Raw genomic sequence first — 57,671 nt, 5'->3', positions numbered from 1 at the left:
ACCGACAACAGCACGCTTTTGAGCAAACCATTGCCCGTAGCTTCTAAAATCGGCTTAGGAGTGAAAGAAAATGGCGGTGGCAAATCCACCAGCACTTCTAAATCAGCTCTTCCTTGCAGGCGAGTGCCAGTGCTAAACTCTTTGGGAGATAAATACCCTTTTAAATTGAGAGTAAAGCGCTGGTTAATATACTCGAAACCTAGAATTTCACAGCCTAGCGATCGCAAATAAATTATTCCATTTGATTCTGCCCAGACTCTCATGTCTACAGTAGGTTGAATACTTAATGACATAAAAATTAGCGGACGCATTTTCAAGCGAAATACTTCTTCAGAAAGCTGCTCAATGCGGGTGTTGTCAGCCAAAGCCTTAACTAAACGTTGAGGCTGACGCAAGTAATGCTGAATGGGAATAGGCTGCTCTGGAACAGCGATTTCAACCGATTGGGAGGCAGTAAACCGGGTAACCATGAGCGGATAAAAATATCTGTTTCTTAATTTTAATATTTTTTAATAAATTAGTTCTGATTATTATAAAAATACAAAATTTATTGAGCATAAAAATGATTGTTGCTTATCAGCTATACATTATTAGCAAAAAGTTGCTACCCTCATTACTATCTTTAGTTCAAGAAATATAGATCAGGATTAGCCCTTTAAAGCTGACTCCTAAAATCTATTTTTTCTTTGATATCTCTGTGTCTACGGTTTCAAAGTAATTTATTTAACCACATAGACGCAGAAAACATAAAGTCAAGAAATTAAAGAAGAATTTTTTAACCAAAATTTTTACTCACCTTGAAAGGGCTAATATTAGGATTTAACGATTGACGCAAAATAAATAATATGCATTACTGTTTGGTCAAAAACCAATATAATTGCTTTTAAATCTTCAGAGGAATCTAGCAAAAAACTGCCAGGAAATCTATCTGCTAGAAGGCTGATTTCCATAACTTGTTTTCCTGGATACATATTTAAGTCTATTCGTTCAGTACGTAAATTTTAGAGATAACAGTGTTCACCAAGAGTAAATGTTGGATATATTTGCCAAACCCAAAATATCATAATCTCTGTTTACACATTAAGCTCACAACTCAAGGCTAAAGGCATGACTTTATTGATCGCACATTTAGGGCCTCCTGGCACCTACGCAGAACAAGCTGCTGTTCTTTATGTCAACTGGCTAACTAAAAGTACGGGAGTTGAAGCTACGTTATGTCCCTATCCCACCATCTCGCAGTCACTACACGCTGTTGCTAATGGTCAAGCTCATTTGGCTGTTGTGCCAGTGGAAAATTCTATTGAAGGGAGTGTTACCACAACACTGGATACACTATGGCGGTTGGACAGTTTGCAAATTCAGTTGGCTTTGGTATTACCCATTGCCCATATGTTAATTTCTTGCACATCTAGCTTAGATAGGATTAAAATTGTTTACTCTCACCCACAAGCTTTGGCACAATGCCAGGGATGGTTAGAGCGGTTTCTCCCGACTGTACAGATTATTCCCAGCAATTCCACAACCGAAGCGCTACAGGGATTGGAGCAAGAGACAACAACGGCAGCGATCGCTTCTAGTAGAGCAGCTCAACTCTACAACCTGCCCATACTTGCCAGTAACATCAACGACTATCCAGAAAACTTTACTCGTTTTTGGGTAGTAAGTCAGGGTGAAGCGGAGGGTGGATACCAGGCATCAACAACACCTGCCAGTCACACATCGCTGGCTTTTAGTATGCCTGCCAACACCCCCGGAGCACTGGTCAAACCTTTGCAAATATTTGCTCAGTTAGGAATTAACCTCAGCCGGATTGAATCTCGTCCGACGAAGCGATCGCTAGGCGAATACTTGTTTTTCATAGATCTAGAAGCGGATGCCAAGGAAGCACAAATGCAATCTGCTTTAGCAGAATTAAATATCCACACAGAGATTTTAAAAATTCTTGGCGCTTACAATGTTTTGCCGATCAGCGCTCTTTAATCATTCGTCATTTGCCACAAGTTTTGACTGAGGAATACTGATCACTTTTCATTAAATGTGTCTTTGAGAACAGCACGAGCTGCCAAGTGATTCCGAGTAGAAGTTAAAATTTCTGCTTCCCGCTCTAGACGAGTTGCAGTATCTTGCATTTCTAGCAATAACTGCTGCTCTGGAGCGACACCATAAAGGTTACCGGCTACCCAATAAGATAACTCTGTTGGTAGGTCAGGCAAATCTTCTGGCAATTCGATATTTTGTTCGGTTAATTTGGCTGATAGACGCACAACATCTCGCAGTAGTTGTTCTACTTCAGAAGATAAAGGACGCAAATCTTTAGTTGGTGGTTGGTCTTCAATCCACTCAACTAAGCCAACGCGGTATGGCTTTTCACGAACATACTCTAATACACGAAATCTTTGCTGCCCTAAAGTCAACATCTTAATCCGATCATCTGGCAGCCGTTGATGATGAACGATTTCTGCACAGCAACCAGTGTTTGCAATTGTACCTTTGACTGGATCAACCATTAAAACACCAAACCTGCGATCGCTTTCCAAAATCGTGTTCATCATGATTCGGTAGCGAAATTCAAAAATGTGCAGAGGCAATGGTCTGGTAGGAAACAGAACTACTTCAGGTAACGGGAACAGAGGTAGTTCACGAACTGCAATTTTAGAAGATGATGTCATTGTTACTTTGGTATAAACTTAATCTTTAAAATTTCTTTTTCTCTGCTTTTCCCGTTCTTTGTCTACATTCTATCATTTGTTTCCTAGCTAAATAAAAGCCCTGAAATATATTTCTTCAGGGCTCTGTAAAAATTCATACTAATATTATTAGTCCTTTGTCCTCTCTTACAAAGTTCTGTTCGCCCTTGGCGTTGGCGGAGCCATCGCCGGAAACCAACGCTCAGACTTTGCGCTTTGTCCTTTGCCTAAGTACTAATAACTAATTAAAGTTTGACTTCGATATCTACACCCGATGGTAGATCCAATTTCATCAGGGCATCAATAGTTTTAGAAGAGGGCTGGTAAATGTCAATGATCCGGCGATGAGTACGGGTTTCAAAGTGTTCTCGTGAATCTTTATCTACGTGAGGCGATCGCAGCACACAATAGATCCGACGTTTTGTTGGTAAAGGAATTGGGCCTATGGCTGTAGCATTGGTGCGGTTAGCTGTGTCTACAATCTTCTCGCAAGATGTGTCCAATAAGCGTCGGTCAAAAGCCTGTAAGCGAATTCTAATCTTCTGCTGCTGTAGAGTTGCCATCTTTAATTGTCCAGGTTCTGCGTAATTAGGGGATGTAGTTGCAGGGTAAAGGTTACAGAAAACTATCACCTGTCCCCTGTAACCTATTACCTTATTTATAGAGGGAAGAGAAAGGAGCAGAGAGGCATTATACCATCTCTGCTCCTTTATTATGAGCGAAAAGGTACTACTTTAGAATTTTGGAGACGACACCAGCACCAATGGTGCGCCCACCTTCGCGGATAGCGAAGCGCATTCCTTGTTCAATAGCGATCGCGTTGATCAATTCTACTGTCACCTTGATGCGATCGCCTGGCATCACCATTTCCACCTCAGTGCCATCATCAGCAGTGAAGGCTCTAATCGTGCCGGTTACATCCGTTGTCCGCACGTAGAACTGGGGACGGTAGCCAGCAAAAAATGGAGTCTTGCGACCACCTTCTTTTTCGGTTAGGACGTACACTTCACCTTCAAATTGAAGGTGAGGTTTAATTGAACCTGGTTTGGCGATCACCATACCTCGTTCAATATCAGCCTTTTGGATACCCCGGAGTAGTACGCCGGCGTTATCCCCAGCCATACCTTGGTCAAGACTCTTCTTGAACATTTCAATACCAGTTACGGTAGTGGCACGAGTATCTCTGATACCCACTAGTTCAACGTTATCGCCAACTTTGACTATACCCCGCTCAATCCGACCAGTGGCGACAGTACCACGACCTGTGATGGAGAATACGTCTTCTACAGCCATCAGGAAGGGTTTATCCACATCCCGCTCAGGGGTGGGAATAAAAGAATCTACAGCATCCATCAATTCGTAGATTTTGTCTACCCATTCATTTTCACCCCGTTGGGTCTTGGGATTCTTGGTCATTGCTTCGAGTGCTTGCAGACCAGATCCTTTGATAATAGGGATATCATCGCCAGGGAAATCGTAGCTGGTAAGCAATTCTCTCAGTTCTAGTTCCACTAGTTCTAAGAGTTCTGGGTCATCCATCAAGTCTTCCTTGTTCAAGAAGACAACCAGACTGGGAACGCCCACCTGTTTTGCCAACAGGATGTGTTCGCGGGTTTGAGGCATAGGCCCATCGGTAGCAGCAACTACAAGGATGCCACCATCCATCTGAGCAGCGCCGGTGATCATGTTCTTCACATAGTCAGCGTGTCCAGGGCAGTCTACGTGAGCATAGTGCCGACTAGCAGTTTCATACTCAACGTGAGCGGTATTAATGGTAATACCCCGTGCCTTTTCTTCTGGCGCGTTATCGATTTGATCGTAGCCTTTAGCTATAGCTTGACCCATAGCCGCCAAGGTCATAGTGATGGCTGCTGTTAACGTGGTTTTTCCGTGGTCAACGTGGCCAATAGTACCGATATTGATGTGGGGTTTATTCCTTTCAAACTTTGCGCGTGCCATGAATACTCATTTCCTTATTTTAACTAAGCGTTCCCTTTGCTTTTAGCAATGATAGTTTCAGCTACGCTGCGAGGCACCTCTTCGTAGTGGCTGAACTCCATCGTGAAGATACCCCGACCTTGCGTCTTCGACCGGATATCAGTGGCGTAGCCAAACATGGTCGCCAATGGAACTTTGGATGCGACCTTAGCAAGTCCCTGTTCAGTGCTTTGGCTTTCAATCTGCCCTCGGCGGGAGATCAAGTCGCCAATGACGTTCCCGATATAGTCTTCAGGAACTTCAACCTCAACTTTCATCATAGGCTCTAACAGGACGGGTGAAGCTTTCAGTACAGCCTCTTTCATCGCCATTGAGCCAGCGATTTTGAAAGCCATTTCCGAAGAGTCTACATCGTGGTATGACCCATCAGTTAGCGTCGCTTTGACGTCAATCAACGGATATCCAGCCAGGACACCAGATTCGCAGCTTTCTTTCATTCCTTGTTCTGCGGGGCCAATATACTCTTTAGGTACTGTACCACCAACAATTTTGGAGACGAATTCAAAGCCAGTACCGGGTTCTCCTGGTTCCAAATCGATCACAACGTGACCGTATTGACCTTTACCACCACTTTGACGGATGAACTTGCCTTCCACTTTGGAGACACGTTTCCGAATCGTTTCACGGTAAGCTACTTGTGGCGCACCGACATTCGCTTCCACTTTGAATTCTCGTAACATCCGGTCTACTAGAATTTCTAGGTGGAGTTCTCCCATCCCTGCGATCACGGTTTGGTTCGTTTCCGGATCGACGTGGACACGGAAGGTGGGGTCTTCTTCTGAGAGAGATTGCAGAGCCTTGGACAGTTTGTCCATATCGTTCTTGGTTTTGGGTTCAACCGCCACCGAGATCACAGGCTCAGGAATGAATAGGGATTCCAAAATTACTGGCGATCCGTCATCACAGATTGTGTCACCTGTCAAGGTATCTTTCAATCCAAGAGCTGCTCCCAAATCACCCGCTCGCAGTTCATCGACATCTTGCCGATCATCTGCTTTCATTAAAACTAAGCGGGAAATTCGTTCTTTTTTATTCTTACTAGCGTTGAGGACGTAGCTGCCCTTTTTGAGAACACCAGAATAAACGCGAACAAATGTGAGGCGACCGTAAGGGTCAGCCATAATCTTGAATGCCAGAGCCGCTAGGGGTTCGCTGTCATCAGCCCGCCGCTCAACAGTATCGCCATTCGCCAGTAAGCCTTGAATTGGCGGCACTTCACTTGGTGCCGGCAGGTAATCTACAACAGCATCCAGCATCAACTGCACGCCTTTGTTTTTGAATGCTGAACCGCAAAGTACTGGCACAATTGTCCCCGCAATTGTCCCTTTACGCAGGGCAGTCCGAACTTCCTGTTCTGTAAGTTCTTCGCCATCGAAGTACTTAGTCATTAGAGCATCATCGGTTTCTGCCGCCGCTTCTATTAGTTTGGTGCGGTATTCTTCTACCTGCGCTTGCAATTCTTCGGGGATATCGGTTTCCTGGATATCGGTTCCTTGGTCGTTAGCGTAAATATACGCACGTTGCCGTACCAGATCAACGATACCTTGGAAGTCGTTTTCACTCCCGATTGGTAGTTGAATGGCGATCGCATTCGCCCGCAGGCGATCGCGGATTTGATCGTGAACTTTATAAAAGTTCGCTCCAGTCCGATCCATCTTGTTGATAAAGGCTATCCGAGGAACTTTGTAGCGTTCTGCTTGACGCCACACTGTCTCGGACTGCGGTTGCACGCCACCCACAGAACAAAATACTGCGATTACACCATCCAACACGCGCATGGAACGCTCAACTTCAATTGTGAAGTCTACGTGACCCGGAGTATCGATAATGTTAATTTGATGATCTTTCCAACTGGTACTGATAGCAGCCGCAGTAATGGTAATTCCCCGCTCCCGCTCCTGCTCCATCCAGTCTGTGACGGCAGTTCCTTCATGAACTTCGCCAATTTTATGAATTATCCCAGAGTAAAATAATATTCTCTCTGTTGTTGTTGTTTTGCCCGCATCTATATGCGCCGCAATACCAATGTTGCGTACTTTCTCTAGCGGGATCGTGCGTGCCACAGCTACCTCCTATAGTTTTTGCCTCATGATATCTTGTATATTACTCTTTGTTAAGATTCTATACTTTTAGGGAAAACCGTCTTTTTTTTGTAAATCTCCGATGTAACGCTTCAAGAAGGCGATATATCGTTTTTCTACTTAGTAACGATAATGTGCAAATGCCTTGTTAGCTTCCGCCATCCGGTGCGTTTCTTCCCGTTTCCGAATCGCATTTCCAGTTTCGTTGGCAGCATCCATTAACTCATTTGCCAGTTTGCTTGCCATTGTCCGACCTGGTCTAGACCGGGAATATTGCACTAACCAACGCAGCGCTAGGGTAGTGCCCCGTTCTGAACGCACTTCCATTGGTACTTGGTAGGTTGCTCCGCCAACTCGCCGAGCTTTTACTTCTACTAAAGGCGTGGCATTTCGCACTGCTCTTTCAAAGGTTTCCAAGGCAGCGCTACCAGTGCGTTCCTCAATAGTTTTTAATGCTTCATAAACAATCCGTGCGGCAAGTGATTTCTTGCCATGACGCATGATCCGCCTGATAATCATGCTCACAAGGCGACTGTTATATACGGAGTCAGACGGAACTGGGCGCCTTTGAATAACACCACGACGAGACATACTTCACCTTTAATTCGGAATTGGCAACGAAATTATATGCTATCAGACACCGGAAACTAAAAGCGGTGGAACCCAACCCTCAGACTTCCTCATTTTTTTCGACAGTTGCAGCGAGGCTGACCTATCTACTGCCAATTTTTGATTTTTGATTTTTGATTTTGGATTAAAAGTTTTCGGTATATGTTCCGATCCCAAGGGTCGGAGCAAATCAAAAATCAGGAGTCTGTAAGCCTTATCCCCTTGTGGGTTTGACCAATCCAAAATCGCAAATCGCAAATCTAAAATTGTTTGACTTGCTACCTGCAACTAAATAGTTAAGGCGACAAGATTGTAAACCTTAATGTCCAGATGAGAATTATGCTGTCAGTTACAGCCTTCTCCTTAGAACTTCTACACTTGCTCGCTTAGTGTAGGTGTAGCTTGCTTGATTTTTTGAAACAGACTTTACCAGCCTTCATAACTGCTGTTAGAACACAGACCCTGATAGTTTTTTTGTCCTTCAGCGCTTCTTTACTAGACGATTAATCGTGTTGGATGCGATTAATCGCCTAATTTTATTTTTTCACTTCTTTGGGACGCTTGGTTCCATACTTGGAACGGCCTTGCTTGCGGTCTTTGACTCCGGCTGTATCTAGGGTGCCACGGATTATGTGGTATCTCACGCCTGGTAAGTCCTTAACCCGACCGCCACGAATCATCACAACTGAGTGTTCCTGTAAGTTGTGACCAATGCCTGGAATGTAAGCTGTAACTTCAAATCCAGAGGTAAGTCTTACTCTTGCTACTTTACGTAGAGCTGAGTTAGGCTTTTTTGGTGTAGTCGTGTAGACTCTGGTACAAACTCCCCGACGTTGGGGACATTGCTTCAGAGCCGGGGACTTGGTTTTCTGACGCGCTTGTTCGCGCTCATTACGTATTAGCTGCTGTATTGTTGGCATGAGTTACAGCGCGTAAAGCTGCTTATATATCTAAGTTTTAACAAATCCTGATTATATCGTTTTTTACGGTTTTATGTCAATTGTGATTTTTCCTTTATTATTGGCAAATGATCACTAATTAACGACTATGAACAATTTGTGATTATGTTAGGGATGGAAATTTAGACGCCAACCATAACTTTGTCAACCTTGAATCCAAGTCTCAGACTCTGGCCCGTTTTTTAATTACGTTAGAGTCCGCGAATGCAAGAGGTTTCTTAGAGAGCGTCATTACAAATTACGAATTAGTAATTATTTGTTAACTAGTTATGGAGAAGGAATTGCCACAGCCACAGGTAGCGATCGCCTGGGGGTTATGGAAGCGAAAACCACCACCCATTAAGTCTTCTGAATAATCCACCCTCAAACCGTTGAGGTAATTTAAGCTTGCTTTATCTATAACTACTTGAATCTCATCCAAGTCGAAAACCTGGTCGCCAACTTTTATTGCTTTATCGAAGGACATATCATAAAAAAACCCGGAACAACCACCTGGTTTTACTGCCAATCGAAACAAGACATTTGGCTGCTGCTTGGACTTGATTCGCCCAATCTCACTCACGGCTGCTTGACTCAGATGAATCATGGAACTCGTTTTTTGCAATAGAATATCCCATCTTCATTTTACAGATGGGTTGGCCCTGGCTTTTGTAAAATTCCAAATTACCAAAGGCATGAGCGCGATCGCTATTACTACATTTATAGCACAACATGCTTCAGTCCCTACCTTAACTAGGTAGGGACATCTGGGGTGTAGTAGTTACCAAAGACGGTTTGCCCAAAAATCTATTCAGTTTTGGAATTAGAGCTTTAATAACATTCTTTTGGTTTTAATCCTTAGTACGGGCATAGTCATCTTGGTAGCGAATAATGTCATCCTCTCCCAAATATTCGCCATTTTGCACTTCAATCAACACCAAGGGGATCACGCCAGGATTCTCTAAACGATGAGATGTACATTGGGGTACATAAGTTGACTCATTATTGCTCAGTAGTACTTCTAGCTCACCACAAGTTACCCTAGCTGTACCAGATACGACAATCCAGTGTTCGCTGCGGTGGTGGTGCATTTGTAAACTGAGGCGGTGTCCGGGTTTAACTTCGATGCGCTTGATTTTGTATCCGCGCCCTTCTTCTAAAACTGTAAAAGCACCCCAAGGACGTAACTCAGTTGCAGCAACGCCTCTGGAAGTGATAGTTGAAGGTAGGTGTAGAGTGTCAGTCTGTGTAGTTTCTTGATATCGAGCCATAGTTACCTCATTTGAAGACATAACAAACCGTCGGTACTCTTAACTATTGATAAAAAATCTGGCGCTATCTTGCAACATTGGAAATCAGCAATTTTGTCGCACCTTGATAAACATAGCAAAGTCAGACGTAATGGTGTAAATCATCACTATTAAAACTCTTGTATCTACACCAAGTCTTCATCAAGCAAAATGATAGCTTGTTCTAAACTTTAAAAAAAGATGGGACATTGGTGATTAAGAGACTTCACTTCCCTATTCCTTACTCCCTGATTATCGTGGTTTCAGGAAAATACCAATTCCATTATGAACACGAGCAGCGGTACTAGGCGATCGGTCGAGTAGTTGCCCTCCTAAGTAAAGGCTGGTTGAACTACCACCGTCTAAATTTAGGGCATCGACACAGCCCATCAGTTGCATCAGTTGGGCATGTTCTGCCAAATTAGGGCCATAACCGCCTGTACGATTATGCACGGCAGTAATCATCAGTGTGCCTGTTGCCGTTGTGCAAATACCGCTACGAATAGCTTTTTCGGCAATAAAGGCATTGCTGAATTTTTCGGCTTTGGCATCGAGGACGATTTGACGATTTTGGACTAATAGCGGCCCGGCTCCGATAATCTGGGGATAACGATTAAAATCAGTGGGAGTAGTAGCGCTGGAAATAGTTACTCCGGTTCCAATAGGTAACTGTGAGGCAGCAGTAGCAGCGTTGGCGCGTAAGATTAGTAGGTAGCCATCCTGAGGAATCGGAACCGCCGTCTCACCAACTTTGCCACCTGGTAGCTGTTGAGTAATTTGGTCTTTTTGTACCACGAGGATAATTTCGTTATCCGTCAAGGGTGTGTAAGTTGATCCCCAAGCTGGGGTGTAACGAGCAATGCCACTCTGGACGTAGCCGCTGTTAAGAAACAGAATTGGTAGACGCTGGTCATTTGCCGTGATTAAAGTTTCTTCTAAGGTGAGACGACCGAAGTAAAATTGGCCAGAATCATTCCAAGCGATCGCACCTCGGTTAAGAATGGGGCCTGATAACCACTGACCATCCCGACGAATTGCACCCAATGGCAATCTGTTATTGCGGTTAAAATAACCACCATTAATTCCAGCTACTGCTAAGTAACGTTGTGCTGTTTGAATTAAGGGAGCAGTATCCGCAAGTCCATCAGGACTAGCCCACATAGGTTTCAGTGTTAGCCCAAATTTACGAGGATTAACTTCTAACCAGACCACCGGAAAGCGTTCTGTGCCTAAGTTGACATAATGCTGTCGCCAGCGCAATCCTGGGGCCCAAGTAATATCTCGTTCTTCTAAAGGATCGGGTCGAATATCGATAATCAGGCGATTGGGGCTACCGACAGTACTGACTTGAGGCGATAAACCAAAGGGAACACTCAGAGAAATAATGGTTTGCTTGTTTACCACCTGCACTTGTTGAATCAGTGGTTCAGGGGCCGATGCTGGGGCTGGTAGTATTGGTTGTGTTGGTGTAGCTGGTGATAATTGTTTGAGCAGGTTTGGCAGTAATATTGCTGGTGGTACTGTTGGTGCTGGTGGCTGCGGGGTATAGCGTTCTATCAAAACGGGATCGGCTATTCCATCCAGGGTAACTGTCCACTCTCGATTTGGCGGTACAGTGGATTTGGGGATTAATGTGTCTGGATCAGAAGATGGAGGTTGAATTTTTTTAACAGTTGACCCTTGTGTAACTTGCCAGGGAGTTGGAGAATCTAAATCGACAAGAATGCGAACTTGTTGCAAAGGATTTACACTCGTGTCTAAAGATTGCTGACTCTGAAGAATATTTGTCACTTGCGCCTTTGGAGTAGCAATCACCAAAATGTTGCCATTGGCTTGGATTTGCCATCCAGATGTTTGAGCAAAATTAGTAATATCCAGATAGCGATATGCTCCTAGTAGCCTGGTGGCTAAAATCAGTGGCGTTGTCACCGACGAAAACCACTGTACTGGTTGCCTACCTGAATTACTAGTGTTTAAGAAATTAACTCCAATTAATTGCCTGAATGCCCCGTCACTGAGATGAGTTGTGATCTGACCAGATTTTCCAGGTCGCTGCAACCAAGTTCCTGGTAAAGTACGACCATTGAGGGAAATTTGATTACCAGAGGATGCTACACCTGTTAAAGGGGGTGCAGGTGACTGGGAGATTAACTTGCTGATTAATTTGATGGTTTTCGGGGACTCCTGGGCGTTGGTAGCACAGGTAGTAATTAAGCACAGTATTGTTAAAAGTATTGGTGAGACAGTAACCCGGAAAAATCTGCGTTCGCTAATCCCTGATTGCCAACAATTCGGCATTTTTACCATAATTTACTAGGTACTTTTGAAAACTATCACCCAATGTATAAACTAACTAATTATTTGGAACTATAAAAAACATGACTTTATTTTTTAAAAAACATGGTATTCTCTATATTGGCTAGTTATATCTTTTCTACAACAATCAATTTAGACCCGAAAGCCACTGCAATCAAGTGTTTTAACTAGCACTAATTATAACCACACTACACACGGTAGTCTTGGTTATCAAAACTAGATTAGGATATTTAATCCTTACTGAACGTTGCTAGTTCAGTAAGGTCAAGTTAATAGTAAGACATGTGGCAACTGGTAAGCAGCAAAACTCCAGACAACAACAGAAATATTTGGGAATTGTCAAATGGGTATATATTGTAATACGCTGATTTTATTGCCGGATCAGGATGAGTTTGGCTTTAAAACATAGGACAGCGTTCAGTTTTAGTTTTGTTTCAGGTGGAGCCGAAATAGGCTGTGTGAGTGGCTACCGTGCATCGGGAAAAAGGTAATTGAGAAAATACTTAGTTTCACAATATAAAAAAGAAACTGTCAGGGCAAAAATCATGTCTTGGCAGAGGTAGCTTATTTAACACCGTATAAATACATAAATAATGCGAAAATATTTTAACACGGGTGAACTAATAAAGTAAAACCGAAGTTAAAATTTTTTTTCCCTAAATTTCGGTGCTTATATATTTCTCCATCGCTGAATTTAGAAATTTTTCCCAATAATATAGTGGCAAAATTGGTAACTCAATACTTCAGGAACAGGGTATGAATAATAAACCGATGAATCAAGACCAGAAAATCACAGCGGATATAATCTCAAGAGATACCTATCAGGGGCAAAAGTGGTTAGTAGAGGAACGAGATGCCTGTGGTGTCGGTTTTATTGCTCATCGTCAGAATCATACCAGCCATGAAATTGTAGAAAAAGCCTTAGCTGCTTTAACCTGCTTAGAGCACCGGGGAGGTTGTAGCGCTGATCGAGACTCTGGTGATGGTGCAGGAGTATTGACAGCTATCCCTTGGGAGTTGTTCCAACAAGACTTTGCCCAAATAGGAAAGGAATTTCCATCCACTAATAACATAGCTGTGGGGATGATCTTTCTACCACAAGACCAAGAAGCAGCGCAAAAAGCGAGGACAACAGTTGAGCAAGTAGCTGCTGAAGAAAAATTGATTGTACTGGGTTGGCGAGTAGTGCCAGTGCAACCTGATTTACTCGGTGTACAAGCAAGAGAAAATCAACCCCAGATTGAACAAGTTTTGCTAGCTTCTGTTGACACAAGTGGCGATGAATTGGAACGACAGTTGTATATTACGCGCCGCCGAATTAGTAAAGCAGCAAACAACATCTCAGAAGAATTTTATATCTGCTCCTTGTCAAATCGCACAATTGTCTACAAAGGCATGGTGCGTTCTGCTGTATTGGGAGAATTTTATCAAGATTTACAAAATCCGGTTTACAAAAGCGCCTTTGCTGTCTATCACCGCCGCTTTAGTACCAACACGATGCCCAAGTGGCCCCTAGCTCAACCAATGCGGCTTTTGGGTCACAATGGCGAAATCAATACTTTGTTGGGTAACATCAACTGGATGATGGCACGAGAAGCTAGCTTGAATCACCCTATATGGGGCGATCGCATCAATGAACTCAAGCCATTAGTTCATATTGATAACAGCGACTCAGCTACCCTAGACAACGTACTAGAATTGCTGGTGTGTTCTGGACGCAGCCCCTTGGAAGCTTTAATGATTATGGTTCCAGAGGCTTACCAAAATCAGCCTTCTTTACGTGACTCTCCAGAAATTGTCGATTTCTACGAATATTACAGTGGTCTGCAAGAAGCGTGGGACGGGCCAGCACTTTTAGTATTCAGCGATGGCAAAAAAGTTGGTGCAACACTAGATCGTAATGGCTTAAGACCAGCTCGCTACCTGATTACCAAAGATGACTATATTGTCGTCGCTTCCGAAGCTGGTGTAGTGGACTTTCCAGAAGCCAATATTGTTGAGAAAGGTAGACTCGGCCCAGGGCAAATGATTGCCGTAGATTTAGTAAACCATGAAGTGCTGAAGAATTGGGAAATTAAGCAGCGCATCGCCAAGCAGCACCCATATGGAGAATGGCTGCAACAGCACCGTAAAGAACTCAAAAAAATTGTCAGTAGTCAGTCGTCAGATGTGAATGGAAATGGACATCTGGCTGCTGAAAATGGTAACGGGCATAGTACTACTGACCAAATTGACAAGCAAACCTTGCTTCAGCGTCAAATGGCCTTTGGCTACACCACAGAAGATGTAGAAATGGTGATTCATCCAATGGCGATCGCAGGTTCAGAGCCGACTTTCTGTATGGGGGATGATATTCCTTTAGCAGTGCTGTCACAAAAGCCCCACCTACTTTACGACTATTTCAAACAGCGTTTTGCTCAGGTGACGAACCCAGCGATCGATCCCCTGCGGGAAAAGCTAGTAATGTCTTTGAAAGTCGAATTGGGTGAACGGGGTAACTTATTAGAACCCAAGCCAGAATATGCTCAGAGATTGAAGCTGGAATCACCAGTGTTAACGGATGCTGAATTAGAGGCGATTAAGCTGTCAGGATTTGCCACAGCCGAGTTGTCAACCCTATTTGCGATCGCCACTGGCCCCGAAGGATTGAAAGCCGCAGTCCAGTCTTTACAAGCACAAGCAGCTGAATCAGTGCGGGCCGGTGCAAAGATTTTAATATTAAGCGACCAGATCCCAGCAACTCCTAATAAGGAGGACAATGAAGGGATAAGTACAGAATATACCTACATTCCTCCTCTGTTAGCAGTGGGTGCTGTACATCATCACCTGATTCGTGAAGGGTTGCGAATGAAAACATCCCTGATTGTCAATACTGCCCAATGCTGGAGTACTCATCACTTTGCTTGTCTGATTGGCTACGGTGCTGGTGCAGTTTGCCCGTATATGGCTTTGGACACGGTGCGTGATTGGTGCATTGATCCCAAAACCCAAAAGTTAATGGCTGTGAAGAAAATTCCTACCCTGAGCGTAGAGCAAGCTTTAGGAAACTATCGCAAAGCGATAGAGTCAGGCTTGCTAAAAATTCTCTCCAAAATGGGAATTTCTCTACTGTCCAGCTATCAAGCAGCCCAAATCTTTGAAGCTATTGGCATCGGCGGGGATTTAATAGAACTAGGATTTCAAGGTACGACTTCCCGCATTGGTGGTTTGAGTGTTAGTGAACTCGCTGATGAAGTACTTTCCTTCCACAGCAAGGCTTTTCCAGAACTGACGACCAAGAAGTTAGAAAACCTCGGCTTTGTGCAGTACCGTCCTGGCGGCGAGTATCACATGAATAGTCCAGAAATGGTTAAGGCGCTGCATAAAGCTGTAGATGATAAAAACTATGACCACTACGAAGTTTACAAAAAGCACCTCCAAGGCAGACCAGTAACAGCCTTGCGGGACTTGCTAGACTTCCAAGGCGATCGCACACCGATTCCCATAGAAGAAGTGGAGTCGGTATCTGAAATTGTCAAGCGCTTCTGCACCGGTGGCATGTCTTTAGGCGCTTTGTCAAGAGAAGCCCATGAAACTTTAGCGATCGCCATGAACCGCATTGGCGGTAAATCAAACTCTGGGGAAGGCGGCGAAGACCCAGTGCGCTATACAGTTCTAGATGATGTAAACGATGGTCACTCGCCAACCCTACCTCATTTAAAAGGATTGCAAAATGGTGATAAAGCCTATAGTGCCATTAAGCAAATTGCATCGGGACGCTTTGGTGTCACGCCAGAGTACTTAGTCAACGCCAAACAAATTGAAATCAAAATTGCCCAAGGTGCCAAGCCTGGGGAAGGTGGACAACTACCAGGGCCCAAGGTGAGCGAATACATTGCGATGTTAAGACGCTCCAAGCCAGGTGTGACGCTGATTTCGCCGCCACCGCACCATGATATTTATTCGATTGAAGACCTAGCACAACTGATTTTTGATCTGCACCAAATTAATCCGAAAGCAAAAGTATCGGTGAAGCTAGTTGCAGAAGTTGGCATTGGCACGATCGCTGCTGGTGTAGCCAAGGCAAACGCTGATATCATCCAGATTTCTGGTCATGATGGTGGTACAGGCGCATCGCCACTAAGTTCGATTAAACATGCTGGTTCACCGTGGGAATTGGGCTTAAGTGAAGTGCATCGCGTCTTGATGGAAAATGGCCTGCGCGATCGCGTAATTTTGCGTGTGGATGGCGGTCTCAAGAGTGGCTGGGATGTGGTAATAGGTGCATTGATGGGCGGTGAAGAATTCGGTTTTGGCTCCATCGCTATGATTGCCGAAGGCTGTATAATGGCACGAGTTTGCCACATGAACACCTGCCCTGTGGGTGTTGCTACTCAGAAAGAAGAACTCCGCAAGCGGTTTACGGGAATACCGGAACAGGTTGTTAACTTCTTCTACTTCATCGCCGAAGAAGTGCGTAGTTTGCTAGCACGACTAGGTTACCGTTCTTTATCAGAAATCATTGGACGTGCAGATTTGTTGAAACTGCGCCAAGAGGCAAAACTCACCAAAACGCAATCACTGAATCTCAACTGTTTACTTCAGTTACCAGATAGCAGAGAAAATCGTAGTTGGTTGGTGCATGAAGAAGTCCACAGCAACGGCGTGGTTTTGGATGACGACTTGCTTGCTGAACCTGACATTCAAGCTGCTATTCGCAACCAGTCTACTGTTACCAAGACTTACCCGATTGTCAATACTGACAGAACAGTAGGCACAAGATTAGCGGGAGCGATCGCTTCTCAATACGGTGACAGCGGCTTTGAAGGACAAATTAATCTCAACTTTACAGGTAGTGTTGGGCAAAGCTTTGGTGCTTTCAACCTCCCCGGCATAATTCTCAGCTTAGAAGGAGAAGCAAACGACTACGTAGGTAAAGGGATGCATGGTGGTGAAATCATCATCAAACCTCCAACTGATGCTACCTATAACGCATCACAAAATGTGATAGTTGGCAATACTTGCCTCTATGGTGCTACTGGTGGCATGTTATTTGCCAACGGTCTAGCAGGAGAGCGCTTTGCTGTGAGAAACTCCAAAGGCATAGCAGTGATTGAAGGCGCTGGGGATCACTGCTGCGAATATATGACTGGTGGTGTGATTGTCGTCCTCGGCAAAGTAGGACGTAACGTCGCAGCTGGAATGACTGGTGGACTGGCATACTTCTTGGATGAAGACGACTCATTTCGTGAGTTAGTCAACCCGGAAATTGTCAAAATCCAGCGAGTGATTACAGAAGCAGGTGCAAAACAACTACAAGAGTTAATCCAAACTCATGCAGAACGCACTGGTTCACCAAAGGCGAAGAAAATTCTGCAAAACTGGCAAGAATTCTTGCCGAAATTCTGGCAGTTGGTTCCACCTTCTGAAGCTGATAGTCTAGAAGCTGATCCGGAAAAAACAACTGAGTTCAGTTTAGTAACTAGTCATTAGTCGCTGTAACCATTCTCATCCTCTGCCTTCAGCCATTCTCCCGGAGAAGCTGGATAAACAGGTAATCTGCGAAAAACCCCTTTGGATGCCCAAAGTAGTCGCCTGAATTTATTCTTTAAAAAGAGCGTAGAAAAAAATATTCTCCCTTTTTTAGGGAGAATATTCATTAACTGATTCACAACTGGACTTTGGACGGTCAAGAGTTTTGGTAGAATTTCCTTGACTATGCGCCTATAGTTGGCATTGAGTGCGTTAAGTAGCTGTTAATGCCGCCAAAAATGCCAACAATCCGATGTGCCCAACCGTTAAATAAGTAGAATTACTTGTAAAATAGTCAAGCAGGCGAGAAATTTACCCACCACTAGAACCTTAGCGAGAAGGTAGTTTACAAGTTTCTGCTCTTCACACCATTCATTTGACATCCATACAATATGGAAGATAATTACCCTGAGCGCAAAATGTCTGAAGAAGAACGTTTTCAATCAGACTATTTTTCCTACTTTGAACAGCCAGAAAATGCTACCCGCTATACACTCTTCATTGATTTTTTAGAGGATGTTTTTAAAGAAAGGTCATTCTCTTTGTTGGATCTGGGCTGTGGGAATGGGGCTTTGCTCAAATATCTACCTTCTCAATGCGACTATGTTGGTGTAGATCACAGTGAATATGCTATTAAATACTGTTTAAACCTATACCCTAACAGAACCTTTGTGTGCGAAGACTTATGGGTATTTCTGCGTCAACTTGTTACAGAAAATAAAAAGTTTGATGCAGTGGTGCTATGCGGGATGATATATCATACCGTTGATAAGGAAAGCCAGCAACACAAGGATGAGCAGGAAATTATTCAATTTTGTCTGGATAAGATAATAAGCCACAAAGGATATGTGGTCATAATTGTGGGACTTAATTATGGCAACCATCCAGATCATAATCTGTTTGTTCGAGCGGAATGGCTACAAAAGTTAGTAGAAAAAATGCTGGAAACTGCGAAGGCAAAGATTGTCTACGAAAATCTCTGCCTACAGATTGGCTTGGAAGAAAAAATTGCACAGCAAAAAGTGATTCCTGACTGGTTTGTTCGGGATAGTTCAACTGATTATTCAAGTAAGTTCGCGGGAACATATATGGCAAGTTGGACATTTATTGCCTCTCCCTCATCTGTGACAGGTTAAAAATAGTTGATAAAATTTGACTGCGATCGCAGGAATTATGCTTAACTAGTCAAAAACTCGGTTTCTTTAACCTAGTTTTTTGTATCCGATTTGTTGTCTCGAAATTCATCACCTGAAGGAATGAGCAATTATCCTTTGAATGAAATGAAGAGATGAGAAAAATCTAAAAAATATGGCTCGATTGACTGTTATCCGTTGGCTAATTCTTGGCTTAAGCTGTTTATTTCTGCTTTCAGGTTGTAGTTTCACGAACGGTTCCACTGCTGGTAAAACACTTACGGTAGCAGTAGAACCTACATTTCCACCTTTCGAGTTTCAATCTGCAACTAGTGAGTTACAGGGTTTTGACGTTGACTTGATGAATGCGATCGCGCAATCTGCTGGCTTTCAAGTTAAGTACCAAAATATGCCCTTTGCTGGTATGATTCCCGCATTGCAGACGCAAACTGTAGATGCGGCAGTTGCAGCGATGACGATTACTGCCCAAAGAGCGAAGATAATTTCCTTCTCGCGTCCTTACTTCAAATCTGGTCTAGCGATTGCTACCCGCACAGACAATCAAAATGTTACCAATTTCGACAGTCTTAAAAACAAGATTATTGGTGTGCAAATTGGAACCACCGGCGCACTCAAGGCTAAAAATCTTCCAGGATCTGAAATTCGCACTTTTAATGATTCACCCTTAACTCTTCAGGCATTAATCAACGGCAATGTCGATGCCGTTCTTAACGATCAAGTCGTTATCTTATACGGCATAAAGAGTGGCAACCTGAACCGACTCAAAGTAGTCAGCAGTCTGCTTACAGAAGAATTTTATGGCTTTCCCACACCCAAAGGATCGCCTAACCTAGACCTGATTAATCAAGGTCTGGCAACGGTGCTGAAAAATGGCACTTACGCCCAAATTTACCAAAAGTGGTTTGGTATTCAACCGCCACAACTCCCAGAAAAATCGCTCATTGAAAACCAGACTAGCAAAAAAGGCGTATCTGAGCTATTTACCTCACTAAGTATTATTTTCAAGTCACTACCCGTCCTGCTGGGTGGGGCTTTGGTGACTCTTGAACTCACAACACTTTCAGTATTGCTGGGAATACTCGGTGGTTCACTGATTGGGATTGTTCGCCTTTCTCCTGCTTTGCCTTTGCGTTTTTGTGCCGGAGCATATGTGGATTTCTTCCGAGGAACACCGTTGCTGGTGCAGATTTTTATGATTTACTTTGGGTTGCCTGCTTTAGCCCAAAATTTTGGTTTCACCTTGAATTTAAATCGTCTAGTGGCAGCGGTGATTGCATTAAGTCTCAATAGCGCTGCCTACATTGCAGAAATTGTCCGCGCAGGTATCCAATCAATTGAGCCAGGGCAAGCAGAAGCTTCCCAATCACTGGGCTTGAGTTCAGTGCAAACGATGCGCTATGTGATCTTTCCTCAAGCCCTGCGGCGGATGCTGCCACCCCTTGGCAATCAGTTCATTAGCCTGCTTAAAGACACTAGCTTAGTTGCCGTCATCGGCTTTGAAGAGTTGTTCCGCAAGGGGCAGCTGATTGTAGCAGAAAGCTATCGCTCGTTTGAGATTTACGCCACTGTGGCCTTGGTTTATTTATTTCTGACACTGCTTTTTTCCCAAGCGTTTAGTCGCTGGGAGCGATCGCTCAATCCTATTAAAAAACAGAGTAAGTGAAAAAGGATATACAACAAAGAGGTGTTTTACAACTAATTTATGACTGCTATAGAGAAGCTGACTTTATTATTATTCATGCCTCTCCATCGCTGGGTTAAACCATCATCTAAATTACCAAGATTCTTCATCAAATTTTAAGTTGATTTGTTCTTTAGATTTGCATTGGTAACTAGTCTAAATTCTAATCACAAATAATGTATCTTAACCAAAAAACATAATTTTAGTTTTTAGCCAATTACTATTAAACAATTACCGATAATTAATAATTATTACTTTTTGTTAATAAGCAACTTTTGGTCTGTATCTTCTATTTGTAAAAGTTCTGGAATAGTAACAAAGTGATAGCCTTGCTTTCTAAAATAGCTAATAATTTCTGGTAAAGCTTGTACAGTTCTGGAACGGTTACCACCACCATCATGCATTAGCACAATACCACCAGGTTTGGAATCTTTAATCACGTTATTGATCAACTTTGGTACAGCTGGTAATTTGTAGTCTGTGGAGTCAGCTGACCACATCACTACAGTATATTTCTGCCCTTTAGCATAAGCAGCTAATCCATTGTGCATGATGCCACCAGGCGGTCGGAACAGATTTGTTTTAGCACCTGTAACTTGATAAATTAAGTCTGTTGTGCGATCAATTTCATAAGCTGCTGCTTGTGGATTAAAGAAGTGATACCAGTGATGCCAAGTATGGTTGGCAATGACGTGACCTTGAGCGACAACTTGCTTTCCTATTTCTGGATAATTTTTTAGGTTCTGCCCGACGACAAAAAACGTCCCTTTGATATTATTTGATTTCAGAATATTTAGCACTTGCTCTGTGCTCTGAGGCCAAGGCCCATCATCAAAGGTGAGAGCAATCACTTTTTCACCCTGAGTGAGTTTTGCGGCTGCAATTATTGCCCCTTGAAAACGTGGTGGTATATCGTAGGATAGTCCTTTTGTTTGTGCTTCTTGCTGCCAAATTGTAAGCATCGCTGCCTTTAATTTCTCAATGCGCTGCTGAGTTCCTACGTTTGCAGCTACATCCTTTACATTTATACTTTGTCTACTTTGAGCCTCCGAAGCATTTGGCCTTATAAGCATCATGAAAGCAACGCTAAAAACACCACCTAAGGCAAGCAACGCAATTAATATTCCTTCTGGCCACAGAAACGATTTATTGTTTTCCACCTCATAGCTCCTTCAAAGATCGAACCATCAACCTCGGTTATGACGGTACGTTATAGCATATTTTTTTTAGATATTTAGATACCAGTTACTTTCTGGTAATCCTGAGAATTGGAATTGGGACTAACGGAAATTTAGAATCGAGAAGACAGACTATACGGCTTTAACTGAAATCTAGATGCTCTAGATTTGGACGAACGCTTATACAATACTTGGTACTATCTAATATCAACCCATTCATAAAAGGCAAGGTCTGCACTTCCACATTTTTACCGCTAGCTCTAAGAAGGAGCACAATTAGACAATTAATCACACCCCAAAATCCTCTTAATAGAGTTCTGAATTAGTTACTACCTTTCACTTCATTGGTAAGGCAGCATTATCCTTTCAAGTTTTATAGCTTTACAAATAAGATGAGCTAAACTTTCGCACCTACAATTTTTCTCGTCATACTTCTTACAGGAAAGTTGTATAATTTACAACTTAGTAAATTATTTTATTAACATCCAAAACTACTTACAAGGGGCGAGGTATCTTTCAAAAAAGAGTCTAGTAAACTATTAGTTCTATTCTTGATAAAATGTATTTTACTGCCTGCTATGATTGCTTCCTTTTTAAGAAAAAGTTAAATTTATAACTGACAGAATGTTACCTTGTACTTTCTATAAGATAGACAGACGAAAATTGATTCAACATGGTTTCTCATTAAAAACAATTTTATCGGCAGTTTCGTTCTATTTTTGATGCTCATACTTTAGTCTAAATTGCTAGTGGCTTTTTGTCTGTTAATGTTTTTTTAGATAATTCAGGAAATTTATATCTTAATTATATAGTACAATTTCATATGCACTGTCACCGTGTAATTACGGAAAATAATCGCATATATAATAGGCAAGTTGTTAAAATCGTAATAACCCAAGTTGCTAGTTATCAAAAAACGCCTCCTTTTAAGTATAAAATTAGAGAAACTAGTATTTAAAAATACTAATATTCAAGGTTTTTGTGAGATGTTAATACCATCCGGGGCACTAACTAGCAACTTACGTTAATAGTATGGCATCTATCTATTGAACCATTAAATTCTATATCTAAATGTAATATTTTTTACTAATAACACTTGAACAAGCTAAATTTTTATATTGAAAAGTACATTTAAATTATTAAAGTTAGGTAATATAACTTAATGATACACATCAAAATATATTTTATTTCAATTCAGCCTCCAGGAAGATTGCCTCTGCCTTTTTTCGATAAAGTAAAGCAGATATTGTCAGACATGTGGTATATTATCTTGCTTGTCATGCAACTACCAATTTTCTGCTCCAAGAAAAAACCGACTGGCTGTATCGCTCTACCAATCGGTAACTAACTTTTTTAGCAGGAGAAAGCAAAACTGAAAATTATCTAATAACTTGCCTTATAATTGCAGCAATTAGAATTAGAATTTTTAATTATCTATTTAGCAATCCTAATCATTAGCCTATATTGCCTTAGACAGGTCATAGTTTATTTACAGTGCTTTTGCTTGTTTTTAGTAGATGCGATAACTGTATTATTTAATATCTGTATAGGTTTATGCAGTACTCAGCTTGTTTATCAGTATACCTTTTGAGTCAAAATAATCAAGGTATTTGTCCCACTTCTGAAACTGGCTAGAAACTTTTATGATTCCTCACGAAAGTGATGCAAAACAAGAGCGTGCGTCGTTAAAAGTATGGCGTAGTTGGCAAGAAAATCTGATTTTAATTGCGATCGCATTGTGTTTGGCATTCCTGATCCGGACTTTTATCGCCGAACCCCGCTTTATACCTTCTGATTCGATGTTGCCTACCTTACATACTGGCGATCGCTTGGTAGTTGAAAAAATCTCTTACCATTTTCACCCGCCGATAACTGGGGATATTATTGTTTTTCAGCCACCCGCAGAACTACAACGTCGAGGATATCCCAAAGACCAAGCCTTCATTAAGCGGGTTATTGGCAAGTCTGGTGAGGTAATTAGTGTTGCTTCTGGCAAAGTCTATCTCAACGGTCAACCCTTGGCAGAAGACTACATCGCTGAACCACCAAATCAGCCATATCGACCAGTGAAAGTTCCAGAAGATGAGTTTTTTGTTATGGGCGATAACCGCAACGATAGCAATGACTCTCGCTATTGGGGCTTTTTACCCAGAAAAAATATCATCGGTCGAGCAACATTTCGCTTTTGGCCTCTTGATCGCATTGGGTTCATTTAATCAATTTTGGATTTTAAATTTTAGATTTTTCCTTCAATCCAAAATCCAAAATTGTTCGACTGAGCGAACGCAAGAGCGTCTCGTAGAGAAGCCGAAGTCCAAAATTTAAAATTGGCAGAGTTAGGAGTTATTTTTAAACTTCTAACTTTTAATTTAAAACCTTAAATAATACATCATCTGGGCGATCGCATCACCAGGTAACTCCAACCGCCGCTGGAAATCAGCCAGATTACGGTAAGGCCCAACTGATTGCCGATTTTGAACTACTGCTTGTGCTAAAGACAAATCTATAAATGGAATTTGTGCTAACTTTTCAACTGTTGCTATATTCGGATTGACTAAATGGGTCGGATTTTCTAGAGATTCGTGGTCATAATAAATAAAATTCAACAGAGGCTTTAATGGCTCTAGCCGCAGCGCTGGTATAGCCAAAGCCGCAGCGATGTCTTCAATACAGTAAAATTTAACACCCGAACGCGAAAGTTCTACAAGCGATCGCGCTTGGTGAATTGACAAACCTGGTAAACGTAACCAATCATCTACAGTCGCTTGATTAGCATCAATCCGAATACCTAATTTTGCCGCTATCTGAATTTCTTCCCCAGATTGTAAGCGATAGTAAGGATCGTTGAGGAGCTTGGCCCGGAGTTTTTGCAGTCTTGAGTTTAAAGGTAGCCAGTTATTCATGATTGTCGCTTACCTCAAGAAATCTGGTCTAGCAATTGGCGGCGCTTTTGCTCAAACTCATACTCTGAAATCAGTCCATCCTGGCGCAGAGCATCTAATTCACGCATTGCGTCAGCGATCGCTCCTACCTGATTACTCACCCCCTGTAAGTTCCTTACCGCTGACTTGCCTAGATTAAAATTACGATCAAAAGCTTCTTCGTCTTGGGCTAAATACCAAACTCCCTCAATGGCACTAGCTACCTTGGGGATAGGCGTCCAGGAAAGCAAAACATACAAAATACCCCACAGCGGCTGTCCCAGATAAAATTTATGCAATCCTGAAATTGTCAGCGTGCCAGAAAAAGCTAAAACAGCGGCAACGCTTCGGCTTTTGCGCTTAGTCAACATATTTAAAATAAATCTACCAGTACCACAGTTCCGACAACAAGATAGCCATAAGCCATTCAAAATTCAAAATGTTTGCGTAGCGTTTCGTGAAGCCTGCGGCATAGCAACTCTTAGAGACGCTCTTGCGTTCGCTTAGGGCACAGCCTTTCGTAGAGAAGAGAAGAAATACAACTCTGGTAATCATCCTGGCTATATTGCCAAATTTTTACTTACCAGTGCTCATATAAATTCATTTTAGTCAACTACCGTGCCTTGCCCTTCAGTCCCACGCACAATTTAGTATTTGAATAAATTTGAGTAAGTTTCACATGACTATGCATTGAGCTTTGATGCTAATTTTAAGTTTTTAATGGATCAGATTACTACGATGTCACAGACCTTTCTACCACCAAAATGGCTTGAACAGCTTTGTGATCCTTACGCTGTGCTAGGAATTTCTGTGAGTGCTGATGATCGTCAGATTTGCAAACGCTATCACACTTTAGCGAAGTTCCTACATCCCGATCACTATACCAAAAGCAGCAATCCCGACCAAGAATTAGCAACGGCAATATTTAGCCGTTTAATCAATCCAGCTTATGAACAACTGAAACATCCACAGAAGCGCTTTATTGCTATAGCCATGCTGCGATCAGACGCAAGAGTTTCAAAGCAGCAAGCTTTGTCTTCTCAAAGTGCCATAGCTCAGGAAATTATAGAAATGTCTCCACCCCAAGCAGAATTGTTTTATGAAGAAGCGATCGCCTCCTATGCAGAAGCTCAATACAAATCACTACATGAGTTTTATCAGGTGACGCAACAAATTAGTATACTGAATTTAGTTTACTTACAGTTGCATAAACCAGACCTGTTTTTACCGCAAAAAACTGTTTCCATCATCCCTGAGGTACAAGTCAAGCCAGTTCAATTGACATTAGATGAAAAACATAATGTAAAACCAGTTTTGACAGACTACGCTCAACGTCATTACCAGCGAGCTATTGAGTACGTCAGATTAGCCAACTGGACGTTAGCTGTACAAGAACTGCGTGATGCCATCAAGTTAGAGCCAAATAACAGCGACTTTTATGCCTTATTAGGTTTGGTACATATCCAACAGAAATTTATAGGAATGGCTAGGGTTTACATCCGTCAAGCATTAAAACTGAACCCGCAAAATTCACTAGCTTTGAAATACGCTCCCGGATTGAAAATTCAACCGGGTGAAAGCATCAATCCTAAATCAATGGCTAAAGCTATGAGTATTGCGGCTTTATTAAGTCGGTTTACACAGGGGAAAGCTTCTCAAGTCAAGTGTTGAAATTTCGGTAAAAAACCGTACTAAAACCGAAGCTTCGTTATTAAATTACTCCTCTAGACTAAAATAATAAATAGAAGTAAAACTATTAAGCTACTGGGTCTAGGCGCTCAGTTTAATATAAGCAATATGGGATTCTTCGATTCCGAAATAGTTCAACAAGAAGCAAAACAGCTGTTTGACAATTACCAAGCGCTGATCAAGCTTGGTAACGGCTACGGCAAATTTGACCGCGAGGGCAAAAAGGTGTTTATTGAGCAAATGGAAGCCATGATGGATCGGTATCGCATCTTTATGAAACGCTTCGAGCTATCAGAAGATTTTATGGCACAAATGACAGTAGAGCAGCTGAAAACCCAATTAGGTCAGTTTGGTGTCACTCCGCAACAAATGTTTGACCAAATGAACCTTACTTTAGAACGGATGAAAGCCGAGCTAGAAAAACAGGTTTAGTCAATTTTAGATTTTGGATTAATTGCCAATCCAAAATCTAAGTTACGCTGTCAGCGCACCAAAGGTGCGACCTAAAATCTAAAATTATTGTGACTTGGGGCGAGAAAACTGGGAAGTTGACTTAAAGTTTTCTACTGGTACATTCTTTAGTGCCTTCTGCATAAAATCTTTCCAGATCGGAGCGACCATAACACCGCCTGTTGCATGGTCGGCTAATTGTTTGTTGTCGTCTCTCCCTACCCAGACAGCAGTTGTTAACTGTGGTACAGTACCAACAAACCAAATATCTTTTTCTGATGATGTTGTTCCCGTCTTGCCTGCGGCTGGGCGGCCTATAGCTGCACCTTTACCAGTACCTTCAGTAATTACCGATTGCATCACATCGATAATTGCTGCTGATGCCCAAGGATCGAGAACTAGCTGAGGCTTAGGAGTATTGTCTAGCAAGACGTTACCACTACTATCGGTGACACGGGCAATTACAGTTGGTGGTGACTGCCAGCCATAATTAGCAAAGGTAGCATAGGCACTAGCCATTTCCAAAGGTGTGACACCAATTGCACCAAGAGGCAGGGAGCTAACAGGTTCCATCGGACTCATAATGCCCAAGGTACGGCAAGTTTCGATCACTCTATTCATCCCCACAGCCTTACCAACCTTGATCACAGGAATGTTACGTGACTGAGCTATAGCTGTGCGGATTGGCATCGCTCCTCTAAAACTGCCATCATAATTTCTGGGAAAGTACCAACCGTTACCATCTCGATAGCTGACTGGAGCATCTACCACCGTTGAGTCTGGTGAAAACTTACCAGTAGCGAAAGCAGTATAATATACAAACGGTTTAAAAGAAGATCCGGGCTGGCGTTGAGCTTGAGTTGCACGATTGAATTCACTGGTCTTAGGATCTATACCGCCCACCAGGGCTTTGATAAAATGTGTGCGCGGATCAATTGCCACCAGAGCCATTTGATTCTTAGATAATCCCTGCTCTAAAAGTGTTTTATGCCATTTGGTGATGGTTTCCTCTGCCATCATTTGGAAGTTGGCGTCAACTGTAGTTTGCACCCGCATCCCGCCTTTGAGTAGTGTCTCACGTCCAAACTTTTTAGCTAACTCCTGCGCTACGGTATTGGTTACATAAGGTAGGGCACTACCTTGAAAGGATTTGATTTTACCAAGTTTGATTTCTTGCTTGAGCGCATTGTCGTACTCTGACTGGTTGATCCAGTTTAATTCCAGCATCCGTCCTAGCACTTCTTTTTCTTTCTGTTTTGCCAGCTTCATGCTCACAAACGGGCTGAATTCTTCTGGTGCTTGGATCAAACCCGCCATCATTGCTGACTCACCCAAGGTTAAATATTCTGCTGACTTATTAAAGTAACTGCGGGCTGCCGTTTGTACACCATAATTGTTATGACCCCAATAAACTTGATTGAGATACATTTCTAAAATTTGGTCTTTGGTGAGAATTTGCTCTAACCGGATTGCCAGCACGCCCTCTGCTAACTTTCGGGTAAAGGCACGCTTGTGAGACAAAAACAGGTTTTTTACCAATTGCATAGTAACAGTAGAGCCACCTTCTCGGACTCCACCCGCTACAGCGTTAACTACTACAGCCCGGCCAACACCAGTGGGGTTAATACCGTGGTGATCGTAGAAGTGGCTATCTTCACTTGCTAATACCGCCCGTTTTAAATTCGGGGAAATTCTATCCAGCGGTACGACTTCTCGGTTGGCTTCCCCGTGGATACTCGTTAAAAGTTTACCCTTAATATCATAAATGTAAGTTGTTTCTGAGGGAAAGAAGTTACGTAGCTGTCTCACATCTGGCAAATTACGGAAACTAATGGCTAAACCAACCAGTCCTCCGGCTACAATGGAACTTGCCAGCATGGTGATTGAGAGGAGAGTACCGCCAGTTACCTGACCGACTCCTTTCAAAAACTCAAAACCTGATGAAGCCCTACGTTGTGGCTGTTTATCTTCAAAAGTCCTAGAAGACGACACGGCGATTTCACTTCCTCACTTGTAAAGTTAACTGTAATTGATTGGACGAAGCAAGGCGGTTAATTTTTTGCAATTATAGTAGTTTGGCAGATGAGAAAGCGGATAAATTGCAAGTGTTTATAACCAACTTAACTTCTAATGTGCAAAACATAGCTAATAGTGAATTTTCTAGTATGACGCAAGATTTGGCTTGGCTGCGTCGTGGTGTAGTAGAAGTTTTCCCACAACCAGTTGATGCTAACAGTGAAAGTCTAGAAAAGCGCTTGGTAACTACAAACCAACCTTTGAGGATCAAATTGGGGATTGACCCTACGGGTACTGATATTCATCTCGGTCATAGCATACCAGTACGGAAACTGCGAGCGTTTCAAGATGCAGGCCATATAGCAGTTCTGATTATTGGCGATTTTACCGCACGCATTGGTGATCCGACTGGGAAATCTGAAGTCCGCCGTCAGCTTACAGAAGCAGATGTAGCGCACAATGCTCAGACTTATCTTGACCAAGTACGTCCTATCTTGGATTTTGACACACCAGGAAGGTTAGAGGTGCGTTATAACTCCGAATGGCTCTCTGGGCTAAACTTAGAGAAAATTTTGGAGTTACTCTCCACGATGACGGTGGGGCAGATGTTGGCTAAAGAAGGATTTGCCGATCGCTATAAAAAAGAGAATCCGATTTTTATCCATGAGTTCCTATACCCGTTAATGCAAGGTTTTGATTCCGTTGCCGTTGAGGCAGATGTGGAATTGGGAGGGACTGATCAGAAATTTAACATTGCTGTGGGCAGAGATTTGCAGCGCCATTTTGGTCAAAAGCCCCAGTTTGGGATGTTGCTGCCAATTTTGATTGGCACGGATGGGGTGCAAAAAATGTCCAAGTCTTTAGGTAATTATATCGGGTTGTCGGAACATCTGGCACAAAAGTATCAAAAGTTACAAGGAGTTCCAGATCATCTGCTGGAGCAGTATTTTGAACTGTTGACGGATTTACCTTTGGATAATCTGCCAGAAAATCCCCGCGATCGCCAAACACTTTTAGCATGGGAAGTTGTCAAACAGTACCACGGCGAAACAGCAGCCCAAGAGGCAAAAGAAGCAGCCCAAAGCGGCGGAAAGCAAGGTGTCGTTCCAGAATTTTCTCTAGCTGACGTGCAGCAGTTTCCTACTAAGTTAGCGTATATTCTCAATGTCACTGGCTTATGCAAAAGTACAGGTGAAGGAAAGCGAAAAATTCAAGAAGGTGGCGTGCGCTTAGATGGCGATCGCATTACTGATGTTGATACTACTTTTGCTGATCCCGCCCAGTTACAAGGTAAGGTTTTACAAGTTGGGAAAAATAAGTTTGTGCGTTTAGTGCCTTAAATGGGGAGTGGGGAGTAGGGAATGGAGAATGGTGAACAGGCAGAACGAAGAATTATTGTGCCTTTGGATGTGCCAGATGAAGAAAGTGCGATCGCTCTTGTGGATCAACTCCCGCAAGTGGTTTGGTGGAAGGTAGGCTTAGAGTTGTTTACCAGCACTGGCCCGAAAATTCTAAAAGTGCTAAAGTCTCGGCAAAAACGCATCTTCCTGGATTTAAAGTTTCACGATATCCCTAATACAGTTGCTGGTGCAAGTCGTAGTGCAGCTAGTTATGGAGTGGATTTGTTGACAATTCATGCTACATGTGGTATTAATGCTCTCAAAGCTGCAAGAGAAGCGGCACAAGAAGGGGCAGCCCAAGCAGGGGTAAAACCGCCTAAATTAATCGCTATTACTTTGTTAACGAGCATTTCTGCAAGACAGCTGGCGTTTGATTTAAAGATTCCTTTAGAATTACCAGAATACGCCCTAGAAATGGCATTGCTGGCTCAAGAGGCAGGATTGGATGGGGCAGTTTGTTCGCCCCAAGAAGTAGCACAACTACGGCAAACTTGTGGAGATGACTTTTTGCTAGTTTGTCCGGGGGTTAGACCAACATGGGCAGATAAAGGTGATCAAAAGCGATCGCTCACCCCAGCACAGGCAATCATTGCCGGTGCAGATTATCTAGTGATTGGGCGTCCCATTACTACTGCTACTGAGCCAGAGTTAGCCTGGAAGAGGATTTCTGAGGAGTTAACCACGGTGGCATGAAGCTAAAAGCCAGTGAGAAACCGGGGGATAGGGTGCAGGGTGTAGGCGGGAACAATCTTACCTCTTCGCTCAGGAAGAAAAATTATAGTTGGCTTTTAGCTTGTGGTTTCTGGGTTTTAGGATCAAATAGCCTTGCTTACCCAGCGTTATCGATAAACCTCACCCCTAAATCCTTTATGCTAGCAGAAAGAGAAAATGTTAACGGTGGGGCGAGGTCTTTGTGTTCTGAGCAAAATTTAGAAACATTTACTATAGAGCTACTGGAAGATTTACCTAGTTATACCAATCGCGTTAGTCAACGTGCCCGCCGCCTCAGTAGAAGCAGTGATGTTTACAGTTATATGCTAGTGGCAGGAAGACCTGAGTTTACTCCTCTGCCCCTTAACCTTGAAGAATATAGTGCATCCGCGCCTAAAAGCTCTGCATTAGGAGTTGAGCAAGTTTTCTTTACTACCTTGGAGCGGCAGTACATAGGAAAGAAAGCGGTAGAATTAGAGCAATTCCACTGGCTGTTATTGACTAAAACTAAAACTGGTTGGCGTCTAGTAATGATGTTTTCTCAAATTGGTTCCCATTCAGCACAGCAGCCACTATCTCCGCCACGCGATAGTAGTAACGGCACCATTGCCCAAGCGGTTAATACTTGGTTACGCGATTGTCAAGCTGGAAGTGTACGACGGATGCATACTGTGAATATGGGAGACAAAATTGAACTTCCTCGAACTCACGTTAATATAAAACCAAAATAGCTGTGACTAGAACTAAAATGCTTCGCCTTGAAGATATTTGCTACATAACCTTTCAATAACGTAGGGTACAACAATTAAATGTTGTATTGGTGTCATCAACTGCTACAGAGGTAATGAAAGTGCCACTGAGGTTTTGCAAGGGGTATGGGACGACAAAATCAGTATCTTGATGCAAAGCAGTCAGCCACATGAGTTCCGATTCAATGACGGCATGTTGTTACCAGATGCGATCGCCAAACTGAGCGATCGCATGATGAATACGGAGTACTTTAAAAGTAGCAGAATTTTCACCATCCCTAGTGTCAACCCGAAACGTCACATTTTCGCTATGACCCAAGAAAATCAATTCATCTGTACCGACATTGTACTGAGCCAGCGCGGTTAGAGTGAGGCGATTCCAATCGATTTTACCCTCCATCTATTTCTGAGTCAGATACTTATTTAAAACAAAATAATTTTACATCACCCAATTAGCTTATATCAGTGGAATTACACCTATATCTTTGGGAATATTTTCAGGAAATATAGCTAATAAACAGCGAAAAGAAGCAGACATTATTTAAAAACGAAGACTGGCTTTAATTTAAGCGTTGTGACTCCCGTTTTTTGGCGATAACATGGGAATAAGTTTATTTCATGCTTCTCACACCACGTTTGGCCTCAGTTTTTTATGGAGATTCAGTTAATCAACATCGGCTTTGGTAACATCGTGTCTGCCAACCGAGTAGTTGCCATTGTCAGTCCAGAGTCTGCTCCAATTAAGCGGATTATTACCGATGCACGGGACAGAGGTCAACTGATTGATGCAACTTACGGTCGTCGAACTAGAGCTGTAATTATCACCGATTCCAGCCACATAATTCTGTCAGCAATTCAGCCGGAAACGGTAGCGAATCGCTTTGTGATTTCCCGCGATCATCAGACTGTAGATAATTAATTAGCAGTGGGTTATTCCCACTCTCCTTTGCATCATATCGGCAGTACCATGTGAATTATATAAGTTTTCTCTCACTCATGCTAGAAATTCTTTAGTCAATAGTGGACTTGGCCAGGAACACAAGACTAATGAATAATATCTATTGATTGATTCACAGGTTAAAGGGATGATGCCAGTTTTACCCATCCAAAGTAATGCTACTACTGAAGAATGCTTACATCTAGGCAGGTTGATTGTTTTAACTGGCCCCAGTGGGGTCGGTAAAGGTACTTTAATGCGATCGCTCTTACAACGTCATCCAGAATTGTATTATTCTGTATCGGTGACGACTCGTTCTCCCCGTCCAGGGGAAATCGATGGCAAAAATTATTACTTTATCAGCCGTAATCAGTTTGAACAATTGGTGGCTGAAGGGGAATTTTTGGAATGGGCAGAATTTGCTGATAACTATTACGGTACTTTGCGCGAAGCTGTGCTTAACCAAATTCATTCCGGCAAATTGGTGGTACTGGAAATTGAGTTAGAAGGGGCAAGACAAATTCGTGCTTCCTTCCCCAGTGCTTTCAGCATTTTTATTTTACCGCCTTCCTTTGATGAATTGGAGAAACGAATACGCGATCGCGCCCAAGATTCTGAAGAAGCGATCGCCCGTCGTCTACTCCGCGCCCAAGTAGAAATTAAAGCCGTGGACGAATTTGATATTCAAATCGTTAATGACGATTTTGAAACTGCTTTAAATGATATTGAAGCGGTTTTGTTTAAATAAGTTTAGGAGTTAAAAGTTAGGAATTTCAACTCCTAACTTCTAACCCCTAACTTCTGATTTCTAAATTAACCAAACAAACTTTGAATTGATGCTAGATTGCTAGTCAAAAAGTAAGCAACTACTGCACCACCAATACCACCAATCAAGAAAGAAAAGGCGAAGTCGTTCCAGCTTTCTTTAGAGTTAAAAGCATCTGCCGGAGGTCTAGGTACGGTAACGCTAGGAAGTGCTTTGGGCGGATTGCTATTCGCATATAGAGATAGAGCGCCGGTGAGGACAACAACCAAGCCTATAGCTGCTAATAATCCAGATAAGTTAGCATCAGCTGTGTCCCGCAGTGGGCCCAATTTGGCAAAGGGGCCAAATATCCAGTAACCATGAGCCATGCCAACTTCTACTGCACGTCTACCAGGGCTAATACCTTGACGATAGGCAGGTAAGTTATTAATGAACCACTTGCTCAAGGGAGAAGCATTAATTGGGGTTTCTAGGTTGCCTAGCTGTGGATCGCCGAATGCGGGAAAAACAACTTCCCGATTTCTAGGATCGCTGGGAAGATTCTTTGATGCATCTACTGCTTGTGCCATATTTTTATGTTCGCCTCTAAATTAAAATGGTGGCATTTTTATATTAATAATAATTGAGGCTAAATATGCTTTTTGATAGGGAAGTTTAGAAAAATTAATTTAGCTGCTTTCAAAAGTATGAAACTCGTGATGCTGGGATCAGCTTACGAGTTTCATAGAACTATTTTGTTAATAGTTAGTAGTTACTAATTATTAGTTAATTGTCAACTAACAGCTAACAAAATTTTTTAATCCTGTCTTCAACTTATGGTAGTGGGTGGAAAAGTAGGTCAGGAAACCAGTTGTTAAATAAAATCAACAAAACGGCTGTAAAAATCAAATTGACAAAAAGTAAAACTGGTCCCAAGGATAGATATTTCACGAAATAATTCTGTTGCATGAATCATTCTCCTAAATAAATCAAAAGTGGCAGCAAGGGTTAGCGTGGCGAAATGGGGATTTCTGTATCTTTAGCTACTAATTCGCCAGACAGAAATTCTTTTATCGCTGCTACGGGCCAAGTAAAGCCTGAGAGCATAATTGGCAGTGCCAAAGGTACTTCAATGATTACTTCTTTCAATTCCACGTTGTTGCCTTCTTTCTTGATCGCTTGTAGGTAGGCACGACCTACCCAACCAATCCAACCAGCAATATATAGAAAGAGAATGCTGGGGATCAGGAAGTCACCAGCATGATCTAAACGACCATCAACAATCAAGTGGGGGTAACCCTCAGGACCACACAGTTCTTGAGAATAACGCTCAAATCGCTTTATCCCTGATTCCGGGTCACCTGTGGTATTACGAGCATTAGCTGCTAGCTGTTGAAAAGCGGGATTGTCCTTGCACGGTGTCAAATTAGCCCCTAAAGCTTTTGCTGGGGAGGCAAAGTTGAACCAAAGACAAATCGCTAAAATCAAAGCAAACAATCGTCGCATGGAGTTGTTTCCTTTTACTACAAAACAAAAAGTTTTATGTACAAAACGAAGCGGCTTGTACAGTTGTTTATTTGCATAACTAGCAAATCATCATACTCTTGGGTGGTAACCGAGTAAAGTTTAAGTAAATAAAAGTTAAAGCTTCTCAACCAAAATGGAGTGCTGAGTGCTTAGTCACGAGTGCCAAGGATAAGAATTGTTGTTGTAGGGTAGTAAAGAAGCAAGATTTTGTCTCTACTACTCAAGACTCAGGACTCAACACTTTCAATGGCAACCGTTTTAGCAATAGAAACCAGCTGTGATGAAACTGCCGTCGCAATTGTTAACAATCGTAAAGTTTGCAGTAGTATTGTAGCCTCGCAAATTTTAGTCCATCAGCAGTATGGCGGGGTAGTACCGGAAGTAGCATCTCGCCAGCACTTGGAAACAATTAATGAAGTGATCGCACAAGCCCTAGAGCAAGCCCAACTAGACTGGGAGAAAATTGACGCAATTGCTGCCACTTGTGCCCCAGGACTGGTAGGAGCGCTGTTGGTGGGGTTAACTGCTGCTAAAACCCTGGCGATGGTACACAACAAACAATTTTTGGGAGTTCATCACCTCGAAGGTCACATTTACGCAACTTATTTGAGCGAATCAACTTTAAATCCCCCTTTCTTGAGTTTATTAGTTTCTGGCGGACATACAAGCTTGATTTATGTCAAAGGTTGTGGTATATACGAAACACTGGGACAAACCCGTGATGATGCAGCGGGTGAAGCCTTTGATAAGGTGGCACGATTGTTAAAGCTGGGTTATCCGGGTGGTCCAGTGATTGACAAGTTAGCACAACAGGGGAATTCCCAAAGCTTTAGCCTACCAGAAGGAAAAGTTTCTTTACCTGGTGGGGGATTTCATCGTTACGATACGAGTTTTAGTGGGTTAAAAACGGCTGTATTGCGTTTAGTACAGCAGTTAGAGAAAGACGGTGGACAAGTACCAGTGGCAGATGTAGCGGCTAGTTTTCAGGAAACCGTAGCGCGATCACTAACCAAAAGAGCGATCGCCTGTGCCTTGGACTATGGTCTAGACACAATTGCTGTTGGTGGCGGTGTAGCAGCTAATAGCGGGTTGAGAAAAAATCTCCAAGCCGCCGCCATTGAACATAATTTACGCGTCCTATTCCCACCTTTGAAATTCTGTACTGATAACGCCGCCATGATCGGCTGTGCCGCCGCTGACCATCTATCCTGTGGTCATACATCTCCCTTCACACTAAGCGTTGAGTCTAGGTTAGCGCTTACCCAAGTGATGAAGTTGTATCACCCGAAGTCATAAGGGGCAGGGGGAGCAGGGGGAGCAAGAATTTTAGATTTTAGATTTTGGATTTTAGATTAAAATTTAATCCAAAAGACGTTCGCAAACTCGCTCTAAGCGTTCGCGCAGCGTCTCATAGAGAAGCCATGCCGCAGGCTTTACGCTGCGCTATCGTCAATTCCATTATCCAAAATTGAATTGCCCAATGCCCAATACCTATTAACTATTAACAATCGACCGGATGTGATCAGCCACTGCATCCGGCTGTTCCAACATAGCCAGGTGTCCGCAATCAGGAATTTCCCAAACATTGTCACCACAATATTGGAACAGTCTGTGAAAGCTAGCTAAATGGCGCACATACTTGGGTTCCATAACCTTGTCTTCGGCACCAGCCAAAAAATAAACTGGCTGCTTCAATTGGGATACTAGCTCAGGTAAACGATTGATTTCTTCCTCAGTTGTGGAGTCTAACAGACTTCCCAGAGATGCTTCTGGGTCAGCCACGACGAAATCAATCAGCCGCTGACGTGCCCAATAGCGCTCCAAAGGACGAGCCACAGTGGCTCTGGTAAAGAGTAAATCAATCAAAGGCACTTGGGACAACCAGCGCGGACGGACTTGCAAAAATTTCTGACCCGCCGAGCGAAACTGCTCAAAGGCTTCTTTGAGATAAATACCACCACCAGCGTTAATACAGATGACTCCCTTAACACATTCAGGTATTTGATCTGCTCCCCAGAGAGCGATCGTGCCTCCCAAGGAGTGACCAATTAGCCAAGCACTGGTAATATTCAGCTGTTTCAAGAGAATTGCTAAATCCTGAGCATAGGCAACAGGAGTGTAAAGAGAATCGATTGGTGAGCCAACCGCACTACTGAAGATGGGCATCAGGCTCAGAGACGTCTGTGCCCGACTAAAATCGGTTTTTACCTGGGACTGGGATTCACCGAAACCCCGCAAATCATAGGACAGGCACTGCAAATCATCTGATAGGCGGGAAATCACAGGTTGCCAATACCCACGGCTATTGAGCCAACCGTGGATAAATACTAAAGCATGGGGGCAGGAAGTGGGAGCCGTTAGCTCGTATGCGTGTGGAACGCCCAAGATTTCGATAGTTGCCATACTTATATCGTACCCCTAAGGGCGGGTGCGACTAAATACGGAATGCGAAGAGTTAGGAGTTAAGAGTTAAGAGTGAGGAGTTGTTAATTTTTAACTCATAACTCATAATTCATAACTTTTTTCATTTACCCAGTAACCTCTGTCGCACCCCTTCAGCAATTTTGTGACCGAGATATTCAGGAATGAGGCTTTCATTCGGCCCCAACAAGTAAAGAATTAGGCGTGTACGTCCACGCCAAACCAGTAAATTGGCATTGACTACCAGCAGGTCTTCCTGCCAGATGGCGTACATCACTTTGTAGAATAATCCTGGTTGATTATCGGCTTCAATCACTAAGGCAGGGAGATGAAAGACCGGATCGACATAGAACTCAGTTTGTACCTGCTCTAAGCCTGTGTCAAGATTGAATTCCACTGCCAGCATCTCTTCTACCTCAAACCGACCTCCTAAAGCCTCGCGAATGGCGCGACAGACATTTTCTGCGGTTTTCTCGGTCAAGGCTTTACTACCACGAGACACCAACAGTTTGATAAAAACTAACATCGGCGGACGGATCTGACCGTATAGACTCAGACCGTGGATAGTCAACCCATAAGCTGCTAGCACACCAAAAATATCGCTGAGGAGAAAAGACTGGTTGCGGTAAGCAAAATGCAGGGCACTTTTGCTACCTTCCGGTTTCAGCTCAATAACAGCGCGTCTAGTTTTATAGAGACGGTAGGCTAGGCGCAAATTTTGCAGTTGAATCTCACTGCTGACGAATTGCTCATAAAACTGGGGAAACGCTCGGTTAAAGCGCTTTAGGAGTTCCAGTGTCGAAGATTTTAAACCAGAAGCCATTGTTAAGGGTAAGACTCGCTTGCTTTCGTCACCTGGGGACTAGGGGCTGGATGTTGGGGGCTGGGGACTGGGGATTAAGGAATAATTTTCCTAAATACTCAATCTCTTGTATACAATTCACTCCTAAGCTAACGTGCATTTAAGCTCTATACGAGCAATTGCTAGGATTAGGTTTTTAGTTTTTGAATGAGTGAATTTTTGATTACTTATATCCTTACCTTTTGGTGAATTTCTCCTAGCCTCTACAACAAAATGCTAAAGTTGAAAATGATTGGTGTGAAACACGCTCTAACTGGCTGTTACCATTGCAAATCCCGAAAACAACCGAAAAACTTTGAGTGTAAGGGGTAGTAAATGGGGGTAGCCATGTTAAACGTGAATCAACACTCCTGAGAGTGGAAACCAATTCAGTTATACTACCCGAACCACGTTGGCATGGGTTTTTGGAAAACTTGGTTTAGTACTCCTGAATCTGTAGCGACAAGTAGGACAAACCCCTTTGAAGAACATACAGTGGATGCTGCGGGCAACTCCAACCCCAGCAGCATTAGCGAAGCTTCTTTAAAGGAGGCTCGCATCGTCTTCAGCACGGAGCGAGATATTGACTTGTATGAGCTAGAAGAACTCTGTGATGCAGTTGGTTGGTCGCGTCGTCCTCTAAGAAAAGTGAAAAAAGCTATTGAGCATAGTTTTCTTGTCGCCTCAATGTGGCAGGTGAGAGGAAACCAAAAGCGGCTCATTGGTTTTGCCCGCGCTACCTCAGATCACGCGTTTAATGCCACTATTTGGGATGTGGTGGTTCACCCAGACTTTCAAAGTCAAGGACTGGGCAAGGCATTGATGAAATATGTTCTCAAAAAACTTAGGAGTGAAGAAATTAGTAATGTCACTCTCTTCGCCGACCCCCATGTTGTAGATTTCTACCGAACTATGGGGTTTATGGCTGATCCGGAAGGTATTAAAGGCATGTTCTGGTATCCTCACTAGCACTCAATCAAAATAAAACCAGATTTGCCCAAGAAAATCAGGTATAATAGTGAAACTCTATTATTTTGATGTGGCTTTGCTTTTTTTGAGCCGACGAACGCGCAAGTATATATCTTGTAAAACTAAGTCGGCAAAAACATCCATCAGTGTAAGGATGTAATCTTGATCGTCTTTACAGAATATAAAAGATATTAGGCATGAGGCGTGTTATCTGATATAATTAACTTAATACTTTTGGTAAAGTGTGATCGCTTTGGTGGGAAATTAAAACTAAACCCCAACCCAAAGAGTAGATAAGTCTAACCGGGATGTAGCGCAGCTTGGTAGCGCGCCTGCTTTGGGAGCAGGATGCCGCAGGTTCAAATCCTGTCATCCCGATTTAATTAATATAGTTAACAGTTAAGGTGGATTAACTAAAGTTTTCTTGCTAAGATGTGCAATTAAATTGTACCTTTTTAGGCATAATATCAATCAGGCTGTTAGGATGTTGGGTTGGCTATTAAAGCCTAACAGGCAAATTTCCTTTTTAAGCTGTAAGATGTTCCAGACACTGAGCTTTGTATAGATTTGAGAAAATATTAAAGCAAGCGCAGATGGAACGATTGATTAACTAATAGCGTCACCCGATATTATAAAAAGCTGATAAAGTGGCATTTATCATCTCCAAGGTAGATAGACAGAAAGACTTTTCACTATTTGAAAAGACATACATATAATATGCATCTACAGCATTTCGTGATCAATAGCAAAGCGAAATCGAGAAAAACACAACTTTAGCAGAGTCAATTTTGGAAAACAATACTATACTATAGCAACCCTAAATAGTTGTGGAATATTGGATTTAAACCGTTGATGGTTAACACTTAACCTCAACACGCACAATGAATTTTTCACAACTGAAATAGATTGCTATATAACTAAAGCTAGTTGGTGCTGTGCAAATCCAACCATTTGTTTCATTTAATTAATTGGATTATTGATGCGAGGAGTAGTCATGAAATCATTTATTCGCTTGGGCGCAACATTGGGTATAGCTGGCAGTGTATTCTTAGCAGGACTTTCAGGAATAGGCAATCTACCAGGAATAGGCAATCTAGAGGCGACGGCGTTGCCACAAGATCAGGTAGTGAAAACGCTCCAAGAAGTACCAATATTCACGCTCACCAATCCTAAAGGCGAATTCGTAGTTCTTTCGAGAAACAACGCATCCAAGCCTGTCTCTCAAGTGGGATTTTTTATTAGCAAGCAAGATGCTCAAAAATTCCTTGACAATCGGCTCAAAAAAGAAAACCCCCAGTTGGCAAGCACGCTACAGGTGAGACCTTTGTCTTTGGCAGACTACTATAAAATACTCCAAGAAAGCAAAAAGAAATCAGACTCTATAATTTATACTTTAGTACCGACGCAAGAACAAATAGCATCAGCAACTAGTATGCTGAATCAAAATGGTAAAAAAGGGCAGCAATTCAATGGTATTCCCTTATTTGTACCCAAATTTAAGAAAGATAATAGCTATTTGACCATTCCCGTCCCCAAAGGCAACGAGCGATTAATTCCATTCTTTTTTGAGAAAGAGCAAGCAGTAGCTCTGTTAGACCAATTCAAAAAAGCCGTGCCAAAGGAAGCAGACAATACTGAGATTCAGGTGGTGGATTTGTACGGTGTTATGGAGGCTCTTAATAGCAGCAACGATCCTGGTATAAATAAAATTCTTCTGTATCCATCAAGAGAGTCGATCAATTTTATTCGATCGCTTTCCCCGAATCAATCACCAGCTGCTAGGCCTGCTGCTGCGCCCGCTCCGAAAAAATAACGGATATGCACTCCAAGGTTGAGGCATGGGGGAGAAACATCTGATAGTTTCTGGTTTACAACTTTGGCAGTGGCGCAATACTGCTCACCAAGCAGCGATCGCCACTGATGTGCCACCAATGGAGGTAGATTGGCTGCTCCAAGAGGTAGCTGGGTTAGACCGCTTGGCACTGCGTTTGGAGTCTTTTAAAAACTGGCCGCAAATTCAGATGCAGTTGCCTTTAAAAGAGCTAGACCAGTTATGGCAAAGGCGATTAAATGACCGCTTGCCAGTGCAGTATATTGCTGGAGTTACACCTTGGCGTCACTTTAAAATCGCGGTGTCGAGTGCGGTATTAATTCCCAGACCAGAAACAGAGGGCTTAATTGATTTAGTAGCAGCTGCTAGCGGTGTGTCAGGACATTGGGCGGATTTGGGGACTGGGAGTGGAGCGATCGCTGTCGGATTAGCAGATGTCTTGCCAAAAGCAACAATTCATGCAGTTGATTACAGTTTAGAAGCTCTGGCGATCGCTCAAGCCAACGCCTATAATTTAGGTTTTGCTGACCGGATTAAATTTTATCAAGGTTCCTGGTGGGAGCCACTGGCATTTCTCAAAGGTCAGTTCAGTGGTATGGTATCTAATCCCCCTTACATACCTACCAGTACCTTACCGACTTTGCAACCAGAAGTAGTTAACCATGAACCACATCTAGCTTTGGATGGTGGCACTGATGGCTTAGATTGCATTCGCCATTTGATAGAAATTTCTCCCAGCTATTTGCAACCTGGTGGCGTGTGGTTAATTGAAATGATGGCAGGACAGGCGGATGCAGTCCGAGAACTTTTGCAAAATCAAGGTAGCTACTGTAAAATCCAAATTCACGCTGATTTAGCTGGAATTGAACGCTTTGCCCTTGCTTATAAAGTTAGGAGTGATGAGTGATGAATTATGAGATTCCTCACTCTTAACTTCTAACTCCTAACTTTGTAAACATGACACAAGTTTCTCTAACAAATTTAATAGCTGGCGCACGCGCTGGTCTTTTGGTGAGCTTTCCTACGGATACTGTTCCTGCACTTGCAGCGATACCAGAAAAAGCAGGATTAATTTTTGTGGCGAAGCAACGCAGTCAAGACAAACCTTTGATTTTGATGGCTGCTAGTGCTGAAGATTTGTGGCTGTATGTTAAAGGTAATGAAAACGAGTATAAAGTTTGGCAAGAAATAGCACGCAAATATTGGCCAGGAGGGCTGACATTAGTCTTACCAGCAAGTGATCGCCTGCCAAAAGTTATGAACCTCATCGACCCGACAACAATTGGCATCCGAGTCCCAAACAGTGCGATCGCCCAAACTATTTTGGCGCAAACAGGCCCTCTTGCCACCACTAGTGCCAATTTTTCCGGTCAACCGCCTTTGCAAACGATGGCAGAAATTGAGGTTCAGTTTCCCAAGGTTTTGACTCTAGCAACGACAGAATACCAGGGTGAAATACTAGGGGTGGGTGTACCTTCCACCGTTGCTAAATGGACAGGGATAAATTGGCAAATTTTGCGGCAAGGTGCGATCAAGTTAGAGATTTCAACTGATAACCAGATATAGGTAGCTATAATATTGTTTTCCTGATTTGAACAACAGAGAAATCTGGAACTTTAGTTTGCGCTGTTGTGGTTAATTAACAAGTTAATAATTACCAAATTATGAATTGGAGCAACTGGATATATCTAGGAGCAGGATTAGCACTAGGTATAAGTTTTCATAGGTTATTTGCGCGATGGCTACGCCCAGAGCAGGCATCGTCAAACGTTTCATTTAGCTCATCCCCACCAGCACCATTAGATCAAGAGGATATGCCACCAGTATCGCAACAGCTACAGCAAACGCAGCTGGCATACCAAATGGCAAGGGAAATGGGCCAGTTTAAAGCTGGTTTTTTGGCGCGGACTACCCATGAATTGCGATCGCCCCTTAATGGTCTGATTGGCTTACATCAGTTAATTTTGTCGGATCTGTGTGAAGACGCCGCTGAAGAGCGAGAATTTATCGCCCAAGCTCACGAGCGAACGCTGAAGTTACTCAAGCTGATGGATGAAATTCTCAACGTTGCTAGAACTGAACATGGTAGCAATAAATTAGATATTTACCCCAGACCATTAGCCCAAATTTTGGAAGAGGTTCATAACTTAACTTATATGCTGGCGGCAAATCGCAATTTTCCCTTGCAATTGTTACCCGCCAACCCAGAAACTTATGTTTTGACAGATTACCTCTGGCTCCGTCAAATATTGATAAGTTTAATAGACATTGCCATTACTCAGATGCAGGAAGGCAGCATTTGTATTTCCAGCAGCACTGTGCCTACAACTAATTTTGTTAATATTTGGCTGGATATACCAACCCATGCCATACCCTGGAGCGAGCCGATTGATTTGATCAAATCTCAAGAGCAGCCAAGCCAGATTAACCAAAATAACGCTGCTCTTTCGCCCGGTATGAGGCTATTAATCAATCAGACTTTAGTGGAAGTTATGGGAGGAAAGTTAGAAATTCTGCCCTCGACCATTGTGAAGGAACCATCTAGGCAGGTTACCAGACTACAAATCTCTATCCCCCTAGTGATTCCTGAAACTGATCTTCTGTAGCAGGAAGGAAAGCAAGGTGAGCTAGGTTGTATAGCACCATCGCAGTAGTTGTGTTGGGCTGGAAACCAATCTTTTCGTAAAATCCCTGCTGGTGAGTAGTCATCAGGTAAACACGCTCAACCCACCTGATGCGGGGATGACTCAAAACTGTTTTTACTAAATTGCTTCCCAACCCATTACTTTGATACTCTGGATGAATCACAACATCCCAAATCGTGGCACGATATATGCCATCAGATGTTGCTCTAGCAAAGCCAATTAGTTGATCGCCAAGGCAGACGGAAATCACTGGCTCACTATTAGCAATAGCTATACCTAAATCCTCAATACTGCGGCCCTTTGCCCAGAAAGCTGAAACGTTTAACAGTTCTTGAAGTTGGTGAAGGTCAATTTCAGACTTGCGATCACTAAATTGAATCTGAGACTCGTTCATGTATGGCATCCACTTTTGGCAGTATCTTTGTATAGTTAAGTCATATTTTGCTAGAAATTGCTGTACGTGTATATGTATATGCAACGATAAAGAAAAATTAATCACAAACCCACTTCCACAGAGGATGAGTAGGCCCCTGCTGACGTATCCGATAAACTTGTTTTTCTAAACGTTGTTTTTCCTGCTGTGGTAGTCCGAGTAAGATATTTCGACTTTGCCAAACTAAAACAGCAGCAGTCATCCCAATACAAAAGGCTAAACCGAACGTAGATAGTGGATGGTAGAAAAGTCCATATCGCACCGCTACCCAGGTAAAATATTGTTCCCACAAAGAAATTTCTGCACGTAGATCCCAGAAGCTAACAGGCGCAATGGTAAGCCACAAACAACCGACAAATAGCCATCTTCCATATACTGTCAGTTTGTGTAGCCTTTGTACTTGTTGAATAAAGGATGCGTCAGAGTTCTCAAATTCTGGGTCAGTAGTTAATGGTTCTTCAGGTTGATCCATAGGGGAATAAAATTGCAAAGCATAGATGAGCAATTCAAAATGCTTTAACCCAATTGTGAAATGCACACAAGTTTAACTATCCTGAGAACTGGCAGATGTATCAATTGGCTCTGCGTTCTCCACCAGCTGGTATTCACTCCTGCGCTCTCGCCACCAAGCCAGGAGAGAACCGGCAATGAAAATACTTGAATATGCACCCATTGTGAATCCAATAATTAAGGTAAGGGCGAAGTTTCTCAGGGTTTCGCCGCCAAATAGGAATAGGGAAAACAATGTTAGCAAAACGGTGAACGTGGTATTAATTGATCGCGTTAAAGTTTGATTGATTGCATCATCAACAACTTTGTCAATGTGATCGTTAGGATGTAGATTTAGTATTTCCCGAATGCGATCGTAGATGACCACGGTATCTGTCACCGAGAAACCAGTAATAGTCAAAATAGCAACGACGAAAAGGCTATCAACTTCAATACCTGATACTAATCCCAAGATGGAGAAAGCACCCAGCGTAATCAAAACATCATGGAACAAGGCAATAATTGCGATTACGGCATAGTCCACCTGGAACCGCACACTCAAATAAATAACGATCCCAGCAAAGGAGACAGCCAGAGCTAATAACCCTTGGGTAAATAACTGACGACCAAGTGTCGGGCCAACAGTATCAATTTGAGTGGCTTTGGGGTTAAAGGCTCCAAGTTTTTCACTCAAAGCTGTTTGCAACTGGGTGCGTTGCTCGACATCTAATGTCTTTGTGCGAATGGATATTCCCTGTTGGTTTTTACCAACAACTTGGATGCTACTATTATTTAGCTTCTCGGCGTCAACTACTTCTCTGACATCAGAGATATTAATCGGTTGAGTACATTTGTCTGGTTGTGTACAATCGCGTTCAAATTGTAGTCGTGTACCACCAACAAAATCTAAACTGGGACGTAGCGGTGCGCCTAGTTGTTGCCAAGAAATCAGCATCGCCACGATGCTAATGATCATCAGGGTGGCAGAAATTGTCCACCAAAGTCTCCGCTGTTTGACGACACTAAATTTCATGAATGCACCTCCGCACCAGACTTAATTGACGTTGAGAGATTGGGACAAAACAACTCTGGCTTACGCAATTTGGGAAACCCCAATGTTAGGAACAGCAGTGTGCGACTACAAGTAATTGCAGTAAACAAATTCACCCCTAACCCTAGCGCCAATGTCAAAGCAAAGCCTTTAACTAAACCTGCTCCTAACCAAAACAGTGCTGCACAAGAAATTAATGATGTGACATGACTATCTAAAATGCTAGACCAAGCTCGGTAGAATCCTGACTCTACAGAACGATATAAAGTTTTACCAGCACGTAATTCTTCACGGGTGCGCTCAAAAATCAATACGTTAGCATCAACTGCCATGCCGATACTGAGGATAAACCCAGCAATACCGGGGAGAGTTAATGTAATGCCTAACAAAGCGAAGGTGGCATAGGTCAATAGCGCATAGATAATCAAAGAAAAGTCGGCAATTAACCCTGGTAGTCGGTAGTAAACTAACATGAAAATCAATACTAACAGCAATCCGCCAATACCAGCGTAAATACTGCGTTGAATACTATCTTTACCTAAGGTTGCTCCGACGGTACGGTTTTCAACTATTTCTACTGGTACGGGTAATGCACCACCGCGTAGTTGCACGCCTAAGTCATTAGCTTGTTGTGCGGTAAAACGTCCTGTAATTACAGCAGAGCCACCACTAATACCTGCGGCGGCAAATTCTATACCTACGGTAGGAGCGCTGATCAGTTCATTGTCCAGAAAAACACCAATGCTACGCCCAGTACCGGCAAGATTTTTTGTCAAATTGGCAAACAGTTCACCACCCTTTTGATCGAAGCGAATGCCAACATGCCAGTTGTTACCTTGAGTGGGTTCACCATAGGCATCCTTGAGGTATTTGCCAATTAGCGGTGGATTGGTGCTTTCAAACAATTGGGCGATCGCTTGATTATTTTTTTGTAAATCTTCTTGATTCTTATCAATTGCTGCTTTGTCAGTACTCTTTCTCAATTCTTCTTGCTTGACTTTTAATTCTGATCTAGATGCTTGGAAGGCAAACAGTTGGGTTTCTGTATTCGGCTTTTGGCTACGAAATTCTAACTGCGCCGTCCCCCCTAGCACCCGTTCGGCTTGCTCTGGATCGTTGACCCCTGGCAATTGTACCAATATTTTATCTGAACTGACTGTTTGGATGACTGGCTCAGAAACACCCAGACCATTAATCCGACCTTCGACAACTTTCTTCACACCTTCCAGTTCTCGTTCGGTGATTTTGGGAATTTCCGGTGATGGTTTCACTTGAATTGTTAGCTGTGAGCCTCCGCGCAAGTCCAGTCCAAGGGGTATCGGAATTGTGGCAATCACCGTAATCGCGGCGATTATCAGGACTAAAATTAAAATTAATAGCGATCGCTGTCTTTGCATACCATAACTCGCATCTGACAAACGCTATAATAGCGCTCTTTTGAGGAGTTATGAGTAAGTATTGGGTACTAGGGATCGGGCATTGGGAATTGGGCATGAGTTATTCTCCTAATCCCCATTACCCCTTATCCTCAGAGGGGGCCCCACCTTCCCCAGTCCCCAGTTTCCAATCCTTATACTCGCAACGCCACCATTTTTTCCACAGCTTCTACTATTTGCTCTGGTTGAATGATTGTTAGTCGTTCCAGATTGCCGTTGTAAGGTGTGGGGATATCTTGGGAAGAAAGCCGCAGTACTGGCGCATCCAATTCATCGAATAAGCGATCGTTTATTGAGGCGATGACTTCTGCTCCAATACCCGCAGTTCGCATCGATTCTTCCACAACAATGACTTTATGGGTTTTACGTATTGATGCACCAATGGTATCAAAATCTAATGGTTTGAGGGATATTAAATCGATAACTTCTGGATCGTATCCTTGTTTTTCAAGAGTTTTTACGGCTTGCACTACATGATGGCGCATCCGCGAGTAAGTAATAATTGTTACGTCTTTCCCTTGACGCACAATTTCTGCTTTATCTAAGGGGAGTAAATATTCTTCTTCTGGTAAATCTTCTTTCAAGTTGTAAAGCAGAACGTGTTCAAAGAACAACACAGGGTTATCATCGCGGATAGCAGATTTTAGTAGTCCTTTGGCGTTTCTTGGTGTGGAGCAGGCAACAATCTTCAACCCTGGCACAGCTTGGAAGTAAGTTTCTAGTCGCTGAGAATGTTCTGCTCCTAGCTGTCTTCCCACACCTCCAGGGCCGCGAATTACCATCGGAATTTTAAAGTTACCGCCAGAAGTATAGCGCAGCATCCCAGCATTATTGGATATTTGGTTGAAGGCGAGCAGTAAAAAGCCCATATTCATACCTTCGATTATGGGACGTAACCCAGTCATCGCTGCTCCTACTGCCATACCAGTAAAGCTGTTTTCAGCAATAGGCGTGTCTAGAATGCGGAGTTCGCCATATTTTTGGTACAGGTCTTTGGTAACTTTATAGGAACCGCCGTAATGTCCAACATCTTCACCAAGAACGAATACGCTAGAGTCACGCGCCATTTCTTCATCAATGGCTTCCCGTAAGGCGTTGAAGAATAGTGTTTCTGCCATTTAGACCTTTTAGCATGATTATGGTTTTAAAATTTTATCGTGCTGCTGTCGCAAATACGGTGAGCGATCGCACTAGTTAGAGATTGGTTTTTTAAACGAGCCGCCCCAAGCATAGAGCGAGTAATTGCCATAACTATATCAAAGCTATTTTATTTAGATTTTAGAGGTTTTATGAGCGATCGCCTTATCCTCTGGCAAATGAGGCAACATTCTATTTGTGTACTATCATGCAAAAAAATATAAATGTGTAGGTTGGGTTGAGGAACGAAACCCAAAATTTTGTGGGATTTGTTGGGAAACGCTTAAGCTCAACCTAACCTACCAATCTAAACCTATCTAATTTCTTTGCGAAGCCTCCTCGATGTTATAAATTTTCACCGCAAAGGTCAGCAAAACCGTGAGTTGCAAAGAGGATGAATCGATATTGCTTGAGTTTTGCACTAGTTGCTAGATTGTAATTAGCATCAAAATCAAAAGCGTGTAAACTTTCCGAGGCTGGTACAAGTTTTAATATTCGTTCGGCTTCTGTGCGCGTACCTGGCAGCTGTCCCCATCCCGCACGGTTAAGATTTCTCGCGGATTGTTGAAGGCTAGACTGTTCGAGGTTGAGTTCGGGGCCTAGAGAAGGGGGTTTACCTGTGAATCTGTCGTCATCAACCGCAAATATAGGGTCAGCAAGAACAGCTAGGGTTTTGGGTGCAGCTTGGCGTTTGTTCAAATCTTGCCTGTGGGTGGCGATCGCAGTGACAGAGGGTAGATTTACAATCTCGTGGTTCACTAAAAGGGGTTGATAATTAGATTTCCCTGCCTGTGGCGACTTTTCAAGCTGAGGGATTTGATTTGGTTCTGATAATGCTGTAAAAGGAATTTCTTGCAATGCACCATCTGCAACAATTACCAAACGTTTTTTCCCCAACTTTCCTGAAACGCGTGCAAGGATAAGCTGGCTAAGTTCAGTCGCAGCTTGAGTAATTTCTTGAAAATCTTTGGCTTTTTGCTCTGCGGGTAACTTCTGGCAGTCAGTACCTGGTTTTTGACATTTTGTCAATAGTTCCTTGAACTTTCCTGCTGATGTTTCTATCGCTTCGCGTCCAGGGAGTTTGTAGCTATTGATGGAATTAGGAGTGACAGCCCAAAGATAGCTGCGTTCTTTACCCAAGGAATATTGCAGTAACAGAGTATCTTTATCTAGTTGTTGCTGAATCTGGGGTAACTTTAGGATGTCCCGTTCTGGGTCTGGATCTTGTAATCCAGCAAATTTAGGGTTACTAATGCGGATTTTGGTTTGTAGTTCTTTTTGTTGACTCAGGAGGTTATCAATTTCCTTTTGGGCTGCTGCTTGCGCTTCTTTGTTACTAGATAGCTTTTGGAGCAGTTTCACTTGAGCATCAAGTTTCCACCGCAAACGCTTTTCCTCTACCAAAAGTTTTGGGTCAGCACCTTTGCGGATATCTACTCTAGCTTTAGTTAAGAGTTCTACCAAACTCCTAGCACGCGATCACTCACTAATGTGCAGTGCTAATGCGTCGTATCCTTTTGATGGGTCTTTTTCGTGCAACTGCATCAGCAAGTCGATGTAAAACTTGTAATAATCTTGCACTGTGGCGAAGTAGGAAGTACGCAAGTCCTCGTCACTAACTTTAGTGCGTATACCTTCTACGATCGCAATTGTGGCTTGAATTTGAGTGAGGGCATCTTGAAGATTACCTCTATCACGCTCCGTCACAGCAAGATTGTATAGTGTGTCAGGTTGGCCTGCCTTATCCGCTAATTTCTGCCGCAGCGCTAGTACTTGATTGTAGGTATCAATTGCCTGCTGCGGTTGCTTCAAAGCATTGTAAATCTTGCCTAAGTAGTCAAGTGAGTTTGCTTCTCCCAAGCGAAACCCCATATTGTGCCACGCTGATAGCCCTTCTTTGGATGATTCGAGGGCTTTTTGATATTCACCCGATGCCAGATATACTCTGCTCAAAAAGAATGAGGCTACACCTTTGTAAAAGTTGTCATTTTGTTGGCTAGTTAATACCTCAAGCTTCTTGGCATTATCTAACGCCTGAGGATAATTCTTCGATAACTCGTAAACCTTAACTAACCCAACCAGTGCGTTCTGTTCCGACGAGAAATACTTTTGTTCATGGCTCAAATTCAGTGCGGAGTTACAAGATTCCAATGCTTGCTTATAATCTTGAGCTTTGCGGGAGACATTACACATATCATTAAGAGTTATGGCTTCCGTATTGCGATCGCCTAGCCGCTCAAATATTTTTAACGCCTGCTCACTTGTTTCAAGACTTTGCTTATAGTCGCCTAATGAACTGTAAACTAGAGCCATATCTTTGAGGGTTTTCGCTTCTTCAGGGAGAAGTTTTAGCCGTCTTTGAATATCTAGTGCTTTGTGGTGATAGTCCAGTGCTTGCTGCGGTTCACCCATTGAAAGATGAGTTCCGGCAATGCTATTGAGCGTTTGAGCCTCCATTGCTGAATTTTCAATGGCACGGGTTAGTGCTAAAGCTTCGTTAAAAGAGTCTAGCTCTTTTTGTTTCTCACCTAATAAACTATAGACATTTGCGATTGAGTAAAGTGCGCTGGCTTCCGAATTGCGGTTCTCTATTTTTTGTGCGACCGTTCGCGCTTGGTTTAAGTAGTTCAGTGCCTCCTGAAAATCATATAAAGAAGCGTAGGTGGTACCAATAATAGAAAGAACGCTGGCTTTTGTGAGCAAGTCAGTTTCAGGCAGTCTTGCTAGTGCTGTTTTTTGTAGCTGTAGTGCTTCTTTTAAGGATGCTAATGCGTTTTGCTTGTCGCCTGAGAAGTTGTAGACTAAGGCCATCAAACTGAGAATTTGAGCTTGCTTAAGTAAATCCTTCCTTTGACGCTGGATCTCTAGTGCCTGATTAAAAAACTTAAGTGCATTCTGGTAATCACCTAATGAATCATAGTATGTTACACCAATAAGCTGAAGTATACTCGCCTGCCTTTCTGGCTTTTTGTTCCTCCGATGAATCTCCAACGCCTTATTGTAGAAGTCAATTGCCTCTTGTGCCTGACCCAAATCCTTATAGTCTTGGGCAATTGAACTAAGTGTATCAGCAGCTGAAGAGTCTTGTTTTTCAGCCTGAAACACTGATAGTGCTTGGTTGTAATAGTCTATTGCTTTTTGCTTGTCGCCAAAACCAGAGTAAATACTAGCGATACCCAAGAGTATATTACCTTTTATAATGCGGTGTTTGGGTTCAAGTTGAATAACTAACCCTTGGTTAAAATATTCCAGTGCTTTTTGGTTTTCACCCAGAAGACTGTAATCTGTGCCTATATAGTGCAGTATTGCAGCTTCTGCAAAGCCAGCATACTTTGGGATAGTAACTCTTATATCTTTTTGCCGCCAGATTTCCAGTAATTCTTCCCATTTAGCAATTCCTTGTCGCCGAGATTTTCCTGTTTCTTGATTAAACAGTTTCATAGCTTCATCAGACAGTTGCTGAGTTCGAGCAAAGGCTGTATTCACCTTAGCCTTTACATAGGGTGTTGCTTGCTCTAGTTTTTGTTGCTCTTCTGACGACAATCCTAGTCCTTGATCCTTTGGGGAGTTAGGTTTAGTAGGGGCTTGTGGCTGTTGTGCTATCAACAAACTTCTACTCAAAGGTCTTGCGGCGATATCTTTTTTTGTTTGTGTAACCGCATTCTTGCTGGTCATAGATGTTGACCTATAAGTGCTTGCTGTTACCCCCATCGACTCAGACAACAAAACCGTACTCAGCAACAAAGTTAAACTGTAGCGGGTAAATTTTGGTAGCAAGCACCAGAAAACCCACTGAGATTTTGCACTCCCCATCATTTTTAACCTCAATCAGTGATTATTGACAGCCCTATTCCTGCCGGAACCAATCCCGCTTATTAGTAAATTATTTAATTGTCCTCAGGGATCTTGCTGAAACTTTATGTTGATTTTATGGGTGTGGTCAGAGTTTACGGTCGTGGTTTCTATTTTTGCAACGAACTTCTTCATTAAACCTTGATTTACTCGTTCTCACGCTTCTTAACGGGAGGCTACGCTGTACACACAAGTTATCGAATTATCCTCGCTATCCCCATAACACCCACTCGAAAAACCGCAAGCATCGCAGTTACTATCAAGATTGATAGACTTACTGTACTAAAGACAATGAAGCAAACAACACAATTCACTGCCATCATTGAGCGCGAAAGGGATGGCTATGTATCCCTCTGTCCCGAACTCGATATCGCTAGCCAAGGTGACACAATTGAAGAAGCACGGAATAACCTAATCGAGGCATTAGAATTATTCTTTGAGACAGCAGATCCTTCTGAAATTCAGCAAAGGCTGCACACAGAAGTTTTTGTTACACGCTTAGAGATAAATATTGGGTAAACTGCGTGTTCTTTCTACTAGAGAAGTCTGCCGCATTCTAGAGGAGAACGGCTTTGTACAAGTGCGCCAGCGTGGTAGTCATATTATTATGCAGATGCAAACCGAAGACTCAACAATTACTGTTCCTGTCCCTAATTACGAAGAGTTACGCATCGGTACTTTGCGATCTATTATTCGTCAGTCAGGATTACCTCGTGTTTTATTTGAAGTTACTTAAACCGAAAAAGTCTTTTTAGCCTTATATTGAACTTGGTAGGCGAGCAAAAACCGCAAACATAGCAATAGCTATAAACAAAGAATCTCACACCCAGACACCAAAACACAACTTTGTATCTTTACGCCTCTGTGTGAGATTTCCCACTAAATTATTATTTAATAAGCCTAGCCTACTTTAACCATCGCGCCGCATCTTTGGCATGATAAGTCAAAATTAAGTCTGCGCCAGCCCGTTTAAACCCAGTTAAAGTTTCCATAACCACCCGCTCCTCATCAATCCAACCATTGAGAGCCGCAGCTTTCACCATTGCATACTCACCAGAAACATTGTAAGCTGCTACTGGTAAGTTACTAGCTTCCTTCACCCGCCAGATAATGTCCATGTATGCCAAGGCTGGCTTAACCATGAGCATATCAGCACCTTCAGCGATATCCAATTCAATCTCTTTAATTGCTTCCCTGGCGTTACCTGGGTCCATTTGGTAAGTTCTTCTGTCCCCAAATTGCGGTGTCGAGTCTGCTGCATCCCGAAATGGGCCATAATAACCCGAAGCATACTTAGCAGCGTAAGACAAAATCGGCGTATCTTGAAATCCGGCTTCATCCAAACCCACACGAATTGCCTGGACGAAGCCATCCATCATTCCCGAAGGTGCGATGATATCGGCACCGGCTTTCGCTTGAGAAACTGCTGTTTTCTTCAACAATTCCAGAGTTGGGTCATTTAAAACTCGTCCTGTTAAATCACCAACTTGCAGATAACCACAATGACCGTGACTGGTGTACTCACACAAACAAGTATCAGCAATTATAATCATACCTGGCACTGCTGCTTTCACCGCCGTCGCTGCTTTTTGGACGATACCACAATCATGCCAAGCACCAGTGGCATCCACATCTTTATCAGCTGGAATACCAAATAGAATAATCGAAGGAATTCCTAAGTCGTAAACTTCTTTTGCTTCTTCGACAATTTTATCTACCGAAAGTTGGTAGACTCCGGGCATCGATTTCACCTCATTAGCGATTCCCTCACCTGGTACAGCAAATAGTGGGTAAATTAAATCGCTTGTTGTCAAAACAGTTTCACGAACCATCCGGCGCAGTTGGGGATGGGTACGCAGACGACGGGGGCGATGTATAGGAAACATAAAATTTTATGATGAAAAACAACGCAAATGGACACAAAACAAAGCGTCACAAAAGCAGGCTAAAACTTTCCTGCCGTCAGACAGACTACAAACAGTGCTTAACTGTCTTTTGCCCTACTCTTAATCAAACTGTGGGGCAATTTTGTATTTTACAGCTTGCTTGCATTTATCCGACGGACTAGAAAAAAAACAACATAGTAAGCAATTCACGCATTCACGCATTCAAAATGGTAAGACCTTCTGTTGGTTAAAATCCTGGCGATCACGTTTGTGCAAACTCAAGCCACAATAGCTTAATAGAAAATAACTCACAATTACCAATGCCCCATGCCCTGTTTGGCCAATGCCCAATGTTAATTTCTGCTAAATAAATCGGAAAATGTAGGGATAACGGAAGGGTATATCAGGATTGTTGAAAACTCCGACGAGCGCCCAGGTTGTTAATCCCCAGTGCAATAGATATCCCAGACCGGCTAGTGGCCCCAGCAATAATAGAGGTAACACCAACCAACCGAATAGAAAAAACAGCACTGCCAGAATTGCTCCATAAAACCAGACATTAAAATGGAAATTGATGGATTCTTTGGCGTTTTCTTTAACAACAGGATCATCAGATACCAGCAATATGGCAATAGGTATACCTACAGATACCAACGTTGTGCTGAAAAAAATCGCTCCATGAGACAAGGCAGATAGAAGCTTTCGCTTGTCTGTGTCGTACATTCCTTTCTCCTATTTAGTTAGCTTGTTGATTATATTACGACCCTATCACGAGCATCGTTGTCTTAAGATTAAAAGACTTGCCAGAGTCGAAAAAAATTAAGTTAAGTTACAAACAAATACAGTTATGTCAATTGAACTTCAGTCTGAACTTCTTCAAGCGGTTGAACTTCGCCGCAACTTTGCGATTATATCTCACCCGGATGCAGGTAAAACTACACTAACAGAAAAGCTACTCCTGTACGGAGGTGCAATTCACGAAGCTGGGGCGGTCAAAGCGCGACGTGCACAGCGCAAAGCGACCTCTGACTGGATGGCGATGGAACAACAACGGGGTATTTCCATTACCTCCACAGTGTTGCAATTTGAATACCGGGAGTGTCAAATAAATTTATTAGATACTCCTGGACACCAAGACTTCAGTGAAGATACTTATCGTACCCTCGCCGCCGCCGATAATGCAGTGATGCTGATTGATGCTGCAAAAGGTTTGGAACCCCAAACCCGTAAATTGTTTGAAGTATGTAAGTTGCGGGGTATCCCAATTTTTACATTTATCAACAAGCTCGACCGTCCAGGAAGGGAACCTCTGGAACTGTTGGATGAAATTGAACAAGAACTGGGATTGGAAACCTATGCGGTAAACTGGCCAATTGGTATGGGCGATCGCTTTAAAGGTGTTTTTGACCGACACAAGCAACAAATTCATCTGTTTGAACGCAGTGCCCACGGCAGCCGAGAAGCCCGTAATACGATCATAGAATTAGGTGATCCGAGAATAGAAGAGCAGCTAGAACAAGACCTCTACTACCAACTGAAAAATGATTTAGAACTATTAGAAGGTGTTGGACCAGAGCTAGATTTGGAGTTGGTACACCAAGGCAAAATGACGCCAGTATTCTTTGGGAGCGCCATGACTAACTTTGGGGTAGAGTTATTCCTCAAGTACTTCCTCGACTATGCCCTGAAACCCGGTTCTCACTACAGCAGTGTTGGCGAAGTTCCCCCTACATACCCTGAGTTTTCGGGGTTTGTCTTCAAACTGCAAGCGAATATGGACCCGAAGCACCGTGATCGCGTCGCATTTATCCGGGTATGCACTGGTAAGTTTGAAAAAGATATGATGGTGAATCACGCCCGCATTGGTAAACTCATCCGTCTGTCTCGCCCGCAAAAACTCTTTGCCCAAGAGCGGGAATCGATTGATGTGGCTTATCCTGGCGATGTGATCGGTTTGAACAATCCCGGTGTTTTTGCGATCGGGGATACAATTTACACGGGACAAAAGCTGGAATATGAGGGGATTCCGTATTTCTCGCCGGAACTGTTTGCGACTCTCAGGAATCCCAACCCCTCGAAGTCTAAACAATTCCAAAAAGGCATTGCGGAATTGCGAGAAGAAGGTGCTGTGCAGATTATGTATTCAACTGATGAAGCCAAGCGCGATCCAATTTTGGCGGCGGTGGGTCAGTTGCAATTCGAGGTGGTACAGTTTCGCTTACAAAACGAGTATGGTGTAGAAACCTTACTAGAGTTATTGCCCTACAGTGTCGCCCGTTGGGTTGAGGGTGGTTGGGAAGCATTAGAACAGGTGGGACGGATATTCAATACCACTACAGTTAAAGACAGCATGGGACGCCCAGTGTTGCTATTCCGGAATGAATGGAATTGTCAACAGTTACTTGGCGACCATCCAGAGTTAAAATTAAGCGCGTTGGCAAAGCCCGCCGTAGGCATCGCTCCAGTATTTTCTAGTCAACAACCAGTGGAGGAATAATTCACTTGACAAGTAAAACTTGGCGCGGTTGAGTTCCACGGCATCCGAGGTTCGCGCTTTTGCACAAACGTGGATCACTTAGAAGACATTGGAGTGCCAGAATTTGTATGCCTTCACATGCCAAATCGTCTTTGGAGGCTGGTTTAGTTGCCCTCAAGCAGGGAAATTATCAAACAGCGATCGCTCAACTAGAACCTATTGCTAGCAGCCAAAATCATGCGACTGCTAGCTTACAAGCCCAGGTTGGTTTAGTGATGGCTTATGCTCGCTGTGGCGAAGTTCCCAAAGCGATCGCTATTTCCCAGAATCTCATTGAGAGTAACAATCCGCAAGTTCAAGAGTGGGCAACACGCGCTCTCGAACACCTGACAAAACGTAAAAAACCTGATCAAGAATCAAAAAATGTCGAAACTGGATTTGTTGCCTTTGAGAATTCTCCCCCAGATTCTCCTCCAGTTACTCCCCCGATAACTTCTACATTAGAGGAAAAGCCAGAAGATCAAGTAATAGAAGCCAAGAGCGACGAAACTCCGCCAATGGTGCCACTAGGTAGACTCAAAGCTACAGTAGCGACACCACTACCTCCACCAACTGCACCCCTAAACGGTTTCATGGGTTCCGTTACCCGCACCCAAGCCAAATTATTCGGTGTTATTTATTGGCGGCAAGCCCAACGCGCCAGAGCATGGCAACCCCTACGTAAACCAAAATTAATTCCCTTGCGGTTGCTGGCAGCAGGAACATTTATCGCCCTGTTTTGGGTAATGCGAGAAATCCTCAAGTTAGCACTGGGATTCATCAACCTGACTTTGGTCAAACTACCCTATGTGGAGCCGTTTCAGCTTTTACACCGCGACCCTACTCAATTGTTGCTAATAGTATTGGTGATTTTGATCGGAGTATCACCTTGGTTGCTGGATCTGCTACTGGCGAACTTGTATGGTCAACGAGAATTTCCCAAGGATGTATTGAATGCCCATAGCCGCGAAGCCGTCCGGGTGCTACAACGTTGTTGCCAACAGCGGCACTGGCCGTTACCCAAACTGCGGATTTTACCAATGGCTGCACCGATTATCCTGACCTATGGTAGTTTACCACGTAATGCCAGGATTGTTGTCAGTCAAGGGCTATTACAGCAACTGGCAGATGATGAAATTGCCACTATCTACGCCACGCAGCTAGCGCATATTGCTCACTGGGATTTTGCTGTGATGTCTTTGTTGCTGCTGGTGACACTACCAACTCATAAGCTATATCAGCAAGTGTCGGCGTTGGGAGACAAAATATCAGGGATTTGGCGCTGGCCGGTGACAATTCTGGCTAGTCTAATTTATGAAGTTTGGTGTTTGCTGACTGGAACTGCATTGTGGTTGTCGCGGTTGCGGCTTTATTATAGCGATCGCGTCTCCGCTGAAATTACTGGTAATCCCAATGCCCTGATTCGCGCCTTACTCAAAATTGCCATTGGAATTGCAGCTGATATTGAAAAACAAGAACACACTAGTTGGCAACTGGAAAGCTTAAATCTCTTGACACCAGTGAGTCACCAACAAAGCCTGTCTTTGGGCACTATTGCTAGCAATCTATCTTTTGAAT

The 57,671-nt window shown here is 43.0% G+C and carries 51 protein-coding genes and 1 tRNA gene (2 of these 52 cut by a window edge); 23 read left to right on the top strand and 29 right to left on the bottom strand.

Translation table 11 applies throughout. The annotated features are described in order from the left end of the window. Positions 1-470, bottom strand: partial view of a DUF1997 domain-containing protein gene (locus V7K21_RS05965; RefSeq protein WP_335172412.1) — the 5' portion only. The gene continues 118 nt to the left of window position 1, outside the view; the window shows 470 of its 588 coding nt (coding positions 1-470); it begins with the start codon at positions 468-470; its stop codon lies beyond the left edge, outside the window. Positions 471-1,107: 637 nt separating this feature from the next. Here V7K21_RS05965 and pheA point away from each other — a divergent pair. Further along, positions 1,108-1,980, top strand: coding sequence for a prephenate dehydratase (gene pheA / locus V7K21_RS05960; protein WP_335172410.1), 873 nt, complete (start codon positions 1,108-1,110; stop codon positions 1,978-1,980). 41 nt (positions 1,981-2,021) lie between these two features. Here pheA and V7K21_RS05955 read toward each other — a convergent pair whose 3' ends face one another. From V7K21_RS05955 to V7K21_RS05915, 9 genes are all read right to left on the bottom strand, one after another. Then, positions 2,022-2,669, bottom strand: coding sequence for an LON peptidase substrate-binding domain-containing protein (locus V7K21_RS05955; protein WP_335172408.1), 648 nt, complete (start codon positions 2,667-2,669; stop codon positions 2,022-2,024). Positions 2,670-2,932: 263 nt separating this feature from the next. Continuing rightward, a complete protein-coding gene (gene rpsJ, locus V7K21_RS05950; RefSeq protein ID WP_008232935.1) occupies positions 2,933-3,250 on the bottom strand; it encodes a 30S ribosomal protein S10 in 318 nt (105 codons plus the stop codon). A 166-nt stretch (positions 3,251-3,416) separates the two neighbouring features. Next, positions 3,417-4,646, bottom strand: coding sequence for an elongation factor Tu (tuf, locus tag V7K21_RS05945; RefSeq protein WP_334970313.1), 1,230 nt, complete (start codon positions 4,644-4,646; stop codon positions 3,417-3,419). A gap of 23 nt (positions 4,647-4,669) precedes the next feature. Next, positions 4,670-6,748: an elongation factor G gene (gene fusA / locus V7K21_RS05940; RefSeq protein ID WP_335172406.1), complete on the bottom strand. Its 2,079-nt coding sequence runs from the start codon at positions 6,746-6,748 to the stop codon at positions 4,670-4,672. A 138-nt stretch (positions 6,749-6,886) separates the two neighbouring features. Continuing rightward, positions 6,887-7,357, bottom strand: a complete 471-nt coding sequence (gene rpsG, locus V7K21_RS05935) for a 30S ribosomal protein S7 (protein ID WP_273763823.1) — start codon at positions 7,355-7,357, stop codon at positions 6,887-6,889. A 554-nt stretch (positions 7,358-7,911) separates the two neighbouring features. Next, entirely contained in the window at positions 7,912-8,295 is a 384-nt protein-coding gene (gene rpsL, locus V7K21_RS05930) for a 30S ribosomal protein S12 (RefSeq protein WP_099066763.1), read from the bottom strand. 298 nt (positions 8,296-8,593) lie between these two features. Further along, positions 8,594-8,920, bottom strand: coding sequence for a HesB/IscA family protein (locus tag V7K21_RS05925; RefSeq protein ID WP_335172404.1), 327 nt, complete (start codon positions 8,918-8,920; stop codon positions 8,594-8,596). 244 nt (positions 8,921-9,164) lie between these two features. Beyond that, entirely contained in the window at positions 9,165-9,584 is a 420-nt protein-coding gene (locus V7K21_RS05920) for a cupin domain-containing protein (RefSeq protein WP_273763827.1), read from the bottom strand. Between the two features lie 270 nt (positions 9,585-9,854). After that, positions 9,855-11,900 (bottom strand): phosphodiester glycosidase family protein, encoded by a 2,046-nt coding sequence (locus tag V7K21_RS05915; protein WP_335172402.1) that lies wholly within the window; start codon positions 11,898-11,900, stop codon positions 9,855-9,857. Between the two features lie 774 nt (positions 11,901-12,674). Here V7K21_RS05915 and gltB point away from each other — a divergent pair. From gltB to V7K21_RS05900, 3 genes are all read left to right on the top strand, one after another. Then, positions 12,675-17,390 (top strand): glutamate synthase large subunit, encoded by a 4,716-nt coding sequence (gltB, locus tag V7K21_RS05910; RefSeq protein ID WP_335172400.1) that lies wholly within the window; start codon positions 12,675-12,677, stop codon positions 17,388-17,390. 431 nt (positions 17,391-17,821) lie between these two features. Further along, positions 17,822-18,565, top strand: a complete 744-nt coding sequence (locus V7K21_RS05905; protein ID WP_335172398.1) for a class I SAM-dependent methyltransferase — start codon at positions 17,822-17,824, stop codon at positions 18,563-18,565. Positions 18,566-18,737: 172 nt separating this feature from the next. Beyond that, entirely contained in the window at positions 18,738-20,246 is a 1,509-nt protein-coding gene (locus V7K21_RS05900; protein WP_335172396.1) for an ABC transporter permease subunit, read from the top strand. A 269-nt stretch (positions 20,247-20,515) separates the two neighbouring features. Here V7K21_RS05900 and V7K21_RS05895 read toward each other — a convergent pair whose 3' ends face one another. Beyond that, complete coding sequence (locus V7K21_RS05895) at positions 20,516-21,424, bottom strand: polysaccharide deacetylase family protein (RefSeq protein ID WP_335172394.1); 909 nt, start codon at positions 21,422-21,424, stop codon at positions 20,516-20,518. Between the two features lie 1,661 nt (positions 21,425-23,085). Between V7K21_RS05895 and lepB the strand changes: the two genes are divergently transcribed. After that, positions 23,086-23,658 carry a signal peptidase I gene (lepB, locus tag V7K21_RS05890; protein WP_273763834.1) on the top strand — a complete coding sequence of 191 codons (573 nt, stop codon included), beginning with the start codon at positions 23,086-23,088 and terminating at the stop codon, positions 23,656-23,658. Between the two features lie 153 nt (positions 23,659-23,811). Here lepB and V7K21_RS05885 read toward each other — a convergent pair whose 3' ends face one another. Then, on the bottom strand, positions 23,812-24,345 hold the full coding sequence (locus tag V7K21_RS05885) for a ComEA family DNA-binding protein (protein WP_335172392.1): 534 nt from the start codon (positions 24,343-24,345) through the stop codon (positions 23,812-23,814). Positions 24,346-24,359: 14 nt separating this feature from the next. After that, a complete protein-coding gene (locus tag V7K21_RS05880; RefSeq protein WP_335172390.1) occupies positions 24,360-24,734 on the bottom strand; it encodes an NINE protein in 375 nt (124 codons plus the stop codon). A gap of 367 nt (positions 24,735-25,101) precedes the next feature. On the opposite strand from V7K21_RS05880, the gene V7K21_RS05875 reads away from it, so the two are divergent. Further along, positions 25,102-26,034 carry a J domain-containing protein gene (locus V7K21_RS05875; RefSeq protein ID WP_335172388.1) on the top strand — a complete coding sequence of 311 codons (933 nt, stop codon included), beginning with the start codon at positions 25,102-25,104 and terminating at the stop codon, positions 26,032-26,034. A 126-nt stretch (positions 26,035-26,160) separates the two neighbouring features. Continuing rightward, positions 26,161-26,484, top strand: a complete 324-nt coding sequence (locus V7K21_RS05870) for a DUF1825 family protein (RefSeq protein ID WP_334724070.1) — start codon at positions 26,161-26,163, stop codon at positions 26,482-26,484. 84 nt (positions 26,485-26,568) lie between these two features. Here V7K21_RS05870 and V7K21_RS05865 read toward each other — a convergent pair whose 3' ends face one another. After that, positions 26,569-28,494 (bottom strand): transglycosylase domain-containing protein, encoded by a 1,926-nt coding sequence (locus tag V7K21_RS05865; protein ID WP_335172386.1) that lies wholly within the window; start codon positions 28,492-28,494, stop codon positions 26,569-26,571. Positions 28,495-28,667: 173 nt separating this feature from the next. Here V7K21_RS05865 and tyrS point away from each other — a divergent pair, with 173 nt between their 5' ends. From tyrS to V7K21_RS05850, 3 genes are read left to right on the top strand one after another with little or no spacing between them, the layout of a single operon-like run. Next, positions 28,668-29,858, top strand: a complete 1,191-nt coding sequence (tyrS, locus tag V7K21_RS05860; RefSeq protein ID WP_335172384.1) for a tyrosine--tRNA ligase — start codon at positions 28,668-28,670, stop codon at positions 29,856-29,858. A 21-nt stretch (positions 29,859-29,879) separates the two neighbouring features. Next, positions 29,880-30,611, top strand: coding sequence for an orotidine-5'-phosphate decarboxylase (gene pyrF, locus V7K21_RS05855; RefSeq protein WP_335172382.1), 732 nt, complete (start codon positions 29,880-29,882; stop codon positions 30,609-30,611). Then, a complete protein-coding gene (locus tag V7K21_RS05850) occupies positions 30,608-31,360 on the top strand; it encodes a hypothetical protein (protein WP_335172380.1) in 753 nt (250 codons plus the stop codon). The genes pyrF and V7K21_RS05850 overlap by 4 nt, the downstream gene beginning before the upstream one ends. Before the next feature lie 217 nt (positions 31,361-31,577). On the opposite strand, the gene V7K21_RS05845 is transcribed toward V7K21_RS05850, so the two are convergent. Then, the gene (locus V7K21_RS05845) at positions 31,578-31,778 is read right to left on the bottom strand and encodes a hypothetical protein (RefSeq protein ID WP_335172378.1); all 201 of its coding nucleotides are present in this window, start codon (positions 31,776-31,778) and stop codon (positions 31,578-31,580) included. Between the two features lie 252 nt (positions 31,779-32,030). Between V7K21_RS05845 and remA the strand changes: the two genes are divergently transcribed. Further along, the gene (gene remA / locus V7K21_RS05840) at positions 32,031-32,297 is read left to right on the top strand and encodes an extracellular matrix/biofilm regulator RemA (protein ID WP_273769630.1); all 267 of its coding nucleotides are present in this window, start codon (positions 32,031-32,033) and stop codon (positions 32,295-32,297) included. Between the two features lie 166 nt (positions 32,298-32,463). Next, complete coding sequence (gmk, locus tag V7K21_RS05835; protein WP_335172461.1) at positions 32,464-33,063, top strand: guanylate kinase; 600 nt, start codon at positions 32,464-32,466, stop codon at positions 33,061-33,063. Between the two features lie 65 nt (positions 33,064-33,128). Here the strand turns inward: gmk and V7K21_RS05830 are convergent, their stop codons facing one another. From V7K21_RS05830 to V7K21_RS05820, 3 genes are all read right to left on the bottom strand, one after another. Beyond that, a complete protein-coding gene (locus V7K21_RS05830) occupies positions 33,129-33,650 on the bottom strand; it encodes a photosystem I reaction center protein subunit XI (protein WP_335172376.1) in 522 nt (173 codons plus the stop codon). A 244-nt stretch (positions 33,651-33,894) separates the two neighbouring features. Next, positions 33,895-34,029 carry a Photosystem I reaction center subunit IX gene (locus V7K21_RS05825; protein ID WP_334724076.1) on the bottom strand — a complete coding sequence of 45 codons (135 nt, stop codon included), beginning with the start codon at positions 34,027-34,029 and terminating at the stop codon, positions 33,895-33,897. Positions 34,030-34,068: 39 nt separating this feature from the next. Next, positions 34,069-34,566: a Photosystem I reaction center subunit III gene (locus V7K21_RS05820; RefSeq protein ID WP_334798222.1), complete on the bottom strand. Its 498-nt coding sequence runs from the start codon at positions 34,564-34,566 to the stop codon at positions 34,069-34,071. A gap of 267 nt (positions 34,567-34,833) precedes the next feature. Between V7K21_RS05820 and tsaD the strand changes: the two genes are divergently transcribed. Then, the gene (gene tsaD / locus V7K21_RS05815) at positions 34,834-35,883 is read left to right on the top strand and encodes a tRNA (adenosine(37)-N6)-threonylcarbamoyltransferase complex transferase subunit TsaD (protein WP_335172374.1); all 1,050 of its coding nucleotides are present in this window, start codon (positions 34,834-34,836) and stop codon (positions 35,881-35,883) included. Between the two features lie 198 nt (positions 35,884-36,081). Here tsaD and V7K21_RS05810 read toward each other — a convergent pair whose 3' ends face one another. Next, a complete protein-coding gene (locus V7K21_RS05810; RefSeq protein WP_335172372.1) occupies positions 36,082-36,990 on the bottom strand; it encodes an alpha/beta fold hydrolase in 909 nt (302 codons plus the stop codon). A 121-nt stretch (positions 36,991-37,111) separates the two neighbouring features. Further along, positions 37,112-37,831, bottom strand: a complete 720-nt coding sequence (locus tag V7K21_RS05805) for a hypothetical protein (RefSeq protein WP_012410214.1) — start codon at positions 37,829-37,831, stop codon at positions 37,112-37,114. A gap of 435 nt (positions 37,832-38,266) precedes the next feature. Between V7K21_RS05805 and V7K21_RS05800 the strand changes: the two genes are divergently transcribed. The 6 genes from V7K21_RS05800 to V7K21_RS05775 all read left to right on the top strand — a co-directional run bounded on the left by V7K21_RS05800 (position 38,267) and on the right by V7K21_RS05775 (position 43,255). Further along, on the top strand, positions 38,267-38,818 hold the full coding sequence (locus V7K21_RS05800; protein WP_273763853.1) for a GNAT family N-acetyltransferase: 552 nt from the start codon (positions 38,267-38,269) through the stop codon (positions 38,816-38,818). 304 nt (positions 38,819-39,122) lie between these two features. After that, positions 39,123-39,196: transfer RNA gene (locus V7K21_RS05795), tRNA-Pro, on the top strand. A gap of 616 nt (positions 39,197-39,812) precedes the next feature. Continuing rightward, positions 39,813-40,631: a Tic22 family protein gene (locus V7K21_RS05790; protein ID WP_335172370.1), complete on the top strand. Its 819-nt coding sequence runs from the start codon at positions 39,813-39,815 to the stop codon at positions 40,629-40,631. 25 nt (positions 40,632-40,656) lie between these two features. Further along, a complete protein-coding gene (gene prmC / locus V7K21_RS05785) occupies positions 40,657-41,556 on the top strand; it encodes a peptide chain release factor N(5)-glutamine methyltransferase (RefSeq protein ID WP_335172368.1) in 900 nt (299 codons plus the stop codon). A 50-nt stretch (positions 41,557-41,606) separates the two neighbouring features. Continuing rightward, positions 41,607-42,215 (top strand): L-threonylcarbamoyladenylate synthase, encoded by a 609-nt coding sequence (locus V7K21_RS05780; RefSeq protein ID WP_335172366.1) that lies wholly within the window; start codon positions 41,607-41,609, stop codon positions 42,213-42,215. 98 nt (positions 42,216-42,313) lie between these two features. Continuing rightward, positions 42,314-43,255 carry a sensor histidine kinase gene (locus V7K21_RS05775; protein ID WP_335172364.1) on the top strand — a complete coding sequence of 314 codons (942 nt, stop codon included), beginning with the start codon at positions 42,314-42,316 and terminating at the stop codon, positions 43,253-43,255. On the opposite strand, the gene V7K21_RS05770 is transcribed toward V7K21_RS05775, so the two are convergent. The 7 genes from V7K21_RS05770 to V7K21_RS05740 all read right to left on the bottom strand — a co-directional run bounded on the left by V7K21_RS05770 (position 43,218) and on the right by V7K21_RS05740 (position 51,656). Continuing rightward, positions 43,218-43,688 (bottom strand): GNAT family N-acetyltransferase, encoded by a 471-nt coding sequence (locus V7K21_RS05770; protein WP_335172362.1) that lies wholly within the window; start codon positions 43,686-43,688, stop codon positions 43,218-43,220. The two genes, V7K21_RS05775 and V7K21_RS05770, sit on opposite strands and share 38 nt — an antisense overlap. A 97-nt stretch (positions 43,689-43,785) precedes the next feature. Continuing rightward, on the bottom strand, positions 43,786-44,199 hold the full coding sequence (locus V7K21_RS05765) for a hypothetical protein (protein WP_335172360.1): 414 nt from the start codon (positions 44,197-44,199) through the stop codon (positions 43,786-43,788). A gap of 72 nt (positions 44,200-44,271) precedes the next feature. Next, positions 44,272-45,249, bottom strand: coding sequence for a protein translocase subunit SecF (secF, locus tag V7K21_RS05760; RefSeq protein ID WP_335172358.1), 978 nt, complete (start codon positions 45,247-45,249; stop codon positions 44,272-44,274). Continuing rightward, positions 45,246-46,664 carry a protein translocase subunit SecD gene (gene secD / locus V7K21_RS05755; protein ID WP_335172459.1) on the bottom strand — a complete coding sequence of 473 codons (1,419 nt, stop codon included), beginning with the start codon at positions 46,662-46,664 and terminating at the stop codon, positions 45,246-45,248. Before secD ends, secF begins: the two co-directional genes overlap by 4 nt. Positions 46,665-46,837: 173 nt before the next feature. Beyond that, a complete protein-coding gene (locus tag V7K21_RS05750; protein ID WP_335172356.1) occupies positions 46,838-47,821 on the bottom strand; it encodes an alpha-ketoacid dehydrogenase subunit beta in 984 nt (327 codons plus the stop codon). Positions 47,822-48,185: 364 nt separating this feature from the next. Continuing rightward, positions 48,186-49,304 carry a CHAT domain-containing protein gene (locus V7K21_RS05745; protein ID WP_335172354.1) on the bottom strand — a complete coding sequence of 373 codons (1,119 nt, stop codon included), beginning with the start codon at positions 49,302-49,304 and terminating at the stop codon, positions 48,186-48,188. A 15-nt stretch (positions 49,305-49,319) separates the two neighbouring features. Continuing rightward, complete coding sequence (locus tag V7K21_RS05740; RefSeq protein WP_335172352.1) at positions 49,320-51,656, bottom strand: tetratricopeptide repeat protein; 2,337 nt, start codon at positions 51,654-51,656, stop codon at positions 49,320-49,322. 327 nt (positions 51,657-51,983) lie between these two features. Between V7K21_RS05740 and V7K21_RS05735 the strand changes: the two genes are divergently transcribed. Then, the gene (locus V7K21_RS05735) at positions 51,984-52,211 is read left to right on the top strand and encodes a type II toxin-antitoxin system HicB family antitoxin (protein WP_334811527.1); all 228 of its coding nucleotides are present in this window, start codon (positions 51,984-51,986) and stop codon (positions 52,209-52,211) included. Continuing rightward, entirely contained in the window at positions 52,204-52,428 is a 225-nt protein-coding gene (locus V7K21_RS05730) for a type II toxin-antitoxin system HicA family toxin (RefSeq protein ID WP_335172350.1), read from the top strand. The genes V7K21_RS05735 and V7K21_RS05730 overlap by 8 nt, the downstream gene beginning before the upstream one ends. Positions 52,429-52,597: 169 nt before the next feature. Here V7K21_RS05730 and hemB read toward each other — a convergent pair whose 3' ends face one another. Both hemB and V7K21_RS05720 read right to left on the bottom strand, forming a co-directional pair. Then, positions 52,598-53,578, bottom strand: a complete 981-nt coding sequence (hemB, locus tag V7K21_RS05725) for a porphobilinogen synthase (RefSeq protein WP_335172348.1) — start codon at positions 53,576-53,578, stop codon at positions 52,598-52,600. Positions 53,579-53,941: 363 nt separating this feature from the next. Next, positions 53,942-54,301: a DUF4870 domain-containing protein gene (locus V7K21_RS05720; protein ID WP_335172346.1), complete on the bottom strand. Its 360-nt coding sequence runs from the start codon at positions 54,299-54,301 to the stop codon at positions 53,942-53,944. 124 nt (positions 54,302-54,425) lie between these two features. Between V7K21_RS05720 and prfC the strand changes: the two genes are divergently transcribed. Both prfC and V7K21_RS05710 read left to right on the top strand, forming a co-directional pair. Next, complete coding sequence (prfC, locus tag V7K21_RS05715; protein ID WP_335172344.1) at positions 54,426-56,075, top strand: peptide chain release factor 3; 1,650 nt, start codon at positions 54,426-54,428, stop codon at positions 56,073-56,075. 107 nt (positions 56,076-56,182) lie between these two features. Then, positions 56,183-57,671, top strand: partial view of a M48 family metalloprotease gene (locus tag V7K21_RS05710; RefSeq protein WP_335172342.1) — the 5' portion only. Its footprint extends 773 nt past the window's final position; 1,489 of the gene's 2,262 nt are visible here — the first part of the coding sequence; its start codon is at positions 56,183-56,185; the stop codon falls past the right edge of the window.

Origin of the sequence: Nostoc sp. (genome assembly GCF_036919595.1) — a bacterium.
Classification (GTDB): domain Bacteria; phylum Cyanobacteriota; class Cyanobacteriia; order Cyanobacteriales; family Nostocaceae; genus Nostoc.
This window is presented reverse-complemented; position numbering and strand designations above follow the sequence as displayed.

Bases quoted from the DNA above. Each gene is read 5' to 3' on its own strand.
- pheA (WP_335172410.1), top strand. From the start codon at position 1,108: ATGACTTTATTGATCGCACATTTAGGGCCTCCTGGCACCTACGCAGAA.
- V7K21_RS05955 (WP_335172408.1), bottom strand. From the start codon at position 2,669: ATGACATCATCTTCTAAAATTGCAGTTCGTGAACTACCTCTGTTCCCG.
- rpsJ (WP_008232935.1), bottom strand. From the start codon at position 3,250: ATGGCAACTCTACAGCAGCAGAAGATTAGAATTCGCTTACAGGCTTTT.
- tuf (WP_334970313.1), bottom strand. From the start codon at position 4,646: ATGGCACGCGCAAAGTTTGAAAGGAATAAACCCCACATCAATATCGGT.
- rpsG (WP_273763823.1), bottom strand. From the start codon at position 7,357: ATGTCTCGTCGTGGTGTTATTCAAAGGCGCCCAGTTCCGTCTGACTCC.
- rpsL (WP_099066763.1), bottom strand. From the start codon at position 8,295: ATGCCAACAATACAGCAGCTAATACGTAATGAGCGCGAACAAGCGCGT.
- V7K21_RS05925 (WP_335172404.1), bottom strand. From the start codon at position 8,920: ATGATTCATCTGAGTCAAGCAGCCGTGAGTGAGATTGGGCGAATCAAG.
- V7K21_RS05920 (WP_273763827.1), bottom strand. From the start codon at position 9,584: ATGGCTCGATATCAAGAAACTACACAGACTGACACTCTACACCTACCT.
- V7K21_RS05915 (WP_335172402.1), bottom strand. From the start codon at position 11,900: ATGCCGAATTGTTGGCAATCAGGGATTAGCGAACGCAGATTTTTCCGG.
- gltB (WP_335172400.1), top strand. From the start codon at position 12,675: ATGAATAATAAACCGATGAATCAAGACCAGAAAATCACAGCGGATATA.
- V7K21_RS05905 (WP_335172398.1), top strand. From the start codon at position 17,822: ATGGAAGATAATTACCCTGAGCGCAAAATGTCTGAAGAAGAACGTTTT.
- V7K21_RS05900 (WP_335172396.1), top strand. From the start codon at position 18,738: ATGGCTCGATTGACTGTTATCCGTTGGCTAATTCTTGGCTTAAGCTGT.
- lepB (WP_273763834.1), top strand. From the start codon at position 23,086: ATGATTCCTCACGAAAGTGATGCAAAACAAGAGCGTGCGTCGTTAAAA.
- V7K21_RS05885 (WP_335172392.1), bottom strand. From the start codon at position 24,345: ATGAATAACTGGCTACCTTTAAACTCAAGACTGCAAAAACTCCGGGCC.
- V7K21_RS05880 (WP_335172390.1), bottom strand. From the start codon at position 24,734: ATGTTGACTAAGCGCAAAAGCCGAAGCGTTGCCGCTGTTTTAGCTTTT.
- V7K21_RS05875 (WP_335172388.1), top strand. From the start codon at position 25,102: ATGTCACAGACCTTTCTACCACCAAAATGGCTTGAACAGCTTTGTGAT.
- V7K21_RS05870 (WP_334724070.1), top strand. From the start codon at position 26,161: ATGGGATTCTTCGATTCCGAAATAGTTCAACAAGAAGCAAAACAGCTG.
- tyrS (WP_335172384.1), top strand. From the start codon at position 28,668: ATGACGCAAGATTTGGCTTGGCTGCGTCGTGGTGTAGTAGAAGTTTTC.
- pyrF (WP_335172382.1), top strand. From the start codon at position 29,880: ATGGAGAATGGTGAACAGGCAGAACGAAGAATTATTGTGCCTTTGGAT.
- V7K21_RS05850 (WP_335172380.1), top strand. From the start codon at position 30,608: ATGAAGCTAAAAGCCAGTGAGAAACCGGGGGATAGGGTGCAGGGTGTA.
- V7K21_RS05845 (WP_335172378.1), bottom strand. From the start codon at position 31,778: ATGGAGGGTAAAATCGATTGGAATCGCCTCACTCTAACCGCGCTGGCT.
- remA (WP_273769630.1), top strand. From the start codon at position 32,031: ATGGAGATTCAGTTAATCAACATCGGCTTTGGTAACATCGTGTCTGCC.
- gmk (WP_335172461.1), top strand. From the start codon at position 32,464: ATGATGCCAGTTTTACCCATCCAAAGTAATGCTACTACTGAAGAATGC.
- V7K21_RS05830 (WP_335172376.1), bottom strand. From the start codon at position 33,650: ATGGCACAAGCAGTAGATGCATCAAAGAATCTTCCCAGCGATCCTAGA.
- V7K21_RS05825 (WP_334724076.1), bottom strand. From the start codon at position 34,029: ATGCAACAGAATTATTTCGTGAAATATCTATCCTTGGGACCAGTTTTA.
- V7K21_RS05820 (WP_334798222.1), bottom strand. From the start codon at position 34,566: ATGCGACGATTGTTTGCTTTGATTTTAGCGATTTGTCTTTGGTTCAAC.
- tsaD (WP_335172374.1), top strand. From the start codon at position 34,834: ATGGCAACCGTTTTAGCAATAGAAACCAGCTGTGATGAAACTGCCGTC.
- V7K21_RS05810 (WP_335172372.1), bottom strand. From the start codon at position 36,990: ATGGCAACTATCGAAATCTTGGGCGTTCCACACGCATACGAGCTAACG.
- V7K21_RS05805 (WP_012410214.1), bottom strand. From the start codon at position 37,831: ATGGCTTCTGGTTTAAAATCTTCGACACTGGAACTCCTAAAGCGCTTT.
- V7K21_RS05800 (WP_273763853.1), top strand. From the start codon at position 38,267: ATGGGTTTTTGGAAAACTTGGTTTAGTACTCCTGAATCTGTAGCGACA.
- V7K21_RS05790 (WP_335172370.1), top strand. From the start codon at position 39,813: ATGAAATCATTTATTCGCTTGGGCGCAACATTGGGTATAGCTGGCAGT.
- prmC (WP_335172368.1), top strand. From the start codon at position 40,657: ATGGGGGAGAAACATCTGATAGTTTCTGGTTTACAACTTTGGCAGTGG.
- V7K21_RS05780 (WP_335172366.1), top strand. From the start codon at position 41,607: ATGACACAAGTTTCTCTAACAAATTTAATAGCTGGCGCACGCGCTGGT.
- V7K21_RS05775 (WP_335172364.1), top strand. From the start codon at position 42,314: ATGAATTGGAGCAACTGGATATATCTAGGAGCAGGATTAGCACTAGGT.
- V7K21_RS05770 (WP_335172362.1), bottom strand. From the start codon at position 43,688: ATGAACGAGTCTCAGATTCAATTTAGTGATCGCAAGTCTGAAATTGAC.
- V7K21_RS05765 (WP_335172360.1), bottom strand. From the start codon at position 44,199: ATGGATCAACCTGAAGAACCATTAACTACTGACCCAGAATTTGAGAAC.
- secF (WP_335172358.1), bottom strand. From the start codon at position 45,249: ATGAAATTTAGTGTCGTCAAACAGCGGAGACTTTGGTGGACAATTTCT.
- secD (WP_335172459.1), bottom strand. From the start codon at position 46,664: ATGCAAAGACAGCGATCGCTATTAATTTTAATTTTAGTCCTGATAATC.
- V7K21_RS05750 (WP_335172356.1), bottom strand. From the start codon at position 47,821: ATGGCAGAAACACTATTCTTCAACGCCTTACGGGAAGCCATTGATGAA.
- V7K21_RS05740 (WP_335172352.1), bottom strand. From the start codon at position 51,656: ATGATGGGGAGTGCAAAATCTCAGTGGGTTTTCTGGTGCTTGCTACCA.
- V7K21_RS05735 (WP_334811527.1), top strand. From the start codon at position 51,984: ATGAAGCAAACAACACAATTCACTGCCATCATTGAGCGCGAAAGGGAT.
- hemB (WP_335172348.1), bottom strand. From the start codon at position 53,578: ATGTTTCCTATACATCGCCCCCGTCGTCTGCGTACCCATCCCCAACTG.
- V7K21_RS05720 (WP_335172346.1), bottom strand. From the start codon at position 54,301: ATGTACGACACAGACAAGCGAAAGCTTCTATCTGCCTTGTCTCATGGA.
- prfC (WP_335172344.1), top strand. From the start codon at position 54,426: ATGTCAATTGAACTTCAGTCTGAACTTCTTCAAGCGGTTGAACTTCGC.